Genomic DNA, 57062 nt, shown 5'->3' with positions numbered 1-57062 from the left:
GCGTCGCGCTGATGCGGGCAGCGGCGGCCGCTTCCGGCAATTCCGAGGCGTTGGTCGAGAGCGCCCAGGCGCCGTAATAACAATTCGAACGCGCCAGCGTCGCCGAGACATACATGTCGGCGAGGATGTGCTTGACCGCCTGGAACGAGCCGATCGGCCGGCCGAAGGCGATACGATCGAGCGCGTAGTCGCGGCCCATTTCCAGCGCGCGGTCGGAACCGCCGACCTGCTCGAACGCCATCAGGACCGCGGCGCGGTCGAGCACCTGCGTTAGAATGCCCCAGCCTTCACCGGCGGCGCCGAGCGGCTCGGCCTTGCAGTTCTTGAAGGTCAGTTCGGCCTGGCCGTGGGTCGGATCGATATTGGTCAGCGATCTGACCTCGACGCCGCCGGCCTTGAGGTCGACCAGGAACAGCGAGATATCGGCATCGCGGCCGGTCGATCCCGTGCGCGCGGCAACCACGGCGAAATCGGCGATGGCGCCATCCGGCACCGGCTTCTTGACGCCATTCAGCGTACCTCCGGCGGCCGACAACTTGATCGCTTGCGGCGACGGGTTGCCCTTGCCTTCGAACAGCGCCAGCGTGCCGATCGCGTCACCGGAGGCGATCTTCGGCAGCCATTTCTGCTTCTGCGCGTCGCTGCCCGCGAGCAGCAACGCTTCGGCGGCGAGGTACACCGTCGAGGAGAACGGCACCGGTGCCAGCGCACGGCCCATTTCCTCGGCGATCACGCAGAGTTCGAGATGACCGGCGCCGGCGCCGCCGAACTCTTCGGGGATCGCGACACCGAGAAAGCCCATCTCGGCGAGGCCCTTCCACAAGGCCTTGTCGTAGGTCGCCTTGCCGTCCAGCACCTCACGCACCGCTTTCGGCGGGCACTTCTCGGCGAGGAATTTTCTCGCCGCGTCGCGCATCTGCTTTTGTTCGTCGGAGAAATCGAAATTCATGGCGTGTTACCCGGGTTGATGATGGCTCTGTAGGATGGGTGGAGCGAAGCGATACCCATCAATGGTCTTGGTTCGGATGATGGGTTTCGCTGCGCTCTACCCATCCTACGATCAGTTCAAAATGATCACGTCGTCTCCCGGCTTGTCGGCATAAAGCCTCGCCACCAGCGCGGCGCGGCGCTCTAAGCCGGCGCGCTGGTTGATGTAGCCTTTGTCGGTGAGTTCGTTGCCGTCGATGGAGGGCGGCTCCGCCATCAGCATGGCGCGGGCGATCCGCATGCTGCTGCCGGTGCAGGACGAGTTGTGCGCTTCCAGCCCGTGCTTGACGCAAGCGATCACCTCGGGATGCCCAACCACGTCTTCAAAGGTCGCATCGGGATTGCCGACGAGTTGCCGGCAGGCATGCAGATTGGGCCACGCCAGCAGTCCGATGAATTCGCGGTCCTGTCCCGCGACCAGCGCGTCATGCACCGCAGGGGTCGCGGCGGCGATGGCGTCGGTCCGTAGCGAGCCGACGTGCACAAAAGTGCCGGTGGTGAGCTTGAAGTCCTCGACCACGCGGCCGGCGAAGATGATGCCCTGCAGCGGATCGTTGTCGTCGACGAACACACCAGCATCGCCGATGCAGTAAAAGCCTTCCTCGTCGAACATCTTCTTCGTCAGATCGGGCTGGCCGAAATAGCCGGGGGTGACGTTGATGCCGCGCAGCCGCAACTCATATTTCGAGCCGCACGGCACCATCTTCAGTTCGACACCGGGGAACGGCAGCCCGATCAGGCCGACGCGCTCGGTGTCCCAATAGGTGCCGGTGGAGGTCGGCGCGGTCTCGGTCGAGCCCCAGCCGGTATAGAACACGATGCGCTCGCCTGATGTCTTCACCGCCAGCGCCTGCATGCGGTCATAGAGATCGTCGGGCAGCCGCGCGCCGCCATAGGCCATGACGGTCAGATTCTTGAAGAAGCTGCGACACAGCGCGTCATCCTTCTCCATCGCCGCCGCCAGCGCGGCATAGCCGGCAGGCACGTTGGCGTAATAGGTCGGCGACACCTCGTGCAGATTGCGAAGGGTCTCCTCGAACTGGCCCGGCATCGGCCGACCGTCGTCGATATAGAGCGTGCCGCCATCGACCAGGATCGGATGGAATGCGGCGTTGCCGCCCATGGTGTGATTCCACGGCATCCAGTCGAGCATGGTCGCGATCGGCCCGTTCGGATCGCGCGGCCGCACCTGCATCATCATCGCCGCATTGGCGCACATCATCTCCTGGGTGTTGATGACGGCTTTGGGCATGCCAGTCGAGCCCGAGGTGAACAGCAGTTTTCCAATCGTATCCGGCGTGATTTGTGCGATCGACTCTTCCACCGCCTTCGTCACCGGCGTCGCCGCGAGGTCGGCAAAGGAGACGCTCTTGATGCCTTCGCAGGGCCGCAGCACGTGCACGATGGTGACGCCGTCAAGATCGAGCGCTTTCAGCGCCTTCTCGAAGGTCGGGCCGTCCTGCACCATCACGACGGCGGGCTTGATCAGGTTGAACAGATATTTGAGCTTGAGATGGTCCTGGCTCATCAGCGAATAGGCCGGCGACACCGGCGCCGCCGGCAGACGCGCCTGCATCGCGGCCTGCGTCATCAACGCGTGCTCGATGGAATTGCCGGACAGGATGGTGACGGGACGGCCCTCTGCAATGCCGAGATTGAGCAGACCCTGCGTCAATCCGTCGACGGTGCGCTTGGCTTCGCCATAGGAGACCTTGCGCCATTGCCGATAGGTACCGCCGCGCTGCGCCAGCCAGATACGTTCGGGCGCCTGCTTTGCCCATTTCGCCAGCGAGGCCGGGATATGCTTTTCGTAGGGCTGCAGCGGGATGCGCGACTTCAGAACGATGACGCCATCCGGACGGCGCTCGACGTCGATGTCGCGCGGCAGCCATTCGATCTTGCGAAAGCCGGGTTTTGTGAGCACCGCGGCGGCATTCCCACTCATTATTGCGTCTCCCGGAATTCTATCCTTTGCGGATCTTATTCTAGCGTTTGATATAGACAGGCTTTCGCTTTTCAAGGAAGGCCCTGATGCCTTCGCTGAATTGTTCCGAGCGGCTGCACAGCACTTGATTACGGTCTTCCATCGCGATCACGGCTTCGATCGAGCCGGCATCGACGCTCATGTTGAGGCATTCCTTGGAGAGCCGGAGGCCCACCGGCGACGCCGTTATCATCGCCTCGACATAAGGTTCCGCTGCCGCATCGAGCGCGCCTTCCTCGACCACTTCAGACACGAGCCCAACCGCGAGCGCACGCTCGGCGCCGATGAAGCGTCCGGTCAGGATCAGTTCCGACGCCACGGAGACGCCAACCAGCCGCGGCAGGAAGTAACTCGTGCCGATATCGCAGCCGCCGAGGCCGAGCTTGATGAAGGCGCAGTTCATCCGCGCCGATCTGGTGGCGATGCGAATATCCGCCGCCAGCGCCAGCGCGAACCCGCCGCCGGCCGCGGCGCCCTGCACCAGCGCAATGATCGGCTGCGGGCAACGCCGCATCAGCATCACGATGTCGGCAATCCGGCGCTGCGAATCCAGCGACTCGGTGACGCCGGGCGGCTCCTGCTGCCCGGCCCGGCGCTTCATGGCATGCTTGAGATCGAGCCCGGCACAAAACGATGCACCGGCGCCCTTCAGCACGACCACGCGCGTGGTGCGGTTGCGCTGCAGGCCTTCGAAATAGGCATTCAACGCATCGATCATGTCGGGGTTGAGCGCGTTGAGGTTTTCAGGGCGATTGAGCGTCACCCGGTCGACCCCGTCGTGGTGTTCGATCAGCAGCGGTTGAGTCACGTTGTACTCCTGCATCCGCGAGCGCGGCGCCAGTTGCTGCGCCCTCTCCCCTTGTGGGAGAGGGCATCTCAGGCATTGGCCGTGCATTCGATGCGGTGAGGGGTTGGCTCCGCAATCGAACTTTCTCTGCGGATAGAACCCCTCATCCGGCGCTTCGCGCCACCTTCTCCCACAAGGGGAGAAGGAAGAATGCCTACCGCGGCGCCATGCGGATGGCGCCGTCGAGGCGGATGGTTTCGCCGTTGAGCATCGGGTTCTCGACGATGTGGACCGCGAGGTTGCCGTACTCGGAAGCATCGCCAAGACGTGCCGGATGCGGAACCTGCGCGCCGAGGCTCTTTCGAGCTTCCTCGTTCAATCCCATCAGCAGCGGCGTCAGGAACAGGCCCGGCGCGATCGTGTTGACGCGGATCTTGAGGCTGGCGAGGTCGCGCGCGGCCGGCAGCGTGAGGCCGACGACGCCGCCCTTCGACGCGGAATAGGCGATCTGGCCGATCTGGCCTTCATAGGCCGCGACGCTGGCGGTGTTGATGGCAACGCCGCGCTCTTCGCCGATCGGGGGCGCGGTGGCGAGCCGTTCGGCGAACAGGCGCAGCACGTTGAAGGTGCCGATCAGGTTGACGTTGATGATGCGAACGAATTTTGCCAGCGGATAGACGCCGTCCTTGCCGACGGTGCGCTGCGAGCCGCCGATGCCGGCGCAGTTCATCAGCACGCGCGCGATGCCGTGCGCGGCTTCGGCCTTGGCGATCGCGGCCTTGATCGCTTCCTCGTCGGTGACGTCGGCGTGCAGGGCAACGCCCTTCACTTCGGCGGCGACTGCTTCGGCGTTTTCCTTGTTCTGGTCGATCACGCCGATTTTCGCGCCCTTGGCGGCCATGGCGCGGGCGGTAGCGGCACCGAGTCCGGAGCCACCGCCGGTGATGAGAACGGCAACGTCTTGTAACTGCATGGTAACAACCTTTCCTTCCTTGTGCGTTTCTTCTCTAGATGGCGAATGGCGAATGGCGAGTAGCGAATGGATGATGAACCATTCGCTATTCGCTATTCGCTACTCGCCCATTCAACATTCCGCCGCAGATCAGCGCTTCCATGTGCTTGATGTATTGGCGGCAGACTTCGTCGGTCACCGGACCGACGCCGGTCGCGCGCGACATCGCGTGGCGGCCGAAGAACAGGTGATCGCAGGCGCCGACCAGGCTGGTGTAAAACATCACGGGATCGATGTTGCGGAACTCGCCCGCCTTGATGCCTTCGGCGAGCAGCCGCCGCTGGAAATCCAGCAAGGGCGCGACGAAGAATTTTGAAACCTCGTCGGCCGCTTCCGTGCTGCTTTCATGCAGCAGATAGTGGATCAGCCGGTTCATGTACGGGAATTGGTAATAGGCGCGGATGATGCCGCCGATATGCAGCTTGAGTTTGGCGGTCGGCGAGATCGGCTGGCTGATCAGATATTCGAGCTGCGACATTTCGGTTGCGGCATCGCGCGCCAACAGCGCCAGCAACAGGCCGTCCTTGTTGCCGAAATGATATTTCACCAAAGCGGCGTTGACGCCGGATTTCTGTGCGATGTCTGACAGCGACACCTCGATCGAGGCGCGCTCGATCATCAACTCGCTTGCCGCCACGAGCAGCTTCTCGGCGGTGGAGTTTTTGCCGGCCGTAAGTTTGGTCGGTATGCTGGTATTCAACCCTGATGCCATCACTGCCTGCCGGAAATCCGGGCCGCACATAAGCGCATGCCGCGGCTGCACTCAAGAGTTAATTGATTGATTGACTAAATCCCGGGCCGCCCCTTAAATCCGGCCATCATTCAATAGCCATCCAACAACAATTCAGGGAGAACAGACATGGCCGAGGCCTATATCGTTGCCACCGCTCGCACCGCCGGTGGCCGCAAGGGGGGACGTCTCGCAGGCTGGCATCCGGCCGATCTCGCCGCCTCCGTGCTGGATTCCCTCATCGACCGCACCGGCGTCGATCCCGCACAGGTCGAAGACGTCATCATGGGCTGCGTGATGCAGGCCGGCGAACAGTCCAACAATATCGGCCGCAACGCCGTGATGGCTTCGAAGCTGCCGGAGAGCGTGCCCGCCACCTCGATCGACCGCCAGTGCGGCTCCTCGCAGCAGGCGCTGCATTTCGCTGCGCAAGCCGTGATGTCCGGCACCATGGATTGCGTGATCGCAGCCGGCGTGGAGTCGATGACGCGGGTGCCGATGGGCCTCGCCTCCTCGCTGCCGGCCAAGAACGGCTTTGGTCATTACAAGAGCCCGGGGATCGAGAAGCTCTACCCGAACATCATGTTCAGCCAGTTCACCGGCGCTGAAATGATGGCGGAGAAATACGGTCTGTCCAAGGATGAGCTCGATACCTATTCCTACAACAGCCACCAGCGCGCGATTGCGGCGACGCAAGCCGGCAAGTTCAAGGACGAGATCGTCTCGCTGCAGATCACCCGCGCCGACGGCTCGACCGACACCCACCATATCGACGAAGGCATCCGCTTCGACGCCAGCCTCGACGGCATCAAGGGCGTCAAGTTGATCGCCGAGAACGGCAAGCACACCGCCGCCAGCGCCAGCCAGATCTGCGACGGCGCCTCCGGCGTGATGGTCGTCAACGAAAAGGGCCTCAAATCGCTCGGCGTCAAGCCGCTGGCGCGGATCCATCACCTCACCATGATGGGCGGCGATCCCGTGATCATGCTGGACGCGCCCTTGCACGCCACCAAGCGCGCGCTGGAGAAGGCCGGCATGTCGGTTAACGACATCGACCTGTTCGAGGTCAACGAGGCCTTTGCCGCCGTGCCGGTGGCGTGGCTGAAGACCACGGGTGCCGATCCTGAGCGGCTCAACGTCAATGGCGGTGCCATCGCGCTCGGCCACCCCCTCGGCGGCTCCGGCACCAAGCTGATGACCACGCTGGTCAACGCGCTGAAGCAGCGGGGCAAGCGCTATGGCCTGCAGACCATGTGCGAAGGCGGCGGCATGGCGAACGTGACGATCGTGGAGCGGCTGTAAGCTGTAGCCGCTGGCTGCAGATGTTGCGAATAAAAATGGTGTCGTCCCGGCCTTGAGCCGGGACCCATAACCACAGCACTTTGTGGTTATGCCGGGCTGGAGCTCCAGCCGATTTCAATAACTCAATTCGGTGGTAATGGGTCCCGGCTCCTGATGCGCAATTGCGCATTTGGGCCGGGACGACACCGGTGATTGTTTCAGGATTCTTCCATGACCCACCCGTCGATCTACGCCCGCACGCATCCGAACAAGATCGCCTACCAGATGGCGGGCACCGGAAAAGCAATCACCTATCGCGAGCTTGACGAACTCTCGAACCAGGGCGCGCATCTGTTCCGCTCGCTGGGCCTGAAGGCCGGCGACCACATCGCGTTCCTGATGGAGAACCGCCTGGCGTTCATGGAGATCTGCTGGGCGGCGCAACGCGCCGGGCTCTATTACACCGCGATCAGCCGCTACCTGACGGAAGACGAGATCGCTTACATCATCAAGGATTGCGGCGCCAAGGTCTTCATCACCACGCCGAAATGCGCCGAGAAGGTGCAAGGCCTGATCAAGGGCGAGCCGGGCGAACCGCTGTTCTTCATGGTCGACGAGCCCCAGGAAGGTTTCCGCTCCTGGGACAAGGAAGCGATTGCGCAACCGACGACGCCAATCGCGGACGAGGTTGCCGGCTACGACATGCTGTATTCGTCGGGCACGACCGGACGGCCGAAAGGCATCAAGAAGGCGTTCGAGGGCAACAGGATCGACGTGCCCAACCAGTTCCTGAAAGTCCTCTGCGGCGACATGTGCGGCATGAACGCTGACAGCATCTACCTGTCGCCCGCACCGCTCTATCACGCGGCACCGCTGCGCTTCAACATGATGGCGACCATCCTCGGCGGCACCTCCATCATCATGGAGTCCTTCGACGCCGAGGAATTTTTGAAACTGGTCGAAAAATACAAGGCCACCCAGTCGCAGCTGGTGCCCACCATGTTCGTGCGCATGCTGAAGCTGCCGGAGGAGGTGCGCGCGCGCTACGACGTTTCGACGTTGAAGGGCGCGATCCACGCCGCCGCGCCCTGCCCGGTCGATGTGAAAGCCAAGATGATCGAATGGTGGGGACCGATCCTGATCGAGTATTACGCGGGCTCCGAGGGCAACGGCGTCACCGTATCGAACTCGCAGCAATGGCTGAGCCATCGCGGCACCGTCGGCCGCGCCGTGGTTGGCAAGGTCAAGATTCTGGACGAGAACGACCAGGAAGCGCCCACCGGGCAGATCGGCACGGTGTACTTTGCGGATGCGCCTGTGTTCGCCTATCACAACGATCCCGAGAAGACGAAACGCGCCTACAACGAGCGCGGCTGGTCGACGCTCGGCGACGTCGGCTATCTCGACGACGAGGGCTTTCTCTACCTCACCGACCGCAAGAGCTACATGATCATTTCAGGCGGCGTGAACATCTACCCGCAGGAGACCGAGGACGTGCTGATCACCCATCCCGGTGTCGCCGACGTCGCGGTGTTCGGCGTGCCGAACGAGGAAATGGGCGAAGAGGTCAAAGCGGTGGTGCAGCCGCATGACATGGCCAAAGCCGGCAAGGAGCTCGAGGCCGAGCTGATCCTGTTCTGCCGCAAGCATTTGTCGCCGATCAAATGCCCGAAGAGCATCGATTTCGAGGCCGAACTGCCGCGCACGCCGACCGGCAAGCTGGTGAAGCGGCATCTGCGGGACCGGTATTGGCCGAAGCCGAAGGGGTAGGCTTCCTTCCCTTCTCCCCTTGTGGGAGAAGTGGCATAGGCGGCCTTTCGGCCGCCGTTCTAAGAACGCCGATGCTTTGCATCGGCTATGGCGCCGGATGAGGGGTCTCTATCCGCGGAGACAGACCCCTCACCCGTCCGCGATGCTTCCGCATCGCGTCCACCCTCTCCCACAAGGGGAGAGGGGAAGAAAGGCGAGAACCCATGGCTGATCTCCCCGACATCCCGCTCCCCTCCGGCATCCGCTCGCGTTACGTCGACGGTATCAACGGGCTGCGCATGCACGTGCTCGAAGCCGGGTTCGAAACCAAAGGCCGGCCCTGCGTGCTGCTGCTGCACGGCTTTCCCGAGCTCGCGTTCAGCTGGCGCAAGGTGATGCCGCAGCTGGCGACTGCCGGCTATCACGTGATCGCGCCGGACCAGCGCGGCTATGGCCGCACCACGGGGTGGGATGCCAATTACGACGGCGATCTCGCCTCGTTCCGGCTGACCAACCTGGTGCGCGACGCGCTCGGGCTGGTGTCGGCGTTCGGCTACAAAAGCGTCGATGCCGTGATCGGGCATGATTTCGGCTCGTCGGTCGCGGCCTGGTGCGCGCTGCTGCGGCCGGATGTGTTCCGGTCGGTCGCGCTGATGAGCGCACCGTTCGCAGGGCCGCCGGCGCTGCCGTTCAACACCGCGGATGCACCGGCCAAGCCGGCCGCGGAAGACCCCATCCATCGCGAGTTGGCGGCGCTGCCGAGGCCGCGCAAACATTACCAGTGGTACTATTCGACGCGCGAGGCCAACGCCAACATGCATCACGCGCCGCAGGGCATGCATGATTTCCTGCGCGCCTACTACCATCACAAGAGCGCGGACTGGAAAGACAACGCGCCCTATCCGCTGAAATCATGGACGGCGGCCGAAATCGCCAAACTGCCGACCTATTATGTGATGGATTTTGTAAAGGACATGGCCGCGACCGTCGCCGAGGAAATGCCCTCTGCCGCCGCCATCGCCGCGAACACATGGCTGCCGGACAGCGAACTCTCGTTCTACAGCGCCGAATATACCCGCACCGGTTTTCAGGGCGGCTTGCAATGGTATCGCTGCGGCACGTCCGGCGCGTTTCTGCCTGAATTGCAGACCTGGTCGGGCCGCACCATCGACGTGCCCTCGGCCTTCATCTCGGGCAAGCAGGATTGGGGCACCTACCAGCGCCCCGGCGTGTTCGAGGCTATGCAGTCAAAAGCCTGCACCAACATGATCGGCTGTCATCTCGTCGATGGCGCCGGCCATTGGGTACAGCAGGAACAGTCAGCAGAAGTCAGCCGGCTGCTGCTGCAGTTTTTGGAAAAGGCCAAATCTGTCAGCTAGCGGTTTGCGGCGGCTCATTTCGGATTCAGAGCATCCGCCGCGATCCGGCCGAACATTCGAAAGTCATGGAACGCGCCCTTGAACCAGGCTTTCTGCCGCATGGTGCCTTCATACTGAAAGCCTGACTTTTCCAGCACGCGGTCGGACGCGGCGTTGCCGGGCAACGTCCAGGCATCGATGCGATTGAGCCTGAACGTCTGATGTCCGTACGCCACCACGGCCCGCACCGCCTCCGTCATCAGGCCCTTGCCCCAATAGTCCGGATGCAGCTCGTAGCCGATCTGGCCGCACCGCCATTTCTTCTCGATGCTGTTGAAGCGGATCGCACCGGCCAGTGCCCTTGTGCCGCTGATCTCGATGATCCAGCCACAACCCTTGCCGGAGCCGTGGAGCCTGGACATCCAGCGCACGGACCGTTCGACTTGCGCCGTGGATGGTGCATCGGGCCAGTTGGAAAAACGCGTTACATCGGGAACCGACATCAGCGCCCGAAACGCTGGAACATCCTTTGGAGTCGCAGCCCGCAACGTCAGCCGCTTGGTGGACAGCGCGGGAAACTTTCGGTTCGCGGTCGGTGGCATGGATTCCTCGCCGTTTGATTTTTCTTCGGGAATTCAAGACGTGTTGATCGAGACTACAGCGCGAGCGGCGCGCTCGCCAATAGCTGTCAACAGAACCGCGCTGCCGATGTACAGCTATTGCTCTTGCGGCGCCCCGCCAAACTGAGCATCATCCGCGCCGCATCAAGAACAGACCGGGAGCAAGCCTTGGCCAAGTCGCAATGGAGTTTCAAGACCGCCGTCGAACTGTCGGCAGCGCTCGCTGCGAAAAAAGTTTCCGCCGTCGAGCTGGCGCAGGACGCGATCGGCCGCATCGAGCGGCACGATGCCAAGATCAACGCGATCTGCGTGCGCGATTTCGACAGCGGCCTCGCCGCTGCGCGTGCCGCCGATGCGGAACTGGCGCGCGGCGTCAGCAAGCCGCTGCTCGGCATCCCCATGACAGTGAAGGAATCCTTCAATGTCGCGGGCCTGCCCACGACCTGGGGCAATCCGGCACAGAAGGACTTCAAGCCAACCGAAGACGCGCTGCCTATTTCCCGCGTCAAGGCTGCCGGCGGCGTGATCCTCGGCAAGACCAACGTGCCGGTCGGGCTCGCCGACTGGCAGAGCTACAACGACATCTACGGCACGACAAACAATCCGTTCGATCTCGGCCGCACGCCGGGCGGCTCGTCCGGCGGATCGTCGGCGGCGCTCGCGGCCGGCTACGGCGCGCTGTCGCTCGGCTCCGACATCGGCGGCTCCTTGCGCGTGCCGGCCTTTCACTGCGGCATCTATGCGCACAAGCCGACCTTCGACCTCGTGGCCATGCGCGGCCACACACCGCCGCCCTTGCCGCCGCTGCCGTCCAATCGCGACCTTTCCGTGATCGGACCGATGGCGCGCGGCGCGGCCGATCTCTCGCTGCTGCTCGACGTGATGGCCGGCCCCGATCCGCTTGACGCCGGCAAGGGCTACAAGCTCGAGCTGCCGGCCGCACGCCACAACGCGTTGAAGGATTTCCGCGTGCTGCTGATCGATACCGATCCGCTGATGCCGACCGACAAGATCGTGCGCGGAACGCTGGAAGCACTTGCCGCCAATCTCGCCAAGGCCGGCGTCAAGGTCGAGCGGCAAAGCCGGCTACTGCCGGACTTCGCCGCATCATCCCGGCTCTATATGCGGATGCTGCTGTCGTTCCTCGCGGCGTCCTTTGCGCCCGAGGTCTATGCCGACGCGCAAGCTGCCGCGGCCTCACTTCCAGCGGACGATATGAGCCTTGGCGCCGAGCGCCTGCGCGGCATCGCGCTCAGCCATCGCGACTGGCTGATGGCCGACGGCGGGCGCGTGCGTCTGCGGGCGCAATGGCGCGAGCTGTTCCGAACGTTCGACGCCGTGATTTGCCCGATCATGCCGACGCCGGCCTATCCGCACGATCATTCAGCCGACCAGGAACAACGGCGCATCAGGATCGACGGCAGGGATTACGTCTATCCGGATCAGCTGGCCTGGCCCGGCATCGCCACCTTGCCCGGCCTGCCTTCCACCGCGATCCCGACCGGCTTCGCGCCGGATGGGTTGCCGATCGGCGTGCAAATCGTCGGCCCCTGGCTGGAAGACCGCACGCCCTTGAAGCTTGCCGAACTGATCGAGCGCGAATTCGGCGGGTTCAAGCCGCCGCCGATGTTGGATGATTGAAGGGCTAGCAACGGCAACACCGTCATTGCGAGCGTAGCGACGCAATCCATCGTGCCGCAAAGGAAGCATGGATTGCTTCGTCGCTTCGCTCCTCGCAATGACGGAATGAAATAGGGGAGACCCCATGAGTAACGACATCGAACAACTCACCACGCTGAACCGCGACTATATCGACTCGGTGCAGAACAGCGACGTCAAACGCTTCGATCAGATTCTGGCGCCGGATTTCTACTGCTCCAATCCCGACAAGTCGCTGGTCGACCGATCGGGCTTCCTCAAGCAGACCGCCGTTCCGGTGACGATCCGGAATCTGCGGGCCGAAGACGTCAAAATCCGCGTGCTCGGCGACTTCGCGATCATCCACGCTGCGACGCGTTATACGACGGCGGACGGGCACGAAGCGCAAGGACGGTATACCGATTGCTGGGCGAAGCAGAACGGGAAATGGCTGGCCGTATCAGCGCATGTGTCGCGGTAGGTGCCAAAACCGCAGGCGTCGTCCCGGCCTTGAGCCGGGACCCATAACCACCAGCGGCAATTGCTTTTGCACGCCTGGTCGTTATCTTCCTTGCTTAGCCACGTCCGCCGCGGCGTATGGGTCCCGGCTCAAGGCCGGGACGACGGATGCTACGCATCGAACATGATCACGCTTCGAACCGTCTTCCCCGCCTTCATGTTGGCAAAGCCTTCGTTGATCTCGCTCAGTTTCAGCTTGGCCGAAATCCAGTCTTCCAAATGCAGCTTGCCGCGCATGTAGAATTCGACCAGGCGGGGCATGTCGACGCGGAAATGGTTGGAGCCCATAGAGGAGCCCTGGATTCTGCGCTCGCGCAGGAAGTCGAAGCCGTGCAGCTCGATCTTCTGGCCGAACGGGATCATGCCGACGATGGTCGCGGTACCGCCAGCGGCCAGCATCGCGAACGACTGCTCCGCGGTCTCCTTGCGGCCCAGCACTTCGAAGGAATGGTTGACGCCGCCCTTGGTGAGTTCGCGTACCTGCTGCACGACGTCGCCATTGCGGGGATCGACGATGTCGGTGGCGCCGAGCTTGGTCGCCAGTTGCAGTTTGGCGGGATTGGTGTCGATCGCGATGATGCGGCCGGCGCCGGCGATCGCAGCGCCGTTGATCGCGGCCATGCCGACGCCGCCGCAGCCGATCACCGCGACCGTTTCGCCGGCGGTGACTTTGGCGGTGTTCACGACCGCGCCGTAACCGGTGATGACGCCGCAGCCGATCAGCGCGGCCAGTTCGAGCGGCATATCGTTGCGGATTTTGACGATGGCGTTTTCGTGCACCAGCATCTGCTCGGCGAACGACGACAGATTGAGGAACTGGTTGAGTTTCTCCGAGCGCGCCCAGGACAGCCGGTTAGACACGCCCGGCAGCATCTTCACCGTGGTGTCGGTGCACAGCACTGTGCGGCCGGTGGTGCAATTGTCGCAAGTGCCGCAGAACACCGATAGACACGTCACGACGTGATCGCCGGGCTTCACATAGGTGACGTCCGAGCCGACTTTTTCGACCACCCCGGCCGATTCATGGCCGAGCACGGCGGGCAGCGGATGCGGATAAAGCCCTTCCATGAAGTGCAGGTCGGAATGACAGAGGCCGGCGACACGCGTGCGGATCAAGACTTCGCGCGGACCGGGATTGGGCACGCTGACATCCTCGATCACGAGCGGCTGGTTCACTTCATGCAGGACGGCGGCCTTCATCGGGTACTCCCTTGATTGTTATTCTTGAATATCAGCGTGGCCGGCAGCCTACGCTGCGGTGAGCAATTCGCCAACCTCGGCCATCCCTACCGCGCGTTCGCCGAGCAGGTGCTCCGTGATCGCGCGCTGCGTGGCATTTTCCGCCAAGCGGAACGGATCTGACGCAGAGACCCGATGATCGATCACCATGCGCGAAAGCAGCAGCCGTCTGGCGTCGCCGCGCATCTCATGGATGCGGCCGCCCTCCCATGCCAAGGCCACGGCGCTGGCGACATGATAAAGCAGGCTGGTGGCACGCCGCGCGTCGCCCTCATTGTCCGACTTGCTGGCGACCTCGCGCGCAAAACCAACCGCGCGATCTGTCAGTTCGCGCAGGCGGCTGCGCCAAGCCTGCGGCACATTGGCGCTGTCGTCGAGGCGGGCATGGAGATCGGCTGATAGCGCCGCGTCCGCGCCGTGGCGGCCGACCGCGCGCTTCAGCGCATCGATCGCGACGATATTGCCCGTACCTTCCCAGATCGAACCGAGATGTGCATCGCGCAGCAATCGCGGGGTGGCGAATTCCTCGATGTAGCCGATACCGCCGCGCATCTCGAGCGCATCGCCGCACACCTTGCGGGCATCCCGGGTGGCGCGGAATTTCAGCGTCGGCGTCAGGATCCGCAGCAATGCTGCCGCGTCCTGGCTGCCGGCTTCGGCGCGATCAAGCGCGTCAGCGGTGAGAAAACTCATCGACAACGCCTGTTCGGTCGGCAGCATGATCTTCATCAGCTGCCGCCGCGCCAGCGGCAGGTCGATGATGCGCTGGCCGAACACCACGCGATTTCGCGCCACCGTCATCGCGTCATGATGCGCGCGCCGCATTAGCGCGGTGGATTTGACGCCGTTGGAAAGCCGCGAGGAATTGACCATCTCGGCCATTTGCACAAAGCCGCGATCGAGCTTGCCGACGGCATAGGCAATCGCGCCCTCCAGCTTGATCTCGCCCGAAGCCATCGAGCGGGTGCCGAGCTTGTCCTTCAGACGCACGATCCGGTAGTGATTTTGCGACCCATCCTCAAGCCGCCGCGGCATCAGGAACAGACCGACGCCACGCGTGCCGGGCCCTGCGCCTTCCGGGCGCGCCAGCAACATCACCACTTCGGCGTCGGCATTGGAGCAGAACCATTTTTCGCCATGCAGCCGCCAGTGATCGCCCTCCTGCACGGCCGTCGTGGTGAGCGTGCCGACGTCGGAACCGCCTTCCTTCTCGGTCATGAACTGGCCGCCCTGGGTCAGCTTGCTCATGTCGGTCTGCGTCAGGCCGTCGAGATATCGCGCCTTCAGCGCCTCGCTGCCGAAATTATTCAACAGCTTGGCGCAGCCGTCGGTGACGTTGATCGGGCAGCCGAGGCCGAACTCGGCCTGATTGAACAGGAACGTAAAGGCGTGCTTGGCGACGACAGGATATTTGTCCGGCCATCCCATGATGCCCTTGCGGATCGACAGCGCGTGAATGCCGAACTCGCCGAACGCGGCCTTCTCCAACTCGCGATAGGCCGGATGATATTCGATATACTGGGAATCGCGGCCAAAGCGGTCGCGCTGATGCAGCACCGGCGTGTGCCGATCAGCCAGCCGTGCGCATTCGTCGAGGTGACCGCCGGCGAGTTCGCCAAGCCGGTCGAGATGCGGTTCGATGTGGCGAAACAACGCCTCCGGCAGATGCAGCCGCAGCAGATCGGTCAGCGCCGGGTCCGCCCGGTAGAAGTTCATGCCGGATGTGTCCGGCGCAAGCAATCCCGGCTTATCGGCCGCGGCCGTGCTGCGATCGTGCGTGAGAGGCTGCTGCATATTTATCTCTTGTTCGTTCCGCCCGATATTGATCATCTACCGATAACGCCGGCGATCAAGCCGTCAACAAGCATAATTGGAGGGGCACCCCATGGCGGACGGGTATCAGCCTCGCCATGACCTGACGGTTGTCTGGCGGAATTACGCCCCTAAATACCTGTTCCCGGTCATTTCTGGAGAGCCGCCATGCCGACCCCGCCAACCTACAAAACCGCCCTGATCGTCGGTGCCGGCGAGGGATTGAGCGCATCGCTGGCGCGATTGTTCGCCCGGGAGAAAATCCGCGTCGCGCTCGCCGCCCGCAAAATCGAAAAGCTCGGCGCGCTGTGCACCGAAACCGGAGCCCGCGCCTATGCCTGCGACGCCACCAATGCGGACGACGTCGAACGGCTGTTCGGTCAGGTCGAGCGCGAGATCGCGACACCCGATGTCGTCGTCTATAACGCCAGCGGGCGGGCACGCGGCCCCTTCACCGACCTGGTGCCGGCCGACGTCGCCAACGCGATCGCGGTCAGCGCCTTCGGTGGTTTTCTCGTGGCGCAGCAGGCGGTGACGCGCATGCTGCCGAATAAACATGGCGCGATCCTGTTCACCGGCGCTTCCGCCAGCGTCAAGGGCTATCCGCAATCGGCGCCGTTCGCGATGGGCAAGTTCGCGCTGCGCGGCCTCGCCCAGAGCCTGGCGCGTGAACTATCGCCGCAAGGCATTCACGTCGCGCATTTCGTCATCGACGGCGGCATCCGCAGCGCCGCGCGCGCCGAGCCCGCCGATCGGCCTGATTCGATGCTCGACCCTGACGCCATTGCGTTGAGTTACTGGAACGTGCTGCAACAGCCGCGCAGCGCCTGGACCTGGGAGCTGGAATTGCGGCCGTGGGTGGAGAAGTTTTAGGGAATGCGTAGGGTGGGCAAAGGCGCGCTTGCGCCGTGCCCACCATCTATCGCCGGAATGAGCGTCAATGGTGGGCACGCTTCGCTTTGCCCACCCTACGAAGAACAATAACTGGGGGAATCATGGCCACTGAAACCACCGTCGACACCGGCACCAATGAATTGCTGTGCGTGATCCGCGACCGCGTCGCCATCATCACGCTGAACCGCCCCGAGGCGCGCAACGCGATGTCGGATCATCTGACGCCGGCGCTGCGCAACATGATCAAGACCTGCGGCGAGAATCCCGAAGTCGGCGCGCTGCTGCTCACCGGCGCCGGCACGGCGTTCTGCGCCGGCGGCAACGTCAAGGGCATGGGCGCCAACCGCGACAAAAAGAAGCTCGATATGTCGCATGACGAGCGGGTCGCCGATCTGCAGGAACGGCAGCGCCTGCTGACCGGCGCCCTGGTCTCGGTGCGCAAACCGACCATTGCGGCCTTGCCCGGCCCCGCGGTCGGCGCCGGGCTTGCGCTGGCGATGGCCTGCGACATCCGTATCGCCGCGCAATCGGCGTTCCTGTCCACCGGCTATCTCAAGGTTGGGCTGAGCGGCGATTATGGCATCGCCTGGCTGCTGACGCGCCTCGTCGGCACCTCGCGCGCCCGCGAGTTGATGTTCACCTGCGAGCGCGTCGATGCCGCCAGGTGCGAAACGATCGGCCTCGTCAACCGCGTGGTGCCGGACGACAGGCTGCAGGCCGACGCCTTTGCACTCGCCAAATCGATCGCGGAAGGTCCGACGATCGCGATCCGCTATATGAAGGACAATCTCGACGAAGCCCTGATGTTCGATTTCGCCACCGCGCGCGATCATGAAGCCGAACGCATGATCCGCACCCAGGTGACGGCGGATCACAAGGAAGCGGTGCAGGCCTTCATCGAGAAGCGCAAGCCGGTGTTCAGGGGCGGTTAAGGGGCTAACTTATCGGGTTTTCGTCAAACAGCCGCGCCACCATCACCGAATCCAGGTAGGCGCGCACGCGCACGATTCTGTCGTTCTTGAAATAGCAGACCCAGCAATAGTGGTTGTCGAAGCGAAAACCGTTCCTGGCGGTCGCTTCCGAATGCAACTCCACAATCGCGACATCGTCATTCACGATCAGATTGTCGACGTGCAATTGCGCGCCATTGGGCAACACCTTGCCGAGTTTCGCAAAGGTCCCGGCGATGAAATCGGCCTTTGATGTGTAGTGGCCGGCGAGCGGATGCGTGCCCATCACGATCCAGTCGACATCGTCGGTGACATGGCCAAAGAATGCTGCGCCGTCGCCGTGTTCGAGGCCGGCAAAGATTTTCCGCACGAATTCAGCATCGACTGACATACGCCGCTCTCCGCTCGGTGGGGCTAGGCTAAACGGGGCTGGCGCGGTTTTCAATCGAAGGAGCTCGCGGCCGGGCGCGAGGTTTCGACGTCGACCGACTGGAGTGAGGAGGCTGCGTGAATGCGGCGGAAGCCGAGGCATAAAAATAGCCCGGTTCTGGTCAGCCAGAACCGGGCCTAGTTTCGTCAAACCGCAACCGAGGACATAGTGGCCTGGCGGGAGAGGGCGGCGAGCCGCCAGCTTGCACAGGGGATGTCTTGCGGTTCGACGTCGATATTCTTTGCGAAGCGCACCAGTTTCCAATCGCCGGGGGTCGGCATGAAGTCGTAGCCGGATTTGCGGGCGAGGCCGATCATGGCCTCGTTGGAACGCAGGGTGTCGCCGAACAGACTGTCAGCGCCGAACGAGGCGGCGCGGCATTCGAGATTTTTCAACAGCGCCTTGCCGATGCCATGGCCCTGCCAGCGGTCGTCAACCGACAGGCCGAATTCGATGCTGCCGTTCTCGAACGCGTAGCGGGCTTCGCCGACGATGATCTCATGGCCGTCGACCAGCATGGTCGCGACCACGCTGAAGCGGTCGGCCTCGCCGATATGGATGAAATCCTCGAGCACCGACGGCGGCAGTTCGCTGATGGCGCCGAGGAAGCGGTTGTAGCGGGAGCGGATAGTCAGCGCGCGGAAATAGCTTTGCAATGCCTCGGCATCGCGCGGCTCGACGAAACGCACGCTCAGCGCCTCGCCGCTGCGCGCGCGCAGCACGTCCGAATATTGCCTGAGATCGTCGAAACGCATCGTCGTCATCGCACGCTCCCATTGCTCCCGAAAGAATGGCCGGCGTCCCCCTGATGAGGCGACGCCGGCCTGGCTGCCTTTAGGCCCGCCAGAATGGTTTCGAGGCTTCGTAGATGGCATCGCCGTGGGAGACGCCGATGTCGTGGAGTTCCCGGTCCGACCAGTTGGCCAGTTCCCGGCGAGCCGCCGAGCGCTGCCGCCAGACATGGAAGAGTTCGGCGACCTGGCTGAAAAGGCTCTGTCCATGATGATTTATCATCGATTCATGCGTGAAAGTAGACATTTGAAGCTCCTATCTCTAATCTGTTGTCGCTAATATCTGCGCTCCAGAGGCCTTTCACAAACGACACTTTGTACCGTTTCGGATGATAAAAACTCATATATTGGGGAAGTGCTGGAAATGACCGCCAGGCTGCCGTCGCTGAATGGGTTGCGCGCCTTCGAGGCTGCCGCCCGGCATCTGAGCTTCACGCAGGCCGCGGCCGAGCTGAACGTCACGCAGACCGCGATCAGCCATCAGATCAAGCGGCTGGAAGAAGAGCTCGGCGTCCGCCTGTTCGTGCGCCAGAACCGGGCGCTGACGCTGACGCCGCAGGCGGTCGATTACCTGCCCGGCATCCGCGCCGCCTTCAACGACCTGCGGCTCGCCACCGATCGGCTGCTGCGAAAGGACGACGACCAAGTGCTGACGGTCTCGACGCTGGCCTCGCTTGCCGCCAAATGGCTGCTGCCGCGCCTTGCCGCGTTCCAGGAAGCCCATCCCGGGATCGACGTGCGCATCACCACCTCGACCAATCTGGTCGACTTCCAGCGCGACAATGTCGATGCCGCGATCCGCTATGGCCGCGGCCAGTGGGCGGGGTTGCGCGCCGACTGGCTGATGGCGGACGAGCTGTTTCCGGTGTGCAGCCCAAATCTCTTGAAGGGCAGCAAGCCGCTGAAATGCCCCGAAGACCTCCGCGACCACGTGCTGCTGCACACCAGCAACTTCAACAGCGACGACTGGCGGCTGTGGCTGACAGCGGCCGGCCTGCCGGCGGACTTTTCCAAACAGCCGGGCGTGACCTTCGATCTCATCTTCATGACGGTGCAGGCCGCGATCGACGGCCTCGGCGTCGCGATGGGCCGCTCGGCCTATGTCGAGGACGACATCGCCAAGGGGCGCCTCGTCGTGCCCTTCAAGATCACGCTGCCGACCGACGCCGGATTCTATCTGGTCTCGCCCGCGGGACGAACCGACCCGCCGAAACTCTCGGCGTTCCGGCAATGGCTGGTTGCCTCGGTGCAGAACAAACCCTGAAAGGCCGACATTCCCCGTTCTCAGGGCACCCTCCACGTTTTGCGGGTTGCCGCCACGCCCAACTGTGCCAAATTGTCGCACCAAGCAGGCTAACTGTCTCGGTGAACGAGACTTTTTGCGCCGGCGGCAACACAGCGGGAGGACGGCGTCATGGCGCAGGCAAGTGGTTCGGAAATACCGCAAATCAAATCGCGTATCTGCGCCATCCTGCGTGCGACCAGCGGCAATTTCCTCGAGCAGTTCGATTTCTTCCTGTTCGGATTTTACGCCAGCGCCATCGCGAAGGCGTTCTTTCCTGCCCAGAACGAAACGGCGGCGCTGCTGAACGCGTTCGGTGTGTTCTGGCTCGGCGCGCTGATGCGCCCGGTCGGTGCCATCGTGCTCGGCGCCTATATCGACCGCATCGGCCGGCGCCGGGGTTTGATCGTGACGCTCGCCATCATGGCGATCGGGACGGTCGTGATCGCCTTCTGTCCGGGGTATGAGACGATCGGCATCGCCGCTCCAATCATCGTGCTGCTTGGCCGGCTGCTGCAGGGATTTTCCGCCGGCGTCGAACTCGGCGGCGTCTCGGTCTATCTGGCGGAGATCGCCACACCCGGCAACCGGGGCTTCTACACCTCGTTTCAATCTTCCAGCCAGCAGGTCGCGATTTTTGTTGCCGCGATCCTCGGCTACGTGCTGAGCGAGGTGATGCCGGCCGAAACGGTTGCGGCGTGGGGCTGGCGCATTCCATTCTTCATCGGCTGCCTCATCATTCCCTTCATTTTCGTGCTGCGGCGGACGCTGGAAGAGACGCCCGCCTTCCTGGCCATGAAAAAGCATCCGAGCGCATCGGAGGTGTTCGCGTCCGCGGTGGCGAACTGGCGCATCGTCGTTCTCGGCATGATGATGGCGGTGTTGACCACGACGACCTTCTACTTCGTCACCGTCTACACGCCGACCTTCGGCAAGACCGTGCTGAAGCTGTCGACGCCGGACGCCCTCCTCGTCACCCTCTTGGTGGCCGTCACCAATTTCATCTGGAATCCGGTCGGCGGCGCGCTGTCCGACCGGATCGGGCGCAAGCCGGTGTTGCTGGCGATTGCATGTCTGGCCCTGCTGACCGCCTATCCGGCACTGCACTGGCTGATCGCGGCGCCCACCTTCGGCAAGATGCTGGCCGTCGAAATGATGTTCTCGTTCTACTTCGGCGTTTACAGCGGCACCATGCTGGGCGCGCTGGTCGAGGTGGTGCCGGCGCATGTCCGAACCACCTGTTTCTCGCTGGCCTTTGCGCTCGCCGCGGGCCTGTTCGGAACGTTTACGCCATTTGCATCGACTTGGCTGATCGGTCGCACCGGCGACAAGGCATCCCCCGCCTACTGGCTGATGTGCGCCGCGGCGCTCGGCATCATCGCAGCGCTCGCGATCTATCGCGGCGGAGAAACCATCGCGACCCGCGACGCCGTTCCCGCCTAGAACATTGCAGGGAAACCCTAACGGATCATTCCGCGATGCGCGCCGTATCCGACATTGTCGCATGTCGCGCGTCCGCCAATTTGATTTCCATGCAAACAACGATAACAAGAGCGCATGGTGGATTTGAAACGCAGGTTCGATGTTCTGGTGATCGGTGGCGGCAACGCCGCGCTGTGCGCCGCGATCAGCGCCCGCAGGGCCGGCGCCTCGGTGCTGGTGCTGGAAGGCGCGCCGAAATTCTACCGCGGCGGCAATACCCGCCACACCCGCAACATGCGCTGCGCCCATGACGCGGCGACCGACATTCTCACCGGACCCTACACCGAAGAGGAATTCTGGCAGGACCTGTTGCTGGTGACCGGCGGCGAGACCGACGAAGAGCTGGCAAAATTCATGATCCGGGAGTCCAAGGACATCCTGGACTGGATCGTCGAACAGGGCGTGCGCTGGCAGCCGTCGCTCGGCGGCACGCTCAGCCTCGGCCGCACCAACTCGTTCTTCCTCGGCGGCGGCCGCGCGATGCTCAACGCGCTGTATCTGACCGCCGAACAGCTTGGCGTCCAGATCCTCTATGACGCGGAGGTCGCTGATCTCCACATCGAGGACGGCATGTTCCTGGCGGCTCACCTGAAGCAGCCGATCGATGGGGCCACCGAAATCCGCGCCTCGGCGCTGGTCGCCGCGGCCGGCGGGTTTGAGGCCAACATCGAATGGCTCAAGGAGTATTGGGGCGAGGCGGCCGACAACTTTCTCATTCGCGGCACGCCCTATAACCGCGGCTCGATCCTGAAAATGCTGCTGGCCAAGGGGGTGCAGGACATCGGCGATCCCACGCAATGCCATGCGGTCGCGATCGACGCCCGGGCGCCGAAGTTCGACGGCGGCATCATCACGCGGCACGACTCGGTCGTGTTCGGCATCGTCGTCAACAAGCACGCCCAGCGCTTCTACGACGAGGGCGAGGACATCTGGCCGAAGCGGTACGCGATCTGGGGCCGGCTGGTGGCGGCCCAGCCCGACCAGATCGCCTACATCATTTTCGATTCGGCCGTGGTCACGAGCTTCATGCCGACGCTGTTCCCGCCGATCGCGGGCGGCACCATCGCCGAACTCGCGGGAAAACTCGAACTCGATCCGGCGGCGCTGGAGAAGACCATCACCGATTTCAACGCCGCGGTGCAGCCCGGCACGTTCGACCACACTATCCTGGATGACTGCCGCACCGAAGGCATCACGCCGCAGAAAACGCATTGGGCGCGCAAGATCGAGGCCGCGCCGTACCTCGCCTATCCGGTGCGGCCCGGCATTACGTTTACCTATCTCGGCACCCGCGTGAACAAGCAGTCGCGCATGCTGATGAAGGACGGCAAGCCTTCCGCCAACATGTTCGCCGCCGGCGAGATCATGGCCGGCAACGTGCTCGGCAAGGGTTATGCCGCCGGCATCGGCATGACCATCGGAAGCGTGTTCGGACGGGTGGCGGGACGGGAAGCGGCGAAAAATGCGAGAAACTAACGGCCGCCAAGACTCATGGGAGGGTTCATGTCGCGATTTGCGTTTGTATCCGTTGCAGCGCTCCTGATGATGGGCGCGGCCAATGCCGCCGAGCCGATCGCGTTGCGCGACATGGGCTCGTTCCATGTCGGCGGCCGGCTGGTTGAAATCTCCGGCAAGCCGGTCAAGGAAGTGACGTTCACGCCGGGCGGCGTGCCCGCCAAGGTCGACCCGAACGGCACCTACCAGGTCGAGCAGATGTACGTGCAGTATTTTCTGCCCGCCGTTGAGAAGGGCGCCTATCCACTGCTGATGTGGCACGGCGGTGGCCTGACCGGCGTCACCTATGAGACCACGCCGGACGGACGCGAGGGCTGGCTGAACTATTTTCTGCGCCAGGGCTGGGCCGTCTACAATTCGGATGCGGTCGAGCGCGGCCGCGCCGGTTGGGCGCAATATCCCGATATCTTCAAGAGCGAGCCGGTGTTCCTCACCACAGCCAATCCGTTCGAACGCTTTCGCATCGGCGACGGCGCCGGGTCCTACAATGCCGATCCAGCCAAGCGCAAGCTGTTGCCGGGCAACCAGTTCCCGAACGACGGCTATGAGAACTTCGTCAAGCAGAACGTGCCGCGCTGGACCACCACGGATGATGCGATCATCGCCGCCTATATCGCCGAGATCGATCGTGTCGGCCCCTCCGTCATCCTGTTCCACAGCCAGGCCGGCAGTTTCGGCTTCAAGGTGGCGCAGGCGCGGCCCGACAAGGTCAAGGCGCTGATCGCGATCGAACCCGCGGGGGTCGGCGATCCCGCCAAGGTCGAAAGCTTGAAGAACATTCCGACGCTGATGGTCTATGGCGACTATATCGAACAGGACGCGCGCTGGCCGAAGATCCGCGCCACCGGCGTCGCCTTTGCGGAAAGCATCAAGGCCGCCGGCGGCAGCGTCGATGTCGTCGACCTGCCGAAGGCCGGCATCAAGGGCAATTCGCACATGGTGATGATGGACAAGAACAATGCCGAGGTCGCAGCCCTGATCCAGAAATGGCTCGAGGGCAAGGGCCTCACCAAGTAACGCATACTTTACGGAAGAGAGCACCGCGCAATGCACGGAACGAGAATTCTGGAGGAGGCGGACCGCCTGATGACGGTCTGCAATTCCTGCCGCTATTGCGAGGGGCTCTGCGCGGTATTTCCGGCGATGGAAATGCGCCGCGCGTTTTCCGACGGCGACCTCAATTACCTCGCCAACCTCTGCCACGGCTGCGGCGCGTGCTACACCGATTGCCAGTTCTCGCCGCCGCATGAATTCAACGTCAATGTGCCGCAGACGCTTGCCGTCGCGCGGAACGAATCCTACGCAGCTTACGTCTGGCCCCGCGCCTTTTCCGGCGCCTTCGCGCGCAACGGCCTCGTGATCAGCATCGTTGCCGCGCTCAGCGTCGCCGCCTTCATCTTCGGCTTTGCCGCCTTCCACGACCGGCAAGTGCTGTTCGGCGTCCACACCGGCCCCGGCGCGTTCTACAAATTGATGCCGCACAACGCGATGGCGGCGCTGTTCGGCGCCGCCTTCCTCTATGCGATCGTGGCGCTGGTCATGGGCGTGCGCGCGTTCTGGCGCGATATCGGCGAGCCCGTCGGCATGCGCGCCGATGCGGGCTCGATCTGGCAGGCGATCCGCGACGCCGGCGAGTTGCGTTATCTCGATGGCGGCGGCGTCGGCTGCTTCAACGAGGACGATCGCCCGACCGACCGCCGCAAGATCTATCACCACCTCACCTTCTATGGTTTTGGGCTGTGCTTTGCCTCGACCAGTGTCGCGACGCTCTATCATTATTTTCTGGCGCGTCAGGCGCCCTATCCGTGGTGGGACCTGCCTGTCGTGTTGGGTACGCTCGGCGGCATTGGCTTGCTGATCGGGCCCGTGGGACTGCTCCTCGAAAAATGGAAGCGCGATCCTGTGCTGGTCGATGAAAAACGCCTCGGCATGGATGTCGCGTTCATCGTCATGCTGTTCCTGACCAGCCTGACCGGCATGGCGCTCTTGTTCCTGCGCGCAACGCCGGCGATGGGTCCGCTACTGGCGCTGCATCTCGGCGTGGTGTTCTCGCTGTTCATCACCATGCCTTATGGAAAGTTCGTGCACGGCATTTATCGGTTCGTCGCCCTGGTGCGTTATGCGCGGGAACGGCGGATGATGGGGCATGTTTGACACCGTCATTGTGCTCCGTTCTCCCCACTCGTCGTCCCGGCCTTGAGCCGGGACCCATACGCCGCGGCGCTCGTTGTTTGGGAAGGTATCTAACGCCGGCGTTCTCGCCGACGGGCCGCGGCGTATGGGTCCCGGGTCAAGCCCGGGACGACGGCCGTGATTGTAGATGCGCAATCATTCAAAACGCAACTTCGCGTTCTCGCGACGCATTGCGCCCGAGCTTTGCCAAAAACTCCTTGCCCTCTTCAAACTGAGGGCGCAGGGAAGACCGGGTGCGCGCTGCACCCGCGGTCCCGTGTGCGGTTTGCACTAAGTAGGCTGCACACGAGCATACAGGGCAGCGGAGAACACCCGGCCTTCCCTGCGCAATGGCTTTACGGCTTATGCCGTGCTCTCTCCGGAGACGAGTTCTTGGTTGACTCCGTCACTGCCGTTTCCGCTTGCGCTTCTCCGACAGCTTGACACCGGCAACGGGTGCCAGGACCACACGGTTTTGCCGTACGCTCGATCCACGCCATCGTCTCAGCGCAAACCAGCGTCCACCGCAACCCGCCCAACGTCCGTGACGACGGCCGACGCCCTTCTGACCAGGACGGGATGGCCAAAGATATGCACCTGATTTTCATTCTGGTAAACAGAAATATTTTTTATATCGGGGCTTGACACGACTTCCGCAAATCGGAAGTGATTTGCCCGTCGGGTCAGAATGTCGCACTCAGCCGTCATTGCGAGCCACCGGGTCGCAATGACGCGGAGAGAAGCAACGTCCCGCAGCGCGAGGTCCGAGAAAGGCCCGTTGCGGACAAGCCTTCGTTGCCGCATCATCCAGATCATGAACACTCACATACGATACCTTACCCATCCGCAGGTGAAGATAGATCCGTCTCTCCCCGTTCCGAACTGGGGATTGAGTGAGATCGGAAGAATGCGCACCGAAGCGCTGGCGAATGCTGGATGGCTATCGGGAACAACGCAGATCATCTCCAGCGGAGAGCTAAAGGCAAACGGGCGACGTACTTTTGGTGGACCACGGCGCTGTAGGGACTCTATTGTTCTGCCACTATTCCGGTTTTGCGATTGATCGAACGCACGACCAACCCGCGGGCGGCGGTCATTACTTCACGTTCGTCAAGGACGGACGACACGTACTTCATCCATGGCCTGCGATGGAATACTGACCCGGCCAAAAAGGGACATTCCCTGCTTGACCTGATATGCAAGAGGCCGCCAACGGAGACGGCCCGTGGCTTGTCTTGTCTGTGTGCCGAACAGGATGGTACCGGGCCACATGGTTCGGACCGCCGGCGGCGTAGCCGCACGGGTTACCCACGGCCTCTCGCCGATCCGCGAGCTGGCCGCGGACTTATCTTTAGGTCGGCTTTGCGGCATTCGCGCCACTTCCGGTCTACCCCACAAGCAGACATAATCGAGCACCGCGGCATGTCTCAAACGTGCCAAACTCGGACGTGCGAACTGTCCAACGATCGCCATGAACGCCGGCGAGTTTGGGCGCACAAACCAATCGGACCACCATGTCCCCTAGCTCCAAGACCAGTATCGCCAAGAAAGCTCGCACGAAAGCCGAGGCGGATTTTGCCACCTGGCTCATGATGGCCAAGCTCGGTGGTTTCGATGACCTTCCGTCAAACGCTCAGAGCTTTCTGACCAACTATAGAATCCGGCTCGAGACGATGAGCGAGGCCGAGTCCACGGCCCTGGCCGTTCGCGAGGTCTATGGCGCCTATTACAGCGAGATGGGAGGCGTGGGCACGGCCCCGGAACCACAGGCCCGCACCGCAACGTCAGAGGGCAAAGACGTGCGGCCCCAGAGACGGCCCAAACCTCAGCCCGGTCTGCCGGCCGCGCGCGATTCGACGAGGCCAGTGATCCGAAAATCCCTTCCGGCACTGCTGATTTTCGCGAGCATGGTGGCTGCGATTGTCGCATTTGGATTTCTGGCGCAGTAATGCCCGCGGATGGTGTGCGGGGACGTAGCGCTGCTCACAGCAACCGCAGGTGCGCGACTTTGGCATGTTTCACTTCTGAGCCCCGGGCTTTTGTGCTCTTGGCACGGCCTCGATCAACAGCGCGAGCGCCTTGTCGAAGCCTGAAGCGGCGTAAGATTCGCCCCGAGAGTGCCCGAGACGCACGACGACGAGATCGTGCGAGGGAATGATCAGCGTGGTCTGCCCGCCAGCGCCCGCCATGTAATAGGCATCGCGCGGGACTGGATATTGCCGGTCGCCGTTGAGCCAGAAAAAAGCGCCATAGATCGGCCGATTGTCCGCGGCCCAGGCCGGCGCAGGCGTGCTGACGAATGTGGTGTAGCCCTCCGGGAGAATGCGCTCACCGTTCCAGACGCCGCCCTGAAGATAGAGATTGCCAAGCCGCGCCCAATCGCGCCCGGAGCCCACCTCATAACCTTGCCCCAGAAAATTTCCGAACGGATCAGTTTCGATCACCATGGTACGGATGCCGAGCTTGTCGAACAGCACCCGCTGAGGAAATGAGAGATATTCGCCGCCGCGTTTTTCGACACCGAGCCGGATCAGATAGTTGATCAGGACCGGATCGGTGTTGCGATAGCGTCCGACCGTGTTGGGAGGCCATTGCAATGGCCGTGTTGCCGCGTAGCGAAAGGAATCGACGCCGCCGGTATAAAGATAGACGTGATCCGGGTAAGGCCCGGTTGGGTCATAATCCGGGTCTTGGGGCGCCCTGATCCGGAGCCCGCTCGACATGTGAAGAAGATCTGCAATGCGTATTTTGGCGCGCGGGTCGCCGGGCGTTTGCCATTCAGGGACCGGTGCCGGCTGGTTCAAATCGTAGACGCCGTCCTTGACCAGAATGCCAAAGAGCGTTGCCGTAACACTCTTGCCCATGGACCAGCCTTCGAGCGCCGTCTGCGCCGTAACGGCTTCCGCGTAGCGCTCGGCAATGAGGCGGCCTTTCCACGTCACAACGAACGCCGCAGTCAATGCTTCGGCCGGCTGGAACGCGGCATTCACGGCAGCTTTGAGTTTCTCGGCGTCGATTTCTGCCGGCAACGGATCCTGCGGCAGCATATCGCCCATGGGCCACAATTGGGTCGCGGGATCGGGCAATCGGCTGGTGACGGCGACCGGCTTGAAACTCATGGCGCTCTCGCCGATCGGCAGCGTGACGCACCCCTGGCTGCCGAGATATTTGGCCGTCCGGGTCACGCCGTTAGGGAGCGTGACGTGGACCGCCTTGTTGAGGCGATCGATGACCGGCTTGCCAAGCTTCGCGCGCTGCCGGTAGGGCGCCGTGAAAAACCCGACATTTCCGGCCGCGAAATCGGGCGCAAGGCCGGTCAAGAATACAGCTGAGCACATGACCTTCGCATATCCGGCGGCATGATGCATCAGGGGATCGCCTGGCGGCGGCACATAGGGCGTATCGAGTTCGAATGATTTCGCGCGGGCGATCAGTGCGTCCTGGGTGGGAGCCTGCGCCCCCGCAGCCGTAGCGGTGAGAGCCACCAGGATCGTCACCAGAAGACACTTCTTCATGATCGCTCCCGCGAAACGAACAAAATCGTTTGGTTCAATTGCTGCGCATGCGACGCATCAATATAACCTAACGCGTATCTGCGTGAGAGGCTGGACCAGCCCTCGCGGCGCAGGATATCAGATCGGTGGCCCGGCTGCGTTGCCGTGTTCGCCATGCCGGGCGCGTGAACATATCGGGGAGAAATCCGTTGCGTCCAAACCCAATCAAACCACGGCTTGCGGCCGGCGGCTGCGCGTTCGGAACGATGACGTTCGAGTTCTTCACGCCCGGCTATCCTTCGATCTGCCGCGAGGCCGGCGCCGAATTCATCCTCTACGACATGGAGCATTCGGGCGTCGGCTTCGAGACCATGAAGGCGCAGTTCGCATTCTGCCGCGGGCTCGACCTGGTGCCGCTGGTGCGCGTTCCCTCCGGCGACTATCATCACATCGCCCGCGCGCTCGACATCGGCGCGATGGGCATCATGGTGCCGATGGTCGAAACGCCTGAGCAGGCCAGGGCCATCGTTGGTTGCACGAAATATCCGCCCGTCGGGCGTCGCGGCGCCGCATTCAATGTCGCGGCACATGACGACTATGCCGGCGGCGCCGAGACCGACAAGATCGCCGAGGCGAATGCGCGCACGATGGTGATCGCGCTGGTGGAGACCGCTGACGGCATCGAGAACGTCGATGCGATCGCGGCGGTCGATGGCGTCGACGTGGTCTGGCTCGGCCACTACGATCTGACGAACTTCATGGGCATCCCGGGGCAGTTCGACAATCCGAAATTCCACAGCGCTGTCGATAGGCTGGTCAAGGCCTGCGAGAAACACGGCAAGACACCAGGCTTCCTCGCCGGCGACGAAAAGTGGGCGCGCGATTTCCGCGCCAAAGGCTTTCGCATGATCGCCTACGGCGTCGATACGCTATTGATGCAGCGCGCGCTCGCCGACGGCATCAAGCTGCTGCAAGGGACATTGAAGCCATAGCGGCAAGGGCGACGTTTCGGGACGAGCTCCGCCAATTTCGGTGGGCAACAGGATAAAGCAGATCAAGCCATGGGTGTGTTTTACCGAAGAAGTGGAGACGATCTTCGAAGGACATCAGATCGCATGCAGCGCGGTCCCGGATATGGAGAAGGCGGGACGGATGATCTTGAAGCTGTACATCGATGGGCAGCTGGTTGAATCGTCCTCCGGTGTGTCTCTTTACAGCCGCACGGCCTTGCTGTGTGGCGCGTTGAAGACGGCAGAAGCCAACCGGGTTGTGGAAATTTATGCGTCCGGGTTTTTCATGAAGCGATTGAATATCCATGTCGACGGCAGGCACATAGCGCGAAGCTAACGACTGTTGCCTGCATCTGTCATCGCGACAGCGGGATTTTGTTGTGTCATTGCAATGATCCGGGCAGAATTATCAGCGCCTGACCTCGCAGGACGCCAGTGGTATCAGCGACTTTACCAGCCTCTTGCAGGTGCCGATCGATCCGGAAGCGGTTCCCCACAGGCCTATCTACGCCTTGCGTTTTGGGCGTCGATAGGTTTTAAGCCCGGTAGCTTTCATGACCGCAGCCATGAACGGGAAGCGATTTGCGTGGCCTTGCCGCGCTCCAGACCGAGTTATGCAACCAGCGTAGCGCGTGCGCTTCAATCCGTTCTCCCCCACACACAGAAAGGTAATTTTCAATGGCCAAGATGACCAAGAATCAGTTGATCGATGCAATCGCAGAGGGAACGCAGCTTTCCAAGAATGACGTCAAGGCCGTCATCGAGCAGATGGCCACCGTCGGCTACAAGGAGCTGAATGAATCCGGTGAGTTCGTCATTCCCGGCTTCGTCAAAATGTCTGTCGTCAACAAGCCGGCGACTGAAGCCCGCATCGGCATCAATCCGTTCACGAAAGAGCCGATGGAGTTCGCGGCCAAGCCGGCCAGCAAGTCGGTCAAGGCGTCGCCGCTGAAGGTTGCCAAAGACGCTGTTTGATGGCGATGCGGCCGGCGTTCACGGGAACGGCGGCCGCTACAGATCGACCACCACGTAATCGCTCTCGACCGACACCGCGATCGTTTCGGCAACATACGGCCCCTTCACCACATTGGTGCCGGGCTCGACATTGACGGGATAGGCTTTGACGCGGAAGCGCTTGGGGTCGCAGTAGGACTGCCCGGTGCGGATATCGAATTCCCAGCCGTGCCAGGGGCAGCGGATGATCTCGCCCAACTTGGTATATTCGATCTCGCCGGGATCAGAGGAAGTCGCGAGCCCGATCAGCGGGCCTTCGCACAAGGCCGCGCCCTGATGCGGGCAGCGGTTCAACAGGCCGAAGAACTCGCCCTTGACGTTGAAGATCGCGATCGGCCGCTCGTCGATGGTGAGAAATTTTCGTGTGCCCGGCGGCAACTCGTCCACCGGGGCAATGACATGTCGCGCCATCAGATTATCCCGTACAGCTTCTTCGCATTGTCGAGATAGAACGCCTGCTTGTTGGCGTCGCTGACGCCGGCGGGCAGCACCCGCGACGGCTCGTCGAAATCCCAGTGCGGATAGTCGGTGGCGAACAACAGTTTGTCCCAGCCGATCCACTCGATCACTTCGAACAGATGCTCGCGCCGTTCCGGATCTTCCATCGGCTGCGTGGTCCACCAAATGTGATCGCGGATATATTCCGACGGACGGCGCTTCAAATGCGGCACCTCGCTGCGCAGCCGGTCGAAACTCTTGTCCAGCCGCCAGGAAAGCGACGGCGCCCAGCCGAAGCCGGCCTCGATCATCACCATCTTCAGCTTGGGATAGCGCTCGAACACGCCCTCGAGCACCAGGCTTGCGAGCGCCGTCTGCTGGCACTGCGAATGGCCGACCATCTCCTCGATGTAAAAGCTCGGCCAGCCGGACGCGGTGATGGGATTGCCGCCGAAGCCGAAGGCATGGACGCCGACGGGAAGGCCGATCTCCTGCGCCGCTTCATAGATCGGCCAGTAGCGGCGCTGGCCGAGCGGCTCGACATTGCGGCTCAGCAAAAGCACCTGCACGAAGTTCTTGTCACCGGCACGCTTGCGGATCTCGGCGGCGGCGGTGGGGCCGTGTTCATTGGCAACGACGATCGAACCTTTGAGACGCGAATCCTTGCTGGTCCATTTCTCGATCTGCCAGTCGTTGATCGCGGTCGCCAATGCTGCGCTGAGATCGTGGTTGCGCAGGCCCTGCCCGGTGTCGAGCGGATTGAGCACGCCGAGCGCGACATTGTAGGGGTCGAGCAGCTGCTTCTGCATGAAGGACAGCGAGGAGCCTTGTTTGCCGCCTTCCGGCGGATAGGCGTCGCGGCGCGAGGCGTTCGGCTGCGCCTTCGGATAGGGCGGGCCTTCCATCATGCCCTGATAGGCGTGCTTGCCGTAGGTTTCGAGATGCGAATGCCAGCGCTTTGCCAGGAACGGATAAAGCTCGGTCCCGGTGGCGCGCGCGGGATGGATGTCGCAATCGGCGATCGCGGTCTTGACGCTAGTGGAAGCGGCCGGGTCGGCGCGAAACTGCACATTCATGGCATTGCCTCCTTGAGCGCGGGCTGCGTGAGACGAGGATAGGTTGCGTGCGGATTGTCGATCATGATCTTGCGAACAAGATCTTGCGAAATGCCCTCCGGCAGCACCTCGTCGCCGTCGAATTGCCAGTGCGGATAGTCGGTTGAGAATAGGAGCAATTCGTCCGACTGCATATGGTCGAACAGGCGATTTAACGTGGCGGGATCCGGCGGCGCGTCGACCGGCTGCAGCGAAAAGCGGATGTTGCTGCGCACAATTTCCAGCGGCGCGCGGTCGACCCAGGGCGTTTCCATCCGCACCCCGCGCCAGAACTTGTGCAGCCGCCACAGGTATGACGGCAGCCAAGTGAAGCCACTTTCCAGCATCACCATCTTCAGCTTCGGATGCCGGGCGAACACGCCCTCGACGATCAGGCTGGTCAACTGGGTCTGGAACGCCTGCGCCTGCGCGACGTAATCCTCGACATGATAGGAACCCCAGCCGACCGAGGTCGGCGGATTGTGATAGGCGGAGCCGGCGTGGATGCCGACGGCCAGCCCGAGCCGCTCGGCGGCGGCATAGATCGGCCAATAGGCGCGTTTGCCGAGCGGCATGTCGCCCATCACAAGCATCAGTACCTGAACGAAGCGCGGGTCTTTGGCACAGCGCTCGATCTCGGCGACTGATTTTTCCACGCTCTGGGTCGGGATCACGATCGAGCCGCGCAGACGGGAATCCTTGTCGAGCCACTCTTTCACCAGCCAGTCGTTGAGCGCGCGGCAGAAGGCGTCCTGCATGTCCTCGGAAAACACCATCTGCACGCCATACAAGGGATTGCAGATGCCGTAGCTGACCTGAAACCGATCGAGCGCCTGCTTTTGCATGTCGCGGAGGCTGGAGCCGGGCTTGCCCTGCGCCGGACGCCAATCGGGGCGCGCGCTGATCGGCGAATTGGCCGGATAGGATTGCGACACCAGATCGGTCATGCCGCGCGTCGTCACCTGGTCGCGCCAGTATTCGTTCATATACGGCAGCAGGCTGGTCAGATGGGGCACTGCGGGATGCAGGTCGCAATCCACGCCGCCTGCGATCGGTGACGTCATGATGTTTCCACTTGCATGTTTCCTCGCGCCCGCGGTCTCACGGCATCTTGTAAGCCACGCCGCTTGGTTCTTTGGCCGCATTCAAGCAGGCTGACCGGCGCGCCGCAACTCGGCAAACGCTAGCCCCCTGTGCTAGGAAAACATGGGTCGGCCCTTGGGAGATTTTGATGATTCGGACTGGAAGCACGGCGGTTGCCATCACCCTTTTGCTGGCTGGCGCGGTAGCCGCGCAGACAGCGCCCCCTAGCCCACCAGCAGCACCGCCGCCGGTCGATTTCTCCAAGGTCGAAATCAAGACCACCGATCTCGGTGACAACGTCTACATGCTCGAGGGCCAGGGCGGGAACATCACGGTGGCGGTCGGCAAGACCGGCATCATCATGGTCGACGGCCAGTTCGCGCCGCTGCACGACAAGATCAAGGCCGCTATATCGACCATCTCGAACCTGCCGATCAAATACCTCATCAACACGCATTATCACGGCGACCACACCGGCGGGAACGAAGCCTTCGCCAAGGACGGCGTCACCATCGTTTCCGACGTCAACGTCAAGATTCGCCTGGCGGAGGGCACCACCAACGGCCTGACCGGCGTCAAGACGCCGCCGGCTCCGGCGGGCGCGCTGCCGAAGAAGACCTATGCCGGCGGCACGCTCAAGATCAGGATTCCCGGCCGCGTCGCCAATCTCAAGCACATCGCCCACGCCCATACCGACGGCGACACCTATGTGTGGTTCAAGACCGCCAATGTGCTGTCGACCGGCGACACCTTCACAAACGGCCGCTATCCCAACATCGACTTCGCCAATGGCGGCAACATCAAGGGCATGATCGCGGCGGCCAACACCTATCTCAAAATGACCAACGCCAAGAGCCGCATCGTGCCGGGCCACGGCCCGATCGCCGACAAGGCGGCGTTGACCGAGTATCGCGCCATGCTGGTGACCGCGCGGGACCGCATGGCGAAGCTGGTCAAGGAAGGCAAGAGCGAAGACGACGTGCTGGCCGCCAAACCGTTCGCCGATCTCGACAAGAAATGGGCGCCGACCGAGCTCGCCTCCACGAACTTCATTCGCGTCGTCTATCATTCGCTGGCGGACAAACCCGACAAGAAGTCATTGCTGAAACGCATGCTGCGCCGGAGTTGAGGAATGAAAGAGCTCGTAACGATCGCCGAGAAGATCGCCGTCAAACTGATCGAGCGGAAACAGACCATCGCGATCGCGGAATCCTCCACCGGCGGCCTGATCTCGGCGGCGCTGCTGTCGGTACCCGGCGCATCCGCCTATTTTCTCGGCGGCGGCGTGGTCTACACCCGCGACGCGCGGCGCATCCTGATGGACATTTCCGATGAGGCGATGAAGGGCCTCCGCTCGGCGTCGGAGCCCTATGCCAAACTGCTGGCGAGCCAGGTGCGCCAGCGCTTCGCCACCGACTGGGGCCTGTCGGAGACCGGCGCCGCGGGACCAACCGGCAACCGCTACGGCGACGCCGCCGGCCACAGCTGCATGGCGGTCGCGGGCCCGCAGAATGCGGTGTTCACGCTGGAGACCGGCAGCGCTGACCGGCAGGCGAACATGCAGAAGTTTGCGAGCACGGCGCTGGGCCTGCTGCTGGAGAATGTGTCGCGATAACCGCCATCGTCGTCCCGGCCTTGAGCTCAGATACGCAATTGCGCATCGGGGGACCCATACTCCGTGTCCTCTGTTTTGAAAGACGCTGTTCGACGACTTTGCCTAATCACTGAAGCCTGTGGTTATGGGTCCCGGCCTTCGCCGGGACGACGCCGGAATATGCGTCATCGCTGCGGTCCGGACAGGTTCACCTCCCGCTCCGCCCGGAAGACGTTGCTGTGCAAATTGGCGATCCATTGCCGGCCGCTGGAGGTGACGTTGAGATAGCGGATCGCAAGCTGGATCTGCGGCGCGACGTTGGTCCAGTAGAACTGCGGGAACCGATAAACGATGTCGGCGGGCGTCGCGTAGCCCAGCGTCTTGTTCAACCCGATTTCCTCGAACTCGTAAAACAGCGCATTCGACTTGCGCATGTAGTTGGGATCGCCGAGCTGGCCGATCAGATCGGCCGCGCGCAGCAGCAATCCTTCCTCCTCGTTGAGGTCATCACCGTCGTTCGGGCTGGTCGCGTAGGGAAAGCGGGTATATTCGATCGCCCGGGCAATCCGGGCCGCGTCGACTTCCTCCACGGCATCGAGCCGCTCGATCACGAACAGTTTTGAGCGGTCGACATGGTAGGGCGCAAGTGCTGCGTCGGACGATCCAACCGGCAGATGGACCTTGCGGCCGCTGAGATCTGCAACGAAGGCGTCATCCTCGTCGCCCTGGACGACGCCGCGGACATATCCGATATCATGGGCGAGGCAGGCCATGATGAAGTTCGCGTAATCGTCGGCCGTGGTGGCGCGCGCCAGCGCGCGGCCGACCAGGATGTCGTGGCCCACCAGCGTCACCAGCATGGTGTGCTCGATGTTGTGATACAGCGCATCGCTGTTGCCGATGCACTCCAGGGTCAGCCGCGCGGCAAAGGGCAGTAGTTTCGTCAGATCGGAATGCGAGGCGCCGAACCGTCCCTCGGTTTCCCGTGACAGGAACGAACCGAGGGCTTGCGCGGTCAGTTGGGGGATTGTGATCATCTCGGCACCCGCTCCCGTCTGTGGTCGCGCCGTGACGACGGCCTGCGCCGCAGCATCCCGGCTTTCCGATCGCTCACTCATCGAAACCATCCTATCACCAATCCCTGCATCCGCCGCACCCTTTGAAATGTCTGATCGGCGATGCCCGTGATGCGCTCGGGGAAGATACCAGCTCGTCGCGGCGACGGCTGGATCATGGCACCACGCCTGACTATAATCCGCTGAAACCTCTGGGGATCGCAGCCATGCAACAGCCGTTCGACCGCGCCGCAGAAGACCTCGGCAACTCGATCCATTTCGAACACGTCAACGTCTTCGTGCCCGATCAGCGGCTGGCGACGTTGTTCTATGTCACCGGGCTCGGACTGACGCGCGACCCTTATCTGATGGTGTCGGACACCAACATGTGGGTGAATGTCGGCAAGAGCCAGTTTCATCTGCCTGATGGTGAGGCGCAGGTGCTGCGCGGCCACACCGGCATCGTCATCTCCGGCCGTGAGGCGCTGCTGGAGCGGCTGGCGTCGGTCGCCAAAAAGCTCGAAGGCACCAAATTCGTGTATCGCGAACACAATGATTACGTCGAGGCGATCTGTCCCTGGGGCAATCGCGTGCGCTGCTATGAGCCGGACGCCGCGCGCTTCGGCCGCATCACGCTCGGCATTCCCTACGTCGAATTCGACGTGCCGATCGGCACCGCGAAAGCCATTTGCGGCTTCTACTCCGAGATCATGGGGATGCCGGCCGAATTGAAAAACGGCGACGGCGCCATGGCGCGCGTCAAGGCCGGCAAGGACCAATATCTGCAGTTCCGCGAGACCGACCAAAAGCAGCCGGAATTCGACGGTCACCACGTGCAGATCTACATCACTGACTTCTCGGGCCCCTACCGCAAGCTCCTGGAGCGCAATCTCGTCTCGCAGGAGGACAACCCGTACCAGTACCGCTTCAAGGACATCGTCGACCTCGACAGCGGCAAGCATCTGTTCACGGTCGAGCACGAGGTGCGCAGCGCCACCCACCCGATGTTCATGCGGCCGCTGGTCAACCGCAACCCGGCCGAGACCAACCGCACCTACGCGCCCGGCCACGAGCAATGGGCCTGGGCGATGGGACCTGACGAATATGACCGGCGGTCATAGCCCTCGTTTTCCGCGCAATCGATTGTCATGGAACCGGCGCGTCCAATTGGTCGCAGCGGCATCGCCAGATACTCGATGAAAGATGACCCTATTAACGTTACATCTTAACCAATCATTAAGTATGCGTTTGCGGGCCCGAAAGGCCCGACCTAGCGTACAGGGAGCGGTTTGGGGGAGCCGCCTGGAAACCAACGATTGGTATGTGCCATGGCGTATAGAATGCATTCGGCGCTTGTCGCGTCTCTCAGCGCAGCCGCGCTTTTGCTTGCCGCGGGCGATACATTCGCAAGATCAGGAACAGCGCCGGGTGGCGTCCGTGCGGGCCCCCATTCACCGGCCGTCCATGGTTTCGGGCATCACCGCCGGCACAATGTCGGGACCTTCTGGCCGGGAGGCGGCGGCTATTACTATTCGCCGTCGAATGGCGAGACCGTGGTCGAAGCGCCCCAGTCCACCACGCGCGACATCCGTTACACCTATACCTATGACGTGCCCTGGGATTGGGCGCATCGCTATCCGCCGAACGTTGTCCCGTCCGACCGGCCCTACGTGTCGAGCTGCTCCTCGGAGCCCGTCACGGTTCCCGGACGTAATGGTCATACGACCATCAACATCACGCGGTGCTATTGATTTTCGTCGTCCGGCCTTGAGCCGGGACCCATAACCACAGGCTTTCGTGGGTAGATACCAGTCGTCAAACACCGTCTCTCTTCATAACCGACACGGCGTATGGGTCCCCCCGATGCGCAATTGCGCATCTGAACTCAAGGCCGGGACGACAGTAACTCACTTCTCTCTGAACGAGCGCATCAGCTGATCGCTCAGCGGCTTCATCAGGTACGAGAACATGGTGCGGTCGCCGGTTTGCACGAAGGCTTCCACCGGCATTCCCGGAATCAACTTGTTGTTGGCGCCGAGGCGGGCGACTTCTTCCGGCGGCAGCGAGACGCGGATCGTGTAATAGGTTTGCCCGGTGCGCTGCTCGGTGGTGACGTCGGCCGACACCCTGGTGACCTTGCCGTTCAGCTCCGGCGTGGTGTGCTGGTTGAAGGCCGATAGCCGCAGCAATGTCTTCTGGCCGATCTGCAGCTTGTCGATGTCCTGCGGATTGACCTTGGCTTCGACCGACAGATCGTCGGCCTGCGGCACGATCATCATGATGGCGTCGCCCGCGGTGATCACGCCGCCGATGGTATGCACCGTCGACTGCAGCACCATGCCGGCCTGCGGCGCCCGGATGTCGATGCGGCGGAGTTGATCTTCCGCGGTGACCTTGCGCTCGACGAATTCGCCGATCTTGTCGTTGGTCTCGCGCAAATCCTTGGAAACCTCGCTGACCAGTTCCTTGTCGATCTGGATGATCTGCAGTTCGGTCTCGGTGATCTTGCCCTTGGCCTGCGCGCGCGAGGCGATGTACTGCGCGCGCTCGCCCGACAGGCGGGCGGAATCGCGCTCCAGCGTGGTCAGGCGCGAAATCTGGATCAGCCGCTGGTCGTAGAGCTGACGGACGCCGACCAGTTCCTTTTCGACCAGTGCGATTTCCTTGTCCTTGGCCTTCTCCTGCGCCGAGAGACCCTCGATTTCCTCATTGAGCTGCATGACCCGCTCGCGCAGCTGGGCCTTTTGCCCGGCGCGGCCGTTGACACGAACCTCGAACAATTTGGTCTCGCTCGCCATGACGTCCCTGACGTCGGGATCGTCGGCGCGATCGGCCAGCAGCGGGGGAAACTTGATCTTGTCAGTGCCGCGCTGTTCGGCCTCCAGCCGTGCCGCGCGCGCCAACAGGCCGTTGAGGGTTTTGACGACGATCGCCAGGCTTGCCTTGACCACGGTCTCGTCGAGACGGACCACGACGTCGCCGGCCTTGACGGTATCGCCGTCGCGCACCCGCACTTCGCCGACCACGCCACCGGTCGGGTGCTGCACCTTCTTGACGTTGGAATCGACCACCACCGATCCCGGCGCGATCAGCGCGCCCGAGATCGGCACCGTCGAGGCCCAGCCGCCGAATCCGCCCACCAGCACCAGCATCAACGCCAGGCCGACCACCAGATGCGACCGGATCGAACGGCGGGCGCCTTTCAACTCCTCGCTCATGATTTGGCTCCTGGGGCAACGATCTTGATCGGCGCGGGCGGCGGCGGGACGGCGCGCTGCAGCACCTGGCCGAGAACGGTTTCCTTCGGCCCGAACGCCTGCATGCGGCCATCCTTGAGCACCAGCAGTTGGTCGACCGCCTCGATGCCGATCGGCCGGTGCGCCACCACGATCACGATGGCGCCGCGCTCGCGCGCGCCGCGAACCGCGCGGGTCAGCGCCTCGTCGCCCTCGGTGTCGAGGTTGGAGTTCGGCTCGTCGAGCACGATCAGGAAGGGATGACCAAACAGCGCCCGCGCCAGCCCGACGCGCTGCGCCTGCCCGGCCGACAACGCGGTCCCCTGCTCGCCGATCTGGGTGTCATAACCCTCGCGCATCTTGATGATCATGTCATGCACGCCGGCCTCCTTGGCCGCGGTGATGATCGCATCCGATTTGGCGTCGGGATCGAAACGGGAAATGTTCTGGGCGATCGAGCCGGCGAACAATTCGACGTCCTGCGGCAGATAGCCGACGTGACGGCCGAGCACGTCCGATGACCATTGGTCGAGCGCGGCGCCATCGAGCCGCACCTTGCCGCGCACCGGCATCCAGACGCCGACCAGTGCACGTATCAGCGACGACTTGCCCGATCCGCTGGGCCCGATCACGCCGACGCCGGTGCCGGCCTCGACCGCAAAAGTGACATCCTGGACGATGACCCGCTGATCGCCGGGCGGCACGATGGTGACGCCCTCGACCGACAATCGCTTCGACGGGCTCTGCAGCAGGGTCTGGGTGCTCTGCGCCGGTATCTGTTCGAGCAGTTTGTTGAGGCGATGCCAGCTCTGGCGCGCCGCGACAAAGCCTTTCCAGTGCGCGATCGCCAGATCGACCGGCGCCAGCGCCCGCGCACTCAGGATCGAGCCTGCGATGATGATACCGCCGGACGCCTCCTGATGGATCACCAGATAGGCGCCGACCGCCAGCACCGCCGATTGCAGCATCATGCGCAGCACCTTGGCGATTGCACCTAAGCCGCCCGCGACGTCGCTGGCGCGCTGGTTGCCGGCCAGATAGCTCTCGTTGGCTTCGGTCCAGCGCTTGGTCAGCCGTCCGGCCATGCCCATCGCGACCAGCACTTCGGCGTTGCGCCGGCTGGTCGCCGCCAGATCGTTGCGCCGCGCCGCCAGCGTCATGGCGTCTTTGGCCGGCTGGCGCGACATCACTTCGGTGATCACGGTGAGGATCACCAGGATGATGGCGCCGACCAGCGCGGTAAGACCCAGCAACCAGTGGAACGCGAAACAGATGGCGAGGTAGAATGGCAGCCAGGGCAGATCGAAAAACGCGCCCGGCCCCTGACTGCCGAGGAAGGAGCGCACGTTATCGAGGTCGCGCAGCGGCTGCAGGCCTTCATTGCGAGCGCCCACCATCAGCGGCAGGCGCACGACGGTATCGAACACGCGGGCATTGATGGCTTCATCGAGCGCGGTGCCGATGCGGCCGAGAATCCGGCCCCGGATCAGGTCGAGGCCGCCCTGGGCGACGTATAATCCGCCGGCGAGCACGACCAGGCCGATCAGGGTCGGCACGCTCCGGCTCGGAATCACGCGGTCATAGACCTCCAGCATGAAAATCGAGCCGGTCAGGTACAGCAGATTGATCATGCAGCTCATGACGCCGACGCCGATAAACGCGTTGCGACAGGCGCGCAGCGCAATACCGAGTTCGGTCCGCCGGACACCGGGAGCAGCTGCCATCAATTCGAGTCTCTGCAAAAGGGATTAGCTAACGGGCTGGTTCTACCGATGTTTGTGGCCAGCGTCTATTTAAGTCACGTTAACCTGAATGCGGTTCATGCCCCGCAGCCGGCCGAACGTCTGGGCGAAACACCGGGAAATCAGCCGAATGACGGGGCAAACAGCTCCGGGGTGGGTTTTTCGGCGCTCCGCCCGGACCTGCTGATGACCGGGCGCGGTCCTGCGGAGCGTGGCAGGTTCCTCGCCCCCCGGCCCTGCACCGGCAGGCATCGGCGGAGCTTTGATAGCGAAGGCCTCGACCCACGCGAGCGCTTCGACCGCTACCTCCGGCCGCGCACCGCCCGCACCACCAGCAGCAATATCACGGCGCCGATCGCGGCATTGATGATCTCCCTGATCACGCCGGTGCCGATGTGGATGCCGAGCTTGGGCAAAAGAAGATTTGCAACCAGCGCGCCGGCGATGCCGACGAGGATGTCGCCGATCAGGCCAAAACCGGTGCCGCGCACGATCTTGCCGGCCAGCCAGCCGGCGACAAGCCCGATAAGCAGGATGACCAAAATGCCCTGGTTCGATACGTGCACCCTTGGATTCCCCGGTTCGCTCGCGTGGCCTGACGCCACGGTTTTAGACTACCGGCAATTCCCTGATGTGACGACCTGAATCAGCCCGCCACGCCGGTCCGTCGTGGAACTGTCAATCGCAATCCGCGTTATCCGGCAATGACGCAACCTGATATTTGGTACGTAACTTTTGGGCCGGACCGGACCGACGAGAGTGCGACGAGCATGGTCCGTACGACCCGCAAATTTAAATCGGAAGTCGACGCCAAGCTGTTCGCGATGCAGATCCTGGCGAAGGGCTGGTCTGCGAGCGCAGGCACGCTCAACCCGCACCAGCCCAAGCAGGTCGTGGGTCCCGCCCAGATCGAACAATGGGCGGATCCGGGCTTGGGCGGATAGATATTACTCTCCGTCATGGCTGGGCATAGCCGTCTGAAGGACGGCGTCGCTTCCACTCGCCTATGCCCGGCCATCCACGTCTTTCTTGCTTGTGTGCAGCAAAGACGTGGATGCCCGGCACAAGGCCGGGCATGACGAATTGTGAGATAACGCCCGCGCGCTCAGCCCGCGGCGGCCTCGGCCGGTTCGGCCAGGACGCAGCGCGCGATTCGATCCGGCGCAACCTGCACGTTGGGCGGCAGTTGCTCGGTACAGCGCGGCTGCGCCACGCTGCAGCGCGGTGCGAACGAGCAGTTCACCGGCGCCTTGTCGAGCGATGGCGGCGTGCCCGGGATGGTCTCCAGCCGCTGGCCGCGTTTGGCGCCGTGGGTGGTCGACGCCAGGAGCCCGCGCGCATAGGGATGCATCGGCGTCCGCACGATGTCGCGCAGCTTGCCCTGCTCGACGATCTGTCCGGCATACATGACAGCGACGCGGTCGCAGATTTCGATGGCGACGCCGATGTCGTGGGTCACGAAAATCACCGACATGCCGAACTCGCGCTGCAGCTCGCGCAGCAGCAGCAGGATCTGGATCTGCACGGTGGCGTCGAGCGCCGTGGTCGGCTCGTCGGCCAGCAGGATCTTGGGCTTGCAGGCCAGTGCCAGCGCGATCATCGCGCGCTGCCGCATGCCGCCGCTCATCTCGTGCGGATAGGCATCGAGGCGGCGCCTGGCGGAGGGAATGCGTACGACTTCGAGCATTTCCAGCGCCCGCGCAGTAGCCTCCTTCTCGCTCTTGCCCTCATGGCGCATCACGGATTCGGAAATCTGCCGGCCGATGGTGTAGACCGGATCGAGCGCCAGCGCCGGCTCCTGGAAGATCATCGATACGGTCTGGCCACGAAACTTCGACAATTCCTCGTCGTTCAACGCCAGCACGTCGCGGCCGAGAACATTCACGCTGCCCGAAATCTGCGTCCGCTTCTTCGGCAACAGCCGCATCAGCGCGCGCAAGGTCACGCTCTTGCCCGAACCGGATTCACCGAGCAGGCCGAGCACCTCGCCCTCGCCGAGCGAGAGCGAGATGTCGTTGACGGCGTGCACGGTGCGCTCGCCGGTGAAGCGGATGCTGAGATCGCGGATTTCGACGAGGTTGGTCATGCCGGTTTGGGTACCTGTTTATGATAGTCCGTGGCGCGCTGGAACGCGGCGCCGATCCGCAGCAGCATGGCCTCATCAAAGGAGCGGCCGATCAATTGCAGGCCGACCGGCAAACCGCTTTTGGTGAAGCCCGAGGGAATCGAAAGCGAGGGCAGGCCGAGGTAGTTGACCGGGCGGGTGAATTTCGTGATCCGCTGGATCACGGCCTCGGCGTCGCGGCTGTTGCCGACATCGCTCTCGGCGATGGTCGCCGCCGGCATCGGCGCGACCGGCGCAATCACCGCATCGGTGCCGGTGACCGCCGCAAGGTACGCCGCCAGCGCCGGACCGCGCCAGCGCATTGCTTCCAGATACGACACCGCAGGGATCGCGAGGCCGTTCTGCAGCCGCATCAGCACCTGCGCGCCGTAATCCTGTGGCCGTTCGATCATCCACCTTTTGTGGAACGCGGCGGCTTCGGTCGCGAGCACGATCTGGCAGGCGGCCGTGAGCTGGCGCTGGTCGGGTAGCTCGACCGAGACGATTTCGGCGCCCTCTTTCTTCAGCGTCGCGATCGTCTCATCGAGAACGCGCGCCACTTCGGCATCGAGATCGTCGACATAGAACGCGGTCGGCACGCCGATCCTGAGGCCTTTGAGCGAGCCCTTGGTGGCCGCCATATAGTCCGGCACCGGCCGCGTGGAAGCGGTGAGGTCGTCGGGGTCGGCGCCCGCCATCAACCCGAGCAGCAGCGCGCAATCTTCCGCGCTCTGCGCCAGCGGCCCAACCGTATCGAGCGATTGCGACAGCGGCATCGCGCCGGCACGGCTGACGCGGCCGACCGTCGTCTTCAACCCGGTGACGCCGCAGAAATGCGCGGGCATCCGGATCGAGCCGCCGGTGTCCGATCCCAGCGCCGCAAAGGTCAGGCGGGCGGCGACCGCCGAGCCCGAGCCGGACGACGAGCCGCCGGTGATGTGATCGACATTCCAGGGATTGCGCACCGGACCGTAATGCGGGTTGTGGCCGGTCGGCCCATAGGCGAACTCGACCATCTGCAGCGAGCCGAGCCTGACGGTACCGGCGTCCTTCAGGCGCTGCAGCGCGGTCGAATTCGTGGTGGCGACGAAGTCGCGGCGGATCTTCGAGCCGCAGGTGACGACCTTGCCGGCCTCGTAATACATGTCCTTGTGCGCCAAGGGCACGCCATGCAGCACACCCCTATTGTTGCCCTTGGCAAGATCGGCATCGGCGGCGTCGGCCGCCGCCAGCGCCTCCTCCGCCTCGATCGCCATGAAGGCGTTGAGCCGCGGCTGCCATTGCGCGATGCGGTCGAGACAGGATTTTGTCGCCTCGCGCGACGAAACTTCCTTGGTGGCGATCGCCCTGGCGACCGACACCAGCGACATCAGGGCCGGTTCGGTGCTCATTTCGACACCGTCAGGTTCTGCGCCAGAAGAAAGCTCGCGGGTTCCAGATCGAACGGCAGGGTGCCGGCGACCGGCGCGAAGCCTTCGAACGCCGGCCCGATGGAATTGGCGATCCGCTCGGCGACTTCGGCACTCGCCGGCACGCCCGCGACATCGGTCATGACCTTGACCTCTTTGGGACTGGGTTTTGTCATTGCGGATTTGCTCCCTTATGCGTTTTTCTTGGTCGTTTCTTTGGCCGGTGCGCGGCTGTGTCCTGATCCCGGAATGGCCATGTAACACGCCGCCTGGTGACCCATTGTATCGAGGTCGCTGAGTTTTGGCGTCGCATTTGCGCAGAGCGGCTCCGCGTATGGACACCGGGTGTGAAACCGGCAGCCGGGCGGCGGATCGATCGGATTGGGCGGATCGCCCGAGATCGGCGGCGTCTGGGTACGGTTGTCGGGATCGGCCGACGGCATCGCCGCCAGCAGCGCCCGCGTGTAGGGATGCGCCGGTTCATCCCAGACCTTGTCGACCGGACCGAGCTCGACGACCTCGCCGAGATACATCACCAGCACGCGATCACTGATGTAGCGCACCACGTTGAGATCGTGGCTGATGAAGAGGTAGGTGAGGCCGAATTCGCGCTTGAGGTCGGCCAGCAGGTTGAGCACCTGGGCTTCAACCGACTTGTCGAGCGCCGATACCGCTTCGTCGAGGATCACCAGCCGCGGCGACAGCGCCAGCGCGCGCGCGATGTTGACGCGCTGGCGCTGGCCGCCGGAAATCTCGTGCGGATAGCGATTTGCAAAAGTCTCGGGCCGCAAGCCCACCTTGCCCAATAGTTCGCGCGCCAGCGTGCGCGCGGCGGCATCCGCCATGCCATGCACCTTCGGGCCGAACGCGATCGAATCCTCGATGGTGAGGCGCGGGTTGAGCGAGGCGTAGCTGTCCTGAAACACCATCTGCATGCCGCGGCGCAAATCGCGCAGCGACAATGCGCGGCCGACCTGCATGCCGTCATAGATGATATCGCCGGCATCTGATTTCATCAGGTGCATCAGAAGCCGCGCGGTGGTCGACTTGCCGCAGCCGGATTCGCCGACGATCCCGACTGTTTCACCCTTGGCGATCGAAAACGAGACGTCGTCGACCGCGCGGACGGTCTTGCGCGCGCTGAACAGATCACCGCGCACCGGGAAATGCTTGGTCAGGCCACTGACCTGCAGCAGCGGCTGCGCGGCGCCGCCGACATCCTCGACCTTTTCCAGAACTTCGACTGACGGGCTGGTCTCGGTCATCGCGTCAGTTCCTGATGTCCATGGCGCTGCGCATGCCGTCGCTGAGCAGATTGAAACAGATCGACACCGCAAAGATCATGACGCCGGGCAACGCCGCGACCCACGGATTGACATAGATCGCGGTGCGCAGCGTGTTGAGCATCAGGCCCCATTCCGGCTCCGGCGGTTTTGTACCCAAACCGAGGAACGAAAGGCCGGCGGCGAGGATCATCGACACCGAGATCAGGCCGGTGGCGTAGACGAAGATCGGGCCCAGCACGTTGCCGAGCATGTGCACACGCATGATGGTGAAGGGCCCGGCGCCGGAAGCGCGCGCGGCCTCGACAAAGTCCATGTTGCGAACGCCTGTCGTGACGCTCTCGGCGACGCGGGTGATCTGCGGCACGAATACGATGGTCAGCGAGACGATGGAGTTGACGATGCCGGCGCCCAGCGCGCCGGAAATCGCGATCGCCAGCAGCACCGAGGGAAACGCATAAAACACGTCGACGGTGCGCATGATCGCGGTGTTGAGCTTGCCGCCGACATAGCCGGCGACCAAGCCCAGGGAGGTGCCGATAAAGAAGGCGAGGATCACAGGCAGAATGCCGATGATCAGCGACAGCCGGCCGCCATAGATCAGCCGCGCCAGCATGTCGCGGCCGAGCTCATCGGTGCCGAGCGGATAGTTCGGCGTGCCGATATGGCGGAGCCGGCGGATCATCGAGCCCTGATAGGGATCGGCGAGGCCGAGCCATGGCGCCAGCAGCGCGGACATGAAGATCAGCACCAGAATGAAGGCGCAGACCATGCTGACCTTGTCGCGCCGGATGCGGCGGCCGACGGTGGCCCAATAGCCCCGCGCCTGGGTCGCCGGCGCCGCCTGCAGGGCGGTATCTGTGATCGCGCTCATGCGCTACGCTCTTTTTGTTTGAGCATGATCTTTTCGGAAAACCGGTTCCCACTTTTCCGGATCATGCTAGCTCCGCTTGATGCGCGGATCGATCGACGCTTGCGCGATATCGACCAGGAGGTTGAGGGCCACGAAGAACAGCGCCAGCACCAGGATCGTGCCTTGCAGCAGCGGCAAATCGCGCTGGAAGATCGCCGAATTGAGCAACAGCCCCGAGCCCGGCCATGAGAACACGGTTTCGATCAGGATCGAGCCGCCGAGCATATAGCCGAGCTGAAGGCCCATCACCGCGAGAGCCGTCGGCGCGGCGTTCTTGATGACATGGCGGAACACGTCGGTCTCGCGCAGGCCCTTTGCGCGCAGCGCCTCGACGAAGTCCTGGCTCAATATGTCGCCGGTCAGGGCGCGCACCGTGCGGGTGACGATGCCCATTGGAATGACGGATGTCGTGATCGCGGGAAGGATGAGATATTTCATGTGCTCCCAGTCCCAGCCCCACGCACCGGAGCCGCCGGGACCGGCGCCGACCGCGGGCAGCCAGTTGAGCTGCACCGAGAAGATGATGACCAGCACCATGCCGAGCCAGTAATGCGGCACGGAGACGCCGGCGATCGCGATCGAGGTCGCGACCTTGTCGATCCAGGTGTCGCGGAAATAGCCGGCGATCAGGCCGAAGAACAAACCCAGCGTGAAGCCGATCGCGGCGGCGGCAATCGCCAGCGTCACGGTATTGCCGACCGCGCGCAGCACCTCCGACAGCACCGGACGGCCCGTCGCGATCGAATTGCCGAGATCACCATGCAGCGCACGCCACAGCCAGAGCCCGAACTGGACCGGCAGCGGGCGGTCGAAGCCATAGGCGGTGCGCAATTGCGCCGCGAGTTCCTGGCTGGCATCCGCCGGCAGCACCGCCACCAGGGGATCGCCCGGCGTGATGTGGACCAAGAGGAAGCACACCAGCGCCACGCTGGCCACGATCGGGATCACATAGACGATACGGCGGGCGATATAGACGAGCACGAGACATTCTTTCTTCCTTCTCCCCTTGTGGGAGAAGGTGGCGCGCAGAGCGCGCCGGATGAGGGGCTTTGTCCGCAGACACAGTCATCGCGAATGAGAGAGGCGTGTCCGCGGAGAGAACCCCTCACCCGTCTTCGCTTCGCGAAGCCACCCCCTCCCACAAGGGGAGAGGGGGCACCGCAGGCTTAGAATGCCGTTCCTTACGGCGCGATCGTCACCGGCGAGAAGTCGACGAACCAGCTCTTCGGCTGCACAAAACCCTTCACCTTCGGGCTCATGGCGCGCGGAGACACGTCATGGGCGACGTAGAGGAAGGCGGCATCGTCGACCGAGGCCGCATGCAGTTCGGCGAGCGCCGCATCGCGCGCCGCGGGGTCGAAGGTCTGGCGTGCCTTGGTCACCAGCTCATCGAATTTGGGATTGTTGATGTAACCCCAATTGTTCGAGACCGGAGGCGCCATACCTGACTGCAGGAAGCGCACCAGCGCGAAGAACGGATCCATCGCCGCATAGGTCACGTTGGTGGCGTGGGCACCGTTGGCGGACGCGTCCTTGGCGCCGCGGCGCCAGTTGGTGAACAGCGTATTCCATTCGATGACGTCGAGCTGGACGTCGAAGTAACATTCAGCCAGCGCCTGCTGCAGATATTCGTTCATCGGCAGCGGTTGCATCTGGCCGGAGCCGGACGCCGAGGTCTGGGTCTTGACCGTCAGCTTCTTCGACGGACCGTAACCGGCCTCCTGCATCAGCTTTTGCGCCGCCTTCAGGTCATACTTGATCTCGAAGGTCGGCTTGCCGCGCCAGGGGTGGCCGGGCTCGAAGGTGCCGGTCGCCGGCACCATCAGCCCGGCGAGCAGGCCCTCCTTGAGGCCTTCACGATCGATGCACAGATTGGCGGCCTTGCGAACGCGGATGTCGTTCCAGGGCGAACCCTCGATGCGCGAGAACTGCCAGGGCCAGACATGCGGCGATTCGTTGGCCTGCAGCGCGAAGCCGCGTGCCTTGATTTCCTTGACCGCATCGGGCGCGGGCGCCTCGACCCAGTCGACCTGACCGGAGAGCAACGCCGCGGTGCGGGCATTGGCTTCCGGCATCGGCAGCAGCACCATCTTGTCGACCTTGGGAACGCGCGCCTTGTCCCAGTAACCCTCGTTCTTGACCAGTTCGAGCCGCTCGCGCGGCGTGAACTTCGACATCTTCCAGGGGCCGGTGCCGGAGGCATCGCGCGCAAACGCGGCCCAGGCGGCCTGCGATTTCGCCTTGGCATCCGCGCCTTCAGCCTTGTCGTAAAACGCCTGCCATTTCGCCGGGCTCGCCATGAACAAATTGGTCAGGTTGATCGGCAGGAAGCTGTCGGGCTCCTTGGTGGTCAATTCCACCGTCAGATCGTCGATTTTCTTCGCGGAGGCCAGCGTCGGCATGCGCGAGGCTGTCACGCCGACCTGGCTGGCGTCGAAATGCGGCGCATCCTGCTTCAGCACCTTCTCGACGTTCCAGACCACGGCGTCGGCGTTGAACGGCGAGCCGTCGTGGAAGGTGACGCCGGGACGAAGCTTGAAGGTCCACTTCTTCTTGTCGCCCTCATCGACCTTCCATTCGGTCGAGAGGCCCGGGATCATCACGCTCGCCTTGCTGGCCGAGGACAGATCCCACAGCGTCAGCGCGTCATACATCGTGAGGCCGGTGAAACGGTTGCCCTCAAAGCCCTGGTCCGGCTGACCCAGCGTGCGCGGAATATCGGCAGCCGTCATGCCGATGCGCAGCACGGTTTCGGCGCTGGCGGCCAGCGGCAGGCCGACCACTATCGCCGTCGCCAGCATCCAGGCCTTGGCGGTTTTCCCGGCGGTTTTCTTGAACCTCTCGTTACGCATATGCAGCAATCCCTTCTCAGACTTTGGGTGACTAATTCTTATGCAGAGTTATGCAACGCCTGTGCCAAGGACGGCGCGTCCCGAGGGGCGATTAGCCGCACGACTCCCTGTGAGTATGCATGCAAGCGCGTATCCATGCTCCATCTGGCACCAAGCTTGCATTTTTCAGCTCCGAACCCCGTTCTATGGAGCTTAATTCATGCGCAATCGGATTTCGATGCTTCTTGCTGCCACAGCGGCGGCACTCTGCTTGTATGCCGGACTGCCCACGAATTCAGCAAGGGCAGAATCCGTTGTGCGCTACGGTATTTCGATGGCCGACATCCCGCTGACCACCGGTCAGCCGGACCGCGGCGCCGGCGCCTACCAGTTCAGCGCCTACACGATCTACGATCCGCTGGTGGCCTGGGAAATGGACGTGGCCGACCGGCCCGGCAAGCTGGTGCCGGGGCTCGCGACGGAATGGAAGGTCGACGACAAGGACAAGACCAAATGGCGCTTCAGTCTGCGCAAGGACGTCAAATTCCATGACGGCAGCGCGTTCAATGCCGACGCGGTGATCTGGAATCTCGACAAGGTGCTGAACGAAAAGGCACCGCAATTCGACAAGCGCCAGAGCGCGCAGGTGAAGACCCGCCTGCCCTCGGTCGCGAGCTACGCCAAGATCGACGACGACACCATCGAGATATCAACCAAGGCGGTGGATTCGTTCTTCCCCTACCAGATGCTCTGGTTCCTGGTCTCGAGCCCCGCCCAATATGAAAAGCTCGGCAGGGACTGGGACAAGTTCGCCAGCCAGCCTTCCGGCACCGGCCCGTTCAAACTGACAAAGCTGGTCCCGCGCGAACTCGCCGAACTCACCAGGAATGCGGATTACTGGAACAAGAAGCGAATTCCAAAGGCCGACAAGATCGTCCTGATTCCGATGCCGGAAGCGCTGACGCGCACCAATGCGCTGCTCGCCGGCCAGGTCGATCTGATCGAAACGCCGGCCCCCGATGCGGTGCCGCAGCTGAAATCCGCCGGGATGCGCATCGTCGACAACATCACGCCGCATGTCTGGAATTATCATCTCAGCGTGTTGCCGGGTTCGCCCTGGACCGACATCCGCCTGCGCAAAGCGCTCAACCTTGCGATCGACCGTGAAGGCGTCGTCGGCCTGATGAATGGCCTGGCCAAACCCGCCAAGGGCCAGGTCGATCCGTCGAGCCCCTGGTTCGGCAAGCCGGCTTTCGAGCTCAAGCATGATGTGGCGGCCGCGAAGAAACTGGTCGAGGAAGCCGGCTACTCCAAACAGAAACCGCTGAAGGCCACCTTCATCATCGCGCAAGGCGGCACCGGACAAATGCTGTCGCTGCCGATGAACGAATTCCTGCAGCAGAGTTTCAAGGAAATCGGCATCGAGATCGACTTCAAAGTGGTCGAGCTCGAGACGTTATATACGCATTGGCGCAAGGGCGCGGCCGACGAGATGAACGCCGGCATCACCTCCAACAACATCGCCTATGTCACCTCGGATCCGCTGTACGCCATCGTGCGCTTCTTCCACTCCGGGCAAATCGCGCCTGTCGGCGTCAACTGGGGCGGCTACAAGTCTGCGAAGGTCGACGCGCTGATCGACGAAGCCAAGCAGACCTTCGATGCCACCAAGCAGGACGAATTGCTGGCGCTGGCCCACGCCCAGATCGTCGACGACGCCGTGCTGGTGTGGGTGGTGCACGACACCAACCCGCATGCGCTGTCGCCCAAGGTGAAGAAATTCGTGCAGGCGCAGCACTGGTTTCAGGATTTGACGACGATCGGGCTGGAGTGAGGGGTTACCGAACGCCGCCCAACCAACGGTCGTCATCCCCGCGCATGCGGGGAGCCAGTACGTTGCGGCCTATCGATTTTATCGCTGGCGTCTCTGGAATACTGGGTCACCCGCCTGCGCGGGTGACGACAGCGGCGCGTCACTTCGTCAGCAGCGCAAACGCGCCGTTCCAGTCTTCCGGCGGCGGGGCGTCCTGGAAGTTGCGGATTCGCGCTTCGTAGAGATTGAACAACAGCTCGAGCGAACGCACCTCGTCGGTGCGGCGGCCGCGTTCGATCGCCGCCAGCGCGCCCTGCCAGTCGCGGCCGCGATAGCAGGCCAGCATCTCGATGGTCAGGTTGCGCAAGCGCTGGAAGCGGCCGGACTGCGCGGTGTCCTCCCGCCCGGCGATCGCGTAGATCACCTCGGGCTCCTTCTTGCCCTTCACCATGATGAAGTCGAGTTCGAGGATCGCGAACTTGTCCTTGACCGCGAGCGCGGTTTTCGAGCCGACGATGATCGGGAAGCCGTATTCCTTGGACTGGCCCTCCAGCCGTGAGGCCAGATTGACGCTGTCGCCGAACACCGAATAGTCGAACCGCATGTCCGACCCCATGTTGCCGACCACGCAGGTTCCGGTATTGAGTCCGACGCCGACATTGAGCGGAATGAACGGGCGGCCCTCTTCCTCGGCTTCCTCCATCCGCTCCTGATTGAGCTCGTCGACACGCTCCAGCATATCGAGCGCCGCCTCGCAGGCGTTGAGCTGGTGATCCTTGTCGTCGAGCGGCGCGTTCCAGAACGCCATGATGGCGTCGCCCATATATTTGTCGATGGTGCCCTTGCGGTGCAGGATGGCGTTGGTCAGCGGCGTCAGGAAGCGGTTCATCAGCGCGGTGAGGCCCTGCGGGTCTCGCTTGTAGGTCTCCGAGATCGAGGTGAAGCCACGCATGTCGGAGAACATGATGGTCATCTCGCGCTCCTCGCCGCCGAGTACGAGCTTCTCCGGCGACTGCGCCAGCTGCGCGACCAGCGCGGGCGACATGTACTGGGAGAACGCGTTACGGATCTGTTTGCGCTGCTTCTGCTCCCGGACGAAACTCGAGAAGATCAGCGTGAGATAGATCGACGTCGTCGATATCAAGGGATAGGTGAAATCGATCAGCAGCCGGTGCTGCGAGTAGAAATACCAGGACGTTCCGATCAGCGCGGTGGCAAACGCCGCTCCGAGGGCGACCAGCGTGACCGGTCCGAACAAGGGCGCGAACGCGATCACCAATAATCCGAACAAGACCGCGGTGGCGAATTCAATCGAGATGCCGTAGATCGGCTGCGAGATCACCTCCCCGGTCAGCGCGCTCTCCAGCACCTGGGCATGGATTTCCACGCCCGGCATGGCTCGCGACACCGGCGTGGTCTTGATATCGTTGAGACCGACGGCCGAGGTGCCGATCAACACCAGTTTGCCGGCGATCTTCTCGGGCGCAACGGTCTTTTCCAGCACGTTGATCGCCGGGACATAGAGTGAGGCATCGTGCCGGGCGTAATGGACCCAAAGCTGGCCATTGCCGTCGGTCGGCAACTGGAAGCCCTTGATGCCGAGGCTCTTGATGCCGCCCTTTTCGGCCTTGATCAGGATCGTACCCGAACCGGTGGCGACCCGCAGCATCTCGAAACTCAGCGAGGGCATGGTCTGGCCCTGCGCCTGCATGATCATCGGCACCCGCCGCACGATGCCGTCGCGTTCAGGCTTGACGGTGAATAGCCCGCGCCCGGCCGCTGCGTGCTCCAGCACCTTGGTGTTGCGCAGCAGGCCCGGGAATTCGAACATGAAGCGCTGCGGCTCCTCGCCGAGCATCGCAAGCCCGGTCACCGGAAGCGTCTTGTCGAGCACACCCAATTCTTCCGGCAAACCCGATTCACCCAGCACCACCCTTGAGGCGCGGATGGCATCGGCGAAAACCTGGTCGTTGCTCGGCAGCGAGCGCAACCGGCTGCGGGTTTCCTCATCGAGATTGCGGTAGGTGTCGGCGACAAATTCCGGGTTGAGCCGGTCGGGCTCCGGAAACACCACGTCGAAGGCGATCACGACGGCGCCGAGATTGGTCAGCTCCGTTACCAGATCCGCCAGCCGCGTGCGCGGCCACGGCCACTGTCCAAGTTTTTCCAGGCTCTTGTCGTCGATATCGACGATGGTGACCGGACGCGCAGTCTTCTTGCGCGGATCGACGCGCTGGAAGGCGTCGAAGGTTCGAACGCGGATCTCCTCGACCGGAGCCGGGTCCCACACGCGCAGCGCGGCAAACCCGATCAGCAGCGCAACGCAGGCCAGCCGGGCATAGCCAAAGCGCCGCTTGAACCACCGCAAGAATATTCTCAGCCGCTTCATGCTGCTTCGGTATCACGGGCAGGCAGATTGTTCCAACGGGTTGCGACCCGCGCCGCAGCATTATGGGGTTCTGGCGCCTCTGAAAGCGCCCGCTCGCGTGCTTTCCCGGTGGGCCATGGCTCGCTATGGTGGCCTGGGGAGAGGATCCAGATTGACGAAACCAGACATTGCAGGCGGGTCCGTTCGGCCGCCACCGCGGCCTCACGATCCAATCCGCGCGCTGCTGCGGGCCGGCAACAACGACGCCGCGATCGTTCAGCTATGCGCTGTTACCCTGACCCATCCCGACGATTTGGCTGCGAAGGAATTGCTGTTCGACGCTTTCTTCCAGAAGCGGCAATGGCAGCCTGCGCTGGTGCTGGCCGAGGAACTGGCGCGCCGGCAGCCGGACAATCCGCGATTGCAGAAGGGCCTGATCGCCACGCTCTCGAACATGAAACGCTTTGAGGAGACCATCGTGAAGGCCTCGCAATACGTCGCGCGGCACGGCGAGGACCTGACCATCCTCGACACGCTCAAGGTCGCCCACTTCCACACCGGCAAGGAAGCCGAGGCAATCCGGCACGGACAGCGCGCGCTGGACCTGCGGGAGGCGGAAGCCCGCCGCAATCCGCTTCCCTTCTCGCTCAAGGCGCCGCAGGGGCCGCCCTCGGGCGACAATGTCATTTCCTTTTCGCTGTGGGGCACGACGCCCTTTTATGGCTACGGCGCCATGATCAACCTGGTGCTGAGCCGCACGGTGTATCCCGCCTGGCGTTGCCGGTTCTATGTCGACGACACCGTGCCGCAACCCTGCATCGCGTTCCTGCGCGACAATGGCGCCGAGCTGCGCAACATGGCGGACGAGTATCCCGGCGTCGGACTGTTTCAGCGCTTCCTGGTCATGAACGATCCCACGGTCGGGCGGTTTCTGGTGCGCGACTGCGATGCGCGGATATCGGAGGCCGAAGCCGATTTGGTCCGGCAATGGATCGACAGCGGCCTGCCGTTCCACGTCGCCCGCGACCATGTCATGCACAATGAACTCATGATGGGCGGCATGTGGGCCGGCCGGACCGATTGCGGTATCGACGTCGTCGAACTGATGCGCCGCTATTTTGTCGCCGGGCCGACGGCAAAATACGGCCACGACCAGCGCATGCTCGGCCTGATGCTGTGGCCGCTGATCCGTAATCATTGCCTGGTTCACGACAAATATTATGCCGTGCCGGACGTCCCTACCATCAGGCTGCAGGATCCGAAAAGCAAAGTGGGCGCCGGCTACCAGAACGCGGCGACGGTGCGCGAAGAGGCCGAGCGGCTGGGGATTCCGCGGCTGCTGTAGCGCCTGACGCCATGTTCCCGGCGATCAAATTCCGACGCCACCGCCGGGATGAAGGATGAAGTCGTTGGCCGTCAGGTTCGTGGCCTGGAGATCGACGTCCTTCAACAGGATGCTGTCATCGCCCAGCTTCAACAGGGTGTCGCCGGCATTGGTCGTCACGTTACCGGATGCAAGCCAGTCGGCGATGTTGTCGGCATCGACCGTTTCGAAAAACGCCCTGAGGTCGATGTGGTCCTGCCCCTGCGCGAAATCCGTGATCGTGTCGTTGCCGTCCCCGACCCGGAACACGAACTGATCGGCGCCAGCGCCACCGGTCAGCGTATCCTTGTTGCCGGTCGCGAAGATGACATCCTTCCCGTCCGTACCGGTCAGCTCGACATCGCCCTCGCCGCCAGTCACGTTGAAGATGAAATTGACCGTGTCGGAGTGACGGGCGCCATCGGTGACGGTGAAGGTGACCGTGTCGGTTAGCGGTTGAGGATTGTTGCCCGGATTGTAGGTAACGCCAGTTACTTCCAGCGCGTCGTTGATATCCTCAAGATCACCCGGGTCGATCGACGGCGCCACGCTGCTGGCCGGGGACGCCCCGGTCGTCGCGGTAAAGGTGAAAGTCTCGACCTCCGTAGCGTCGGCATCGGTGACGTAGAGGCCGGCAACCGTCGTTATTCCATCGCCGAGCTCGGAGACGGTGAACAGGTCCGTGTGGATCACGGGCGCCGCCGGCACCGTCACATGCGCTTCGAAATAATCGCTGTCGTGTCCGTTGTTTGCCGTGCCGCCGCCATCGTGCAACGTGAACGCCACCGTACGGGTGCCGCCGATAGGGTTGGTGAGCGAGTTCGAAAACTCTACCGCCTGCGTCAGCGCCTTGACCGCAGCATCGTCGGCGTTGCCGTTCAGTGTCACGGTCACGTTATTGTTGCCGCTGTGCGACAACGTCCCGATTGCCACGGCGCCGCCGGGGCCGTCAATGCCGTTGGCATCGTACATCACGATCGAACCGCTGGCGGTCGTGGTGATGTACTGGCCGTCCGCGAGCGTCAGCGTGTCGCCCTGCTGGCCGCCACCGATCACCGTCGCCGTCAGCGTTCCGTTGGCATAATTGGCGCTGTCGATGTCGCTTACGGTAACGTCACTGCCAACGAGCGCGACCGGGCTGTCGCCGACATGATAGGTCGGCGACAGAACTGCACCCGAGTACACCGGCGCATCGTTGACGCCGGTGGTGGTGACGGTGATGTCCTGATGCGCGGTACCGTCGAACGACGTCACCGTCAATTTGTCAGTGACGGTAGTGCCCGCGCCAAGCGACTGAACCTTGGCAGGGTCGGCCTGATAGGTCCATGCGCCGGAATTGCTGTCGAAGGTGAAGGTGCCGTAGGTGCCGTTGAGCAACGGGTCATCTACCGCTATCGCCTGGAAGTGAGCCTCGCCTTGATCGACGTCGTCAACCGTCACCACCCCGCTGTCGAACATCACGATCGTGCCGCTGTTGACCGTGGTGCTGGCGTCCTCCACCACATTGCCCGTCGCGTCGCCCGAAATCGTCGCGGTGTCGTTGGCACCGGTGATGGTGACGACGATGTCCTCGTGCGCCGTGCCATCGGCCGACGTCACCCTCAGCGTATCGGTGGCGGTGATATCCTGACCCAGGAACTGAACCTTGGAAGGGTCGGCCTGATAGGTCCATGCGCCGGAATTGCTGTCGAAGGTGAAGGTGCCGTAGGTGCCGTTGAGCAACGGGTCATCTACCGCTATCGCCTGGAAGTGCGCCTCGCCTTGATCGACGTCGTCAACCGTCACCACCCCGCTGTCGAACATCACGATCGTGCCGCTGTTGACCGTGGTGCTGGCGTCCTCCACCACATTGCCCGTCGCGTCGCCCGAAATCGTCGCGGAGTCGTTGGTACCGGTGATGGTGACGACGATGTCCTCGTGCGCCGTGCCATCGGCCGACGTCACCCTCAGCGTATCGGTGGCGGTGATATCCTGACCCAGGAACTG

Annotated in this window: 52 protein-coding genes (1 of these 52 running past the window's edge); 23 read left to right on the top strand and 29 right to left on the bottom strand. The window is 63.0% G+C overall.

Annotated features, from left to right (window positions below):
- From JQ558_RS25695 to JQ558_RS25675, 5 genes are all read right to left on the bottom strand, one after another.
- Positions 1–949, bottom strand: the 5' portion of a protein-coding gene (locus JQ558_RS25695) for an acyl-CoA dehydrogenase family protein (protein WP_212206096.1). It extends 179 nt beyond the left edge of the window; 949 of the gene's 1128 nt are visible here — the first part of the coding sequence; it begins with the start codon at positions 947–949; its stop codon lies off the left edge, out of view.
- Positions 950–1060: 111 nt separating this feature from the next.
- A complete protein-coding gene (locus JQ558_RS25690; protein WP_212295546.1) occupies positions 1061–2932 on the bottom strand; it encodes an AMP-binding protein in 1872 nt (623 codons plus the stop codon).
- A gap of 40 nt (positions 2933–2972) precedes the next feature.
- Positions 2973–3779 (bottom strand): enoyl-CoA hydratase/isomerase family protein, encoded by an 807-nt coding sequence (locus tag JQ558_RS25685; protein WP_212295545.1) that lies wholly within the window; start codon positions 3777–3779, stop codon positions 2973–2975.
- A gap of 193 nt (positions 3780–3972) precedes the next feature.
- Complete coding sequence (locus JQ558_RS25680; protein ID WP_212206090.1) at positions 3973–4731, bottom strand: SDR family NAD(P)-dependent oxidoreductase; 759 nt, start codon at positions 4729–4731, stop codon at positions 3973–3975.
- A gap of 85 nt (positions 4732–4816) precedes the next feature.
- A complete protein-coding gene (locus tag JQ558_RS25675) occupies positions 4817–5482 on the bottom strand; it encodes a TetR family transcriptional regulator (protein ID WP_212206088.1) in 666 nt (221 codons plus the stop codon).
- A 147-nt stretch (positions 5483–5629) separates the two neighbouring features.
- On the opposite strand from JQ558_RS25675, the gene JQ558_RS25670 reads away from it, so the two are divergent.
- The 3 genes from JQ558_RS25670 to JQ558_RS25660 all read left to right on the top strand — a co-directional run bounded on the left by JQ558_RS25670 (position 5630) and on the right by JQ558_RS25660 (position 9909).
- On the top strand, positions 5630–6802 hold the full coding sequence (locus JQ558_RS25670; RefSeq protein WP_212275911.1) for an acetyl-CoA C-acetyltransferase: 1173 nt from the start codon (positions 5630–5632) through the stop codon (positions 6800–6802).
- Positions 6803–7012: 210 nt separating this feature from the next.
- Entirely contained in the window at positions 7013–8551 is a 1539-nt protein-coding gene (locus JQ558_RS25665) for an acyl-CoA synthetase (RefSeq protein WP_212295544.1), read from the top strand.
- A gap of 203 nt (positions 8552–8754) precedes the next feature.
- The gene (locus tag JQ558_RS25660; RefSeq protein ID WP_212295543.1) at positions 8755–9909 is read left to right on the top strand and encodes an alpha/beta hydrolase; all 1155 of its coding nucleotides are present in this window, start codon (positions 8755–8757) and stop codon (positions 9907–9909) included.
- A 14-nt stretch (positions 9910–9923) separates the two neighbouring features.
- Here JQ558_RS25660 and JQ558_RS25655 read toward each other — a convergent pair whose 3' ends face one another.
- Positions 9924–10490 carry a GNAT family N-acetyltransferase gene (locus tag JQ558_RS25655; RefSeq protein ID WP_212295542.1) on the bottom strand — a complete coding sequence of 189 codons (567 nt, stop codon included), beginning with the start codon at positions 10488–10490 and terminating at the stop codon, positions 9924–9926.
- Positions 10491–10676: 186 nt separating this feature from the next.
- Between JQ558_RS25655 and JQ558_RS25650 the strand changes: the two genes are divergently transcribed.
- Together JQ558_RS25650 and JQ558_RS25645 are read left to right on the top strand one after the other, a co-directional pair.
- Entirely contained in the window at positions 10677–12149 is a 1473-nt protein-coding gene (locus tag JQ558_RS25650) for an amidase (protein ID WP_212275917.1), read from the top strand.
- A gap of 124 nt (positions 12150–12273) precedes the next feature.
- On the top strand, positions 12274–12627 hold the full coding sequence (locus tag JQ558_RS25645) for a nuclear transport factor 2 family protein (RefSeq protein WP_212206069.1): 354 nt from the start codon (positions 12274–12276) through the stop codon (positions 12625–12627).
- Between the two features lie 149 nt (positions 12628–12776).
- Here the strand turns inward: JQ558_RS25645 and JQ558_RS25640 are convergent, their stop codons facing one another.
- Entirely contained in the window at positions 12777–13865 is a 1089-nt protein-coding gene (locus JQ558_RS25640; protein WP_192737061.1) for a Zn-dependent alcohol dehydrogenase, read from the bottom strand.
- 48 nt (positions 13866–13913) lie between these two features.
- A complete protein-coding gene (locus JQ558_RS25635) occupies positions 13914–15698 on the bottom strand; it encodes an acyl-CoA dehydrogenase family protein (protein ID WP_212275919.1) in 1785 nt (594 codons plus the stop codon).
- A gap of 186 nt (positions 15699–15884) precedes the next feature.
- Between JQ558_RS25635 and JQ558_RS25630 the strand changes: the two genes are divergently transcribed.
- Positions 15885–16589, top strand: a complete 705-nt coding sequence (locus JQ558_RS25630) for an SDR family NAD(P)-dependent oxidoreductase (RefSeq protein ID WP_212295541.1) — start codon at positions 15885–15887, stop codon at positions 16587–16589.
- A gap of 122 nt (positions 16590–16711) precedes the next feature.
- Positions 16712–17542: an enoyl-CoA hydratase gene (locus JQ558_RS25625; RefSeq protein ID WP_212295540.1), complete on the top strand. Its 831-nt coding sequence runs from the start codon at positions 16712–16714 to the stop codon at positions 17540–17542.
- A gap of 4 nt (positions 17543–17546) precedes the next feature.
- On the opposite strand, the gene JQ558_RS25620 is transcribed toward JQ558_RS25625, so the two are convergent.
- From JQ558_RS25620 to JQ558_RS25610, 3 genes are all read right to left on the bottom strand, one after another.
- Positions 17547–17951 carry a nuclear transport factor 2 family protein gene (locus JQ558_RS25620; protein ID WP_212206055.1) on the bottom strand — a complete coding sequence of 135 codons (405 nt, stop codon included), beginning with the start codon at positions 17949–17951 and terminating at the stop codon, positions 17547–17549.
- A 185-nt stretch (positions 17952–18136) separates the two neighbouring features.
- Positions 18137–18754 carry a GNAT family N-acetyltransferase gene (locus tag JQ558_RS25615; RefSeq protein WP_212206053.1) on the bottom strand — a complete coding sequence of 206 codons (618 nt, stop codon included), beginning with the start codon at positions 18752–18754 and terminating at the stop codon, positions 18137–18139.
- 70 nt (positions 18755–18824) lie between these two features.
- Complete coding sequence (locus JQ558_RS25610) at positions 18825–19028, bottom strand: DUF1127 domain-containing protein (protein ID WP_212206051.1); 204 nt, start codon at positions 19026–19028, stop codon at positions 18825–18827.
- Positions 19029–19145: 117 nt separating this feature from the next.
- Between JQ558_RS25610 and JQ558_RS25605 the strand changes: the two genes are divergently transcribed.
- The 5 genes from JQ558_RS25605 to tcuB all read left to right on the top strand — a co-directional run bounded on the left by JQ558_RS25605 (position 19146) and on the right by tcuB (position 25214).
- Positions 19146–20045: a transcriptional regulator GcvA gene (locus JQ558_RS25605; RefSeq protein WP_212206049.1), complete on the top strand. Its 900-nt coding sequence runs from the start codon at positions 19146–19148 to the stop codon at positions 20043–20045.
- Positions 20046–20195: 150 nt separating this feature from the next.
- A complete protein-coding gene (locus JQ558_RS25600) occupies positions 20196–21506 on the top strand; it encodes an MFS transporter (RefSeq protein ID WP_212295539.1) in 1311 nt (436 codons plus the stop codon).
- A gap of 114 nt (positions 21507–21620) precedes the next feature.
- A complete protein-coding gene (gene tcuA / locus JQ558_RS25595) occupies positions 21621–23021 on the top strand; it encodes an FAD-dependent tricarballylate dehydrogenase TcuA (protein WP_212295538.1) in 1401 nt (466 codons plus the stop codon).
- Positions 23022–23048: 27 nt separating this feature from the next.
- Positions 23049–24077: an esterase gene (locus JQ558_RS25590; RefSeq protein WP_212295537.1), complete on the top strand. Its 1029-nt coding sequence runs from the start codon at positions 23049–23051 to the stop codon at positions 24075–24077.
- A 30-nt stretch (positions 24078–24107) separates the two neighbouring features.
- The gene (tcuB, locus tag JQ558_RS25585; RefSeq protein ID WP_212206041.1) at positions 24108–25214 is read left to right on the top strand and encodes a tricarballylate utilization 4Fe-4S protein TcuB; all 1107 of its coding nucleotides are present in this window, start codon (positions 24108–24110) and stop codon (positions 25212–25214) included.
- A 522-nt stretch (positions 25215–25736) separates the two neighbouring features.
- Here tcuB and JQ558_RS25580 read toward each other — a convergent pair.
- Positions 25737–26048 (bottom strand): hypothetical protein, encoded by a 312-nt coding sequence (locus JQ558_RS25580; RefSeq protein WP_212295536.1) that lies wholly within the window; start codon positions 26046–26048, stop codon positions 25737–25739.
- A 698-nt stretch (positions 26049–26746) separates the two neighbouring features.
- Here JQ558_RS25580 and JQ558_RS25575 point away from each other — a divergent pair.
- The gene (locus tag JQ558_RS25575; protein ID WP_212206843.1) at positions 26747–27181 is read left to right on the top strand and encodes a hypothetical protein; all 435 of its coding nucleotides are present in this window, start codon (positions 26747–26749) and stop codon (positions 27179–27181) included.
- 69 nt (positions 27182–27250) lie between these two features.
- Here JQ558_RS25575 and JQ558_RS25570 read toward each other — a convergent pair whose 3' ends face one another.
- The gene (locus JQ558_RS25570; protein ID WP_212295535.1) at positions 27251–28747 is read right to left on the bottom strand and encodes a serine hydrolase; all 1497 of its coding nucleotides are present in this window, start codon (positions 28745–28747) and stop codon (positions 27251–27253) included.
- A gap of 188 nt (positions 28748–28935) precedes the next feature.
- Here JQ558_RS25570 and JQ558_RS25565 point away from each other — a divergent pair, with 188 nt between their 5' ends.
- From JQ558_RS25565 to JQ558_RS25555, 3 genes are all read left to right on the top strand, one after another.
- Positions 28936–29718 carry an HpcH/HpaI aldolase/citrate lyase family protein gene (locus tag JQ558_RS25565; protein ID WP_212276574.1) on the top strand — a complete coding sequence of 261 codons (783 nt, stop codon included), beginning with the start codon at positions 28936–28938 and terminating at the stop codon, positions 29716–29718.
- Positions 29719–29758: 40 nt separating this feature from the next.
- A complete protein-coding gene (locus tag JQ558_RS25560; protein ID WP_212295534.1) occupies positions 29759–30073 on the top strand; it encodes a hypothetical protein in 315 nt (104 codons plus the stop codon).
- 341 nt (positions 30074–30414) lie between these two features.
- A complete protein-coding gene (locus tag JQ558_RS25555) occupies positions 30415–30711 on the top strand; it encodes an HU family DNA-binding protein (protein ID WP_212295533.1) in 297 nt (98 codons plus the stop codon).
- Between the two features lie 36 nt (positions 30712–30747).
- Here the strand turns inward: JQ558_RS25555 and JQ558_RS25550 are convergent, their stop codons facing one another.
- The 3 genes from JQ558_RS25550 to JQ558_RS25540 are packed head-to-tail and all read right to left on the bottom strand — an operon-like array spanning position 30748 to position 33346.
- Complete coding sequence (locus JQ558_RS25550) at positions 30748–31161, bottom strand: Rieske (2Fe-2S) protein (RefSeq protein WP_211999336.1); 414 nt, start codon at positions 31159–31161, stop codon at positions 30748–30750.
- Entirely contained in the window at positions 31161–32264 is a 1104-nt protein-coding gene (locus tag JQ558_RS25545; protein ID WP_212295532.1) for an amidohydrolase family protein, read from the bottom strand. The genes JQ558_RS25550 and JQ558_RS25545 overlap by 1 nt, the downstream gene beginning before the upstream one ends.
- A complete protein-coding gene (locus JQ558_RS25540; protein WP_212295531.1) occupies positions 32261–33346 on the bottom strand; it encodes an amidohydrolase family protein in 1086 nt (361 codons plus the stop codon). The genes JQ558_RS25545 and JQ558_RS25540 overlap by 4 nt, the downstream gene beginning before the upstream one ends.
- A gap of 167 nt (positions 33347–33513) precedes the next feature.
- Here JQ558_RS25540 and JQ558_RS25535 point away from each other — a divergent pair, with 167 nt between their 5' ends.
- The gene (locus JQ558_RS25535) at positions 33514–34494 is read left to right on the top strand and encodes an MBL fold metallo-hydrolase (protein WP_212295530.1); all 981 of its coding nucleotides are present in this window, start codon (positions 33514–33516) and stop codon (positions 34492–34494) included.
- A 3-nt stretch (positions 34495–34497) separates the two neighbouring features.
- Complete coding sequence (locus tag JQ558_RS25530; protein WP_212295529.1) at positions 34498–34980, top strand: CinA family protein; 483 nt, start codon at positions 34498–34500, stop codon at positions 34978–34980.
- Between the two features lie 164 nt (positions 34981–35144).
- On the opposite strand, the gene JQ558_RS25525 is transcribed toward JQ558_RS25530, so the two are convergent.
- A complete protein-coding gene (locus tag JQ558_RS25525; RefSeq protein ID WP_212295591.1) occupies positions 35145–35996 on the bottom strand; it encodes a metal-dependent phosphohydrolase in 852 nt (283 codons plus the stop codon).
- A 245-nt stretch (positions 35997–36241) separates the two neighbouring features.
- Between JQ558_RS25525 and JQ558_RS25520 the strand changes: the two genes are divergently transcribed.
- Both JQ558_RS25520 and JQ558_RS25515 read left to right on the top strand, forming a co-directional pair.
- Positions 36242–37135: a VOC family protein gene (locus JQ558_RS25520; protein WP_212295528.1), complete on the top strand. Its 894-nt coding sequence runs from the start codon at positions 36242–36244 to the stop codon at positions 37133–37135.
- A 219-nt stretch (positions 37136–37354) separates the two neighbouring features.
- Positions 37355–37765, top strand: a complete 411-nt coding sequence (locus JQ558_RS25515) for a hypothetical protein (protein WP_249142634.1) — start codon at positions 37355–37357, stop codon at positions 37763–37765.
- A gap of 156 nt (positions 37766–37921) precedes the next feature.
- Here JQ558_RS25515 and JQ558_RS25510 read toward each other — a convergent pair whose 3' ends face one another.
- The 3 genes from JQ558_RS25510 to JQ558_RS25500 all read right to left on the bottom strand — a co-directional run bounded on the left by JQ558_RS25510 (position 37922) and on the right by JQ558_RS25500 (position 41558).
- The gene (locus tag JQ558_RS25510) at positions 37922–39232 is read right to left on the bottom strand and encodes an HlyD family type I secretion periplasmic adaptor subunit (protein ID WP_212276567.1); all 1311 of its coding nucleotides are present in this window, start codon (positions 39230–39232) and stop codon (positions 37922–37924) included.
- Entirely contained in the window at positions 39229–40974 is a 1746-nt protein-coding gene (locus tag JQ558_RS25505) for a type I secretion system permease/ATPase (protein ID WP_212209394.1), read from the bottom strand. Before JQ558_RS25505 ends, JQ558_RS25510 begins: the two co-directional genes overlap by 4 nt.
- A 320-nt stretch (positions 40975–41294) precedes the next feature.
- Positions 41295–41558, bottom strand: coding sequence for a GlsB/YeaQ/YmgE family stress response membrane protein (locus JQ558_RS25500; RefSeq protein WP_212276566.1), 264 nt, complete (start codon positions 41556–41558; stop codon positions 41295–41297).
- A gap of 204 nt (positions 41559–41762) precedes the next feature.
- On the opposite strand from JQ558_RS25500, the gene JQ558_RS25495 reads away from it, so the two are divergent.
- Positions 41763–41936, top strand: a complete 174-nt coding sequence (locus JQ558_RS25495) for a hypothetical protein (RefSeq protein WP_212209393.1) — start codon at positions 41763–41765, stop codon at positions 41934–41936.
- Between the two features lie 161 nt (positions 41937–42097).
- On the opposite strand, the gene JQ558_RS25490 is transcribed toward JQ558_RS25495, so the two are convergent.
- The 7 genes from JQ558_RS25490 to JQ558_RS25460 all read right to left on the bottom strand — a co-directional run bounded on the left by JQ558_RS25490 (position 42098) and on the right by JQ558_RS25460 (position 49502).
- On the bottom strand, positions 42098–43078 hold the full coding sequence (locus tag JQ558_RS25490) for an ABC transporter ATP-binding protein (protein ID WP_212209392.1): 981 nt from the start codon (positions 43076–43078) through the stop codon (positions 42098–42100).
- Entirely contained in the window at positions 43075–44487 is a 1413-nt protein-coding gene (locus JQ558_RS25485) for an amidase (RefSeq protein ID WP_212295527.1), read from the bottom strand. The genes JQ558_RS25490 and JQ558_RS25485 overlap by 4 nt, the downstream gene beginning before the upstream one ends.
- Positions 44484–44681, bottom strand: a complete 198-nt coding sequence (locus tag JQ558_RS25480) for a hypothetical protein (RefSeq protein ID WP_212295526.1) — start codon at positions 44679–44681, stop codon at positions 44484–44486. Before JQ558_RS25480 ends, JQ558_RS25485 begins: the two co-directional genes overlap by 4 nt.
- A 15-nt stretch (positions 44682–44696) precedes the next feature.
- Positions 44697–45770, bottom strand: coding sequence for an ABC transporter ATP-binding protein (locus JQ558_RS25475; protein WP_212209390.1), 1074 nt, complete (start codon positions 45768–45770; stop codon positions 44697–44699).
- A gap of 4 nt (positions 45771–45774) precedes the next feature.
- Positions 45775–46662: an ABC transporter permease gene (locus JQ558_RS25470; protein ID WP_212209389.1), complete on the bottom strand. Its 888-nt coding sequence runs from the start codon at positions 46660–46662 to the stop codon at positions 45775–45777.
- A 66-nt stretch (positions 46663–46728) separates the two neighbouring features.
- A complete protein-coding gene (locus tag JQ558_RS25465; RefSeq protein WP_212209388.1) occupies positions 46729–47682 on the bottom strand; it encodes an ABC transporter permease in 954 nt (317 codons plus the stop codon).
- A gap of 200 nt (positions 47683–47882) precedes the next feature.
- Positions 47883–49502, bottom strand: a complete 1620-nt coding sequence (locus JQ558_RS25460) for an ABC transporter substrate-binding protein (RefSeq protein WP_249142637.1) — start codon at positions 49500–49502, stop codon at positions 47883–47885.
- A gap of 250 nt (positions 49503–49752) precedes the next feature.
- On the opposite strand from JQ558_RS25460, the gene JQ558_RS25455 reads away from it, so the two are divergent.
- Positions 49753–51366, top strand: coding sequence for an ABC transporter substrate-binding protein (locus JQ558_RS25455; RefSeq protein ID WP_409410579.1), 1614 nt, complete (start codon positions 49753–49755; stop codon positions 51364–51366).
- Positions 51367–51505: 139 nt separating this feature from the next.
- Here JQ558_RS25455 and JQ558_RS25450 read toward each other — a convergent pair whose 3' ends face one another.
- Entirely contained in the window at positions 51506–53734 is a 2229-nt protein-coding gene (locus JQ558_RS25450; RefSeq protein ID WP_212209386.1) for a CHASE2 domain-containing protein, read from the bottom strand.
- 151 nt (positions 53735–53885) lie between these two features.
- On the opposite strand from JQ558_RS25450, the gene JQ558_RS25445 reads away from it, so the two are divergent.
- Positions 53886–55058, top strand: coding sequence for a M48 family metallopeptidase (locus JQ558_RS25445; RefSeq protein WP_212295524.1), 1173 nt, complete (start codon positions 53886–53888; stop codon positions 55056–55058).
- A gap of 24 nt (positions 55059–55082) precedes the next feature.
- On the opposite strand, the gene JQ558_RS25440 is transcribed toward JQ558_RS25445, so the two are convergent.
- On the bottom strand, positions 55083–57062 hold a 1980-nt coding region (locus JQ558_RS25440; RefSeq protein ID WP_212295523.1), incomplete at its 5' end, for a VCBS domain-containing protein.

Origin of the sequence: Bradyrhizobium sp. AUGA SZCCT0160, assembly GCF_018130105.1 — a bacterium.
Classification (GTDB): domain Bacteria; phylum Pseudomonadota; class Alphaproteobacteria; order Rhizobiales; family Xanthobacteraceae; genus Bradyrhizobium.
The sequence above is the reverse complement of the archived record's forward strand: the minus strand, read 5'-3'. Positions and strand labels throughout refer to the sequence as shown.

What these genes read in the sequence shown, in the direction of transcription:
- JQ558_RS25575 (WP_212206843.1), top strand. Translation starts at nt 26,747, where the DNA reads ATGTCCCCTAGCTCCAAGACCAGTATCGCCAAGAAAGCTCGCACGAAA.
- JQ558_RS25515 (WP_249142634.1), top strand. Translation starts at nt 37,355, where the DNA reads ATGCATTCGGCGCTTGTCGCGTCTCTCAGCGCAGCCGCGCTTTTGCTT.
- tcuA (WP_212295538.1), top strand. Translation starts at nt 21,621, where the DNA reads ATGGTGGATTTGAAACGCAGGTTCGATGTTCTGGTGATCGGTGGCGGC.
- JQ558_RS25535 (WP_212295530.1), top strand. Translation starts at nt 33,514, where the DNA reads ATGATTCGGACTGGAAGCACGGCGGTTGCCATCACCCTTTTGCTGGCT.
- JQ558_RS25480 (WP_212295526.1), bottom strand. Translation starts at nt 44,681, where the DNA reads ATGACAAAACCCAGTCCCAAAGAGGTCAAGGTCATGACCGATGTCGCG.
- tcuB (WP_212206041.1), top strand. Translation starts at nt 24,108, where the DNA reads ATGCACGGAACGAGAATTCTGGAGGAGGCGGACCGCCTGATGACGGTC.
- JQ558_RS25590 (WP_212295537.1), top strand. Translation starts at nt 23,049, where the DNA reads ATGTCGCGATTTGCGTTTGTATCCGTTGCAGCGCTCCTGATGATGGGC.
- JQ558_RS25620 (WP_212206055.1), bottom strand. Translation starts at nt 17,951, where the DNA reads ATGTCAGTCGATGCTGAATTCGTGCGGAAAATCTTTGCCGGCCTCGAA.
- JQ558_RS25545 (WP_212295532.1), bottom strand. Translation starts at nt 32,264, where the DNA reads ATGAATGTGCAGTTTCGCGCCGACCCGGCCGCTTCCACTAGCGTCAAG.
- JQ558_RS25530 (WP_212295529.1), top strand. Translation starts at nt 34,498, where the DNA reads ATGAAAGAGCTCGTAACGATCGCCGAGAAGATCGCCGTCAAACTGATC.
- JQ558_RS25490 (WP_212209392.1), bottom strand. Translation starts at nt 43,078, where the DNA reads ATGACCAACCTCGTCGAAATCCGCGATCTCAGCATCCGCTTCACCGGC.
- JQ558_RS25640 (WP_192737061.1), bottom strand. Translation starts at nt 13,865, where the DNA reads ATGAAGGCCGCCGTCCTGCATGAAGTGAACCAGCCGCTCGTGATCGAG.
- JQ558_RS25690 (WP_212295546.1), bottom strand. Translation starts at nt 2,932, where the DNA reads ATGAGTGGGAATGCCGCCGCGGTGCTCACAAAACCCGGCTTTCGCAAG.
- JQ558_RS25570 (WP_212295535.1), bottom strand. Translation starts at nt 28,747, where the DNA reads ATGAAGAAGTGTCTTCTGGTGACGATCCTGGTGGCTCTCACCGCTACG.
- JQ558_RS25450 (WP_212209386.1), bottom strand. Translation starts at nt 53,734, where the DNA reads ATGAAGCGGCTGAGAATATTCTTGCGGTGGTTCAAGCGGCGCTTTGGC.
- JQ558_RS25665 (WP_212295544.1), top strand. Translation starts at nt 7,013, where the DNA reads ATGACCCACCCGTCGATCTACGCCCGCACGCATCCGAACAAGATCGCC.
- JQ558_RS25600 (WP_212295539.1), top strand. Translation starts at nt 20,196, where the DNA reads ATGGCGCAGGCAAGTGGTTCGGAAATACCGCAAATCAAATCGCGTATC.
- JQ558_RS25550 (WP_211999336.1), bottom strand. Translation starts at nt 31,161, where the DNA reads ATGGCGCGACATGTCATTGCCCCGGTGGACGAGTTGCCGCCGGGCACA.
- JQ558_RS25505 (WP_212209394.1), bottom strand. Translation starts at nt 40,974, where the DNA reads ATGGCAGCTGCTCCCGGTGTCCGGCGGACCGAACTCGGTATTGCGCTG.
- JQ558_RS25670 (WP_212275911.1), top strand. Translation starts at nt 5,630, where the DNA reads ATGGCCGAGGCCTATATCGTTGCCACCGCTCGCACCGCCGGTGGCCGC.
- JQ558_RS25520 (WP_212295528.1), top strand. Translation starts at nt 36,242, where the DNA reads ATGCAACAGCCGTTCGACCGCGCCGCAGAAGACCTCGGCAACTCGATC.
- JQ558_RS25455 (WP_409410579.1), top strand. Translation starts at nt 49,753, where the DNA reads ATGCGCAATCGGATTTCGATGCTTCTTGCTGCCACAGCGGCGGCACTC.
- JQ558_RS25655 (WP_212295542.1), bottom strand. Translation starts at nt 10,490, where the DNA reads ATGCCACCGACCGCGAACCGAAAGTTTCCCGCGCTGTCCACCAAGCGG.
- JQ558_RS25645 (WP_212206069.1), top strand. Translation starts at nt 12,274, where the DNA reads ATGAGTAACGACATCGAACAACTCACCACGCTGAACCGCGACTATATC.
- JQ558_RS25610 (WP_212206051.1), bottom strand. Translation starts at nt 19,028, where the DNA reads ATGTCTACTTTCACGCATGAATCGATGATAAATCATCATGGACAGAGC.
- JQ558_RS25625 (WP_212295540.1), top strand. Translation starts at nt 16,712, where the DNA reads ATGGCCACTGAAACCACCGTCGACACCGGCACCAATGAATTGCTGTGC.
- JQ558_RS25605 (WP_212206049.1), top strand. Translation starts at nt 19,146, where the DNA reads ATGACCGCCAGGCTGCCGTCGCTGAATGGGTTGCGCGCCTTCGAGGCT.
- JQ558_RS25495 (WP_212209393.1), top strand. Translation starts at nt 41,763, where the DNA reads ATGGTCCGTACGACCCGCAAATTTAAATCGGAAGTCGACGCCAAGCTG.
- JQ558_RS25580 (WP_212295536.1), bottom strand. Translation starts at nt 26,048, where the DNA reads ATGATCTGGATGATGCGGCAACGAAGGCTTGTCCGCAACGGGCCTTTC.
- JQ558_RS25485 (WP_212295527.1), bottom strand. Translation starts at nt 44,487, where the DNA reads ATGAGCACCGAACCGGCCCTGATGTCGCTGGTGTCGGTCGCCAGGGCG.
- JQ558_RS25540 (WP_212295531.1), bottom strand. Translation starts at nt 33,346, where the DNA reads ATGACGTCACCGATCGCAGGCGGCGTGGATTGCGACCTGCATCCCGCA.
- JQ558_RS25460 (WP_249142637.1), bottom strand. Translation starts at nt 49,502, where the DNA reads ATGCTGGCGACGGCGATAGTGGTCGGCCTGCCGCTGGCCGCCAGCGCC.
- JQ558_RS25475 (WP_212209390.1), bottom strand. Translation starts at nt 45,770, where the DNA reads ATGACCGAGACCAGCCCGTCAGTCGAAGTTCTGGAAAAGGTCGAGGAT.
- JQ558_RS25555 (WP_212295533.1), top strand. Translation starts at nt 30,415, where the DNA reads ATGGCCAAGATGACCAAGAATCAGTTGATCGATGCAATCGCAGAGGGA.
- JQ558_RS25680 (WP_212206090.1), bottom strand. Translation starts at nt 4,731, where the DNA reads ATGCAGTTACAAGACGTTGCCGTTCTCATCACCGGCGGTGGCTCCGGA.
- JQ558_RS25470 (WP_212209389.1), bottom strand. Translation starts at nt 46,662, where the DNA reads ATGAGCGCGATCACAGATACCGCCCTGCAGGCGGCGCCGGCGACCCAG.
- JQ558_RS25615 (WP_212206053.1), bottom strand. Translation starts at nt 18,754, where the DNA reads ATGACGACGATGCGTTTCGACGATCTCAGGCAATATTCGGACGTGCTG.
- JQ558_RS25660 (WP_212295543.1), top strand. Translation starts at nt 8,755, where the DNA reads ATGGCTGATCTCCCCGACATCCCGCTCCCCTCCGGCATCCGCTCGCGT.
- JQ558_RS25525 (WP_212295591.1), bottom strand. Translation starts at nt 35,996, where the DNA reads ATGATCACAATCCCCCAACTGACCGCGCAAGCCCTCGGTTCGTTCCTG.
- JQ558_RS25510 (WP_212276567.1), bottom strand. Translation starts at nt 39,232, where the DNA reads ATGAGCGAGGAGTTGAAAGGCGCCCGCCGTTCGATCCGGTCGCATCTG.
- JQ558_RS25630 (WP_212295541.1), top strand. Translation starts at nt 15,885, where the DNA reads ATGCCGACCCCGCCAACCTACAAAACCGCCCTGATCGTCGGTGCCGGC.
- JQ558_RS25635 (WP_212275919.1), bottom strand. Translation starts at nt 15,698, where the DNA reads ATGCAGCAGCCTCTCACGCACGATCGCAGCACGGCCGCGGCCGATAAG.
- JQ558_RS25675 (WP_212206088.1), bottom strand. Translation starts at nt 5,482, where the DNA reads ATGGCATCAGGGTTGAATACCAGCATACCGACCAAACTTACGGCCGGC.